Origin of the sequence: Kineococcus sp. G2 (assembly GCF_037154035.1) — a bacterium.
In the GTDB taxonomy this organism is placed as follows: Bacteria; Actinomycetota; Actinomycetes; order Actinomycetales; family Kineococcaceae; genus Kineococcus.
Map to the genome: position 1 here is coordinate 1 of NZ_JBBBEM010000076.1, position 51100 is coordinate 51100.

The following is a 51100-nucleotide window of genomic DNA, read 5'->3' on the forward strand; positions in this document are numbered from 1 at the left end:
GCCTTGTCCTTGACGTCCACGCAGGGCTGGGCGATGACGTAGGTCACGGGTGTCCTCCTCCTCCGGCGCAACGGTCCGCCGGACGCGTCCTCCTAGTATCGCGGACGCCGCCGGTGCTCGCCGTCGGGGATCGGAGGGGAGCCGGTGGGCGGGGACGCGGTGGGCGGGGACGCGGTGGGCGCCGGGGCCGGGCTGGCGCACGTGCTGCGCGAGCACGAGCTCGTGGTGGGCGCGCGGGTGGTGGTGCGCCACCGGCTCGCGGACGGCTCGGCGGGTGACGCCCTGGGCGAGCTGGTGGCCGCCGGGGAGGCGGAGCTGGTCGTGGCGACGCGGCGGGGCGAGGTGCGGGTGCGGCGCGCGGACGTGCTGGCCGCCAAGGCGGTGCCGCCGCCGCCGCGCCGGCGAGGCCCGGCGCACGAGGCCGTCGGCGTCGACGAGCTGGAGGCGCTGATGGCCGAGCACTGGCGCCCCGACGAGCGCGTGGACCTCGGCGGCTGGCGGCTGCGCGCGGCCGGCGGGTTCACCGGCCGGGCCAACTCCGCGCTCGCGATCGGCTCGCCGGGGGTGCCGCTGGGCGAGGCCGTCGCCGCGGTGGAGGACTTCTACGACCGGCGGGGCCTGCCGCCGCGGGTGGCCGTGCCGCACGCGGCGGGCGCGTCCCCGGACTCCCCCGCCGTGGCGGGCGAGCTGGCCGCGCGCGGCTGGGTCGTGGACACCCCGACCCTGGTGCTGACCGCGGCGCTGCGTGCGCTGCCCGCCGCCGCGGACGCGCCGCTGCCGGCGGGCTGCTCGGTGGCGAGCGCCGCGGAGCCGGACGAGACGTGGCTGGCGCACTACCGCTACCGCGGCACGACGCCGGTGCCGCCCGCGGGGCGGCGGGTGCTGGTCTCCGCCGACGAGCAGGTGTTCGTGCGGGTGCTCGAGCGCGGCGCCACCGTCGCCGTGGCGCGCGGCTCCCTCAGCCCGGGCTGGGTGGGGGTCGCGGCCGTGGAGGTGGCGCCCTCGCACCGGCGGCGCGGCCTGGCCCGCCGGCTGCTCGCCGAGGTCGCCGCCTTCGGCCGGGAGCGCGGGGCGACCTCGGCGTACCTGCAGGTGGCGGAGGCGAACCCCGGTGCGCGCGCCCTGTACGACGGGGCCGGGTTCGGCGTCCACCACGCCTACCACTACCGGGTGCGCCCGGGCTCCTGAACTCCCGGGAGGCGGCCGGACGCGTCCGGGCCGAGAGGGGCGGGCCGCTCGACGGGTGGGGGGGACCAGCGTCGACGCGGAACGCCGGGGCGTCCTCAGCCCGGTGCGAGCCGGCCGCGCAAGGTGTCGACGCCCTCGCCGGTGAGGGCGCCGAGCGCCGCACCGCGACCGGTGCCTGCCAGCAGCAGCGCCTGGGCCGTGCCGCTCACCACCGGCCCCGAGCCGTGCGCGAAGTCGAGGTCCTGCGCCTCGAACCGCAGACCGCTCAGCGCTCCCTTCGGCACCAGGCCCGAAGGGGCCGTCATGACGAACTCCAGTGCCTTGCGCAGCCGTGGTTCCGGGACGTCGCGGTGCAGCTGCAGCGGCCAGCGGATGTCCAGGCCGTGCACCAGCACGTCGAGCAGGGGTGCCTCCGGCCCCGATCCCGGCGGGGTGAACCGGGAGCCCGCCTTCCGGCGCAGCACGTCCACGATCTCGGCGAAGGGGCGCCGCGCCAGCCGCCGGGTCACCCGCTCGTTGGCCCGGTCGAAGTCGCCACCCGCCAGGAGCACGGCCAGCACGACCCTCGGGGTGCTCACCTCGAGAGGCATGATCAGGTGCGCGAGGACGTCGTGGACGCTCCAGGCCCGGCACAGGCTCCTGGTCGCCTGCTGCTGCGGGGTCAGGGCCGCGAGCTGATCGGCCAGGGCCCGTCGCTCGTCGGCGATCTCCTCGAACGCGTCCACGGGCCGATCCTGGCACCGGGCCGCGCCGCTGACCACGCGTGATCGTGACCGGTCGCGACCCCGCGGTCGCGCCGGGAGGCGGAAGATGACCGGGAGGTCCAGCGGGGCCGGCCGGCGCTCGCCGGGTTCAGGTCCCGCAGGTGCCGCGGGCGGTGTCGCGGCAGAAGGCTTCGGCGCGTTCCCACAGGCTCGCCGCGGCCAGCGGGTCGTGCTCGCCCGGCAGGCTCGGATCGGTGAACAGGTGCCCGGAACCGGGGTGGTCGAAGACCTCGACACGGCTGCCGCTGGCGGTGATGTCGGCGACGAGGGCGTCGATCCACTCCTGCCGGCGGAAGGGGTCGTCCTGGGCGTAGTGGATCTGGGCCGGTGTGCCCGCGCGCCAGGCCACGCCGCCGAGCACGGCCAGCGGCAGCGCACCGGAGAACAGCAGCACCCCGCCGCAGGTGCGCTGCGTGGCGACGTGCTCGGCCATGCCCGCACCGTTGGAGAAGCCGGCCGCGACGAAGCCGTCCCGCAGCGGCTCGACGGCCTCGAGCGCCCTGCCCATCAGCGCGGGGTAGCCGATCTCCTCGACGTACCGGCCGGCCTCCTCGTAGTCGTCGAACACCCGCCCGTCGTACTGGTCGACGACCAGCACCTCGTGCCCTGCGGCGCGCAGGCGCTGCGCGGCCTCGTGCACCCCGGGGCGGACTCCGAGCACGGAGTGGAACAGTGCGATCTCAGCCATGCCGCCCACAGTGGGGGGTGCTCGGTGACAGCGGCCTGTCACCGTCTCTGTCACTGTTCTGAACGTGAACCGCACCGACAGGCTGCACGCCCTGAGCGAGGAGCTGCGTCGTGCCGGCCCGCGCGGGCGAACCGCGGCCCAGCTGGCCGGCTGGCTGGAGGTGAGCACCCGCACCGTCAAGCGTGACGTCGCGGCGCTGCAGCAGGCCGGGCTACCGGTCTGGGCGCAGAGCGGGCCCGGCGGCGGCTACGTCCTCGACGCCCAGGCCACCCTGGCGCCGGTCAACCTCACACCCGCTCAAGCCGTCGCGGTCGCCACCGCCCTCGCCGCCCAGCGCGGCGCCCCGTACGCCGCCGACGGGCGGGTGGCGCTGGAGAAGGTGCTCGACGTCATGCACCCGGCCGACCGCAGGCGGGCCGAGGAGCTCGGGGCCCGCGTCTGGGTCCGCGGCGAAGACCCGGCACCGGCGGCCACCGGCGTCACCAGCTCCCTCGGCGAAGCGCTGGCCGCTCGCCGGGTGCTGGCCCTGGACTACAGCGACGCCTCCGGTCGATCCACGCGGCGCCGGGTGGAGCCCCACCTGCTCGTGCGCACCGACGACCACTGGTACCTGCTCGGCTGGTGCCGTCAGCGCCAGGCTCCGCGGTGGTTCCGCCTGGACCGGATCCGAGCCGCTCACCTCACCGGAGAGCCCGTCCCGAACCGCGACGCAGCTATCTTCGGGATCCCACCACCCGACGCGCACCCCGTCCGCCGTTGATGGGCCGGCAACTCTCCGCGCGCCCGACGCCGGTGGAGGGGCACGCACCGGCTGCCACGCCCGGTTCCACGGTCACGCGGTCGCCGCGATCACCGGGTCCAGGCGCAGGGGTCGTCCAGTTCGTCGTCGGAGGCGTCCCGGACGTCCCGCTTCCAGGCCGTCGGCCTCGGGCGTTCGACGCGCCGCGAGATGACGTCGTGACACGACGCGGGCACCTGCACCACCTGGAGCTGCGGCACGACGACGCCACCGCACCCGGGTGGCCCCGGCCCCGGCTGCGCAGCGGGTGAACCACCTCGCCCTCCGGCCCGGTCCGGCCGGCCTCCCGGCCCACCCCGACAGCTCGGCCCGCCCGCGCTCCTCCCCCCGGAGCGCGCGGGCGGGCCGACCGCCGTCCCCGCGCGTCCGCGCCTCCCCTCCGGTCGTGGTCGCGCGGGCCTCCCGGGGGGTCAGCCCCGGGACGTGCGGTGCGCGGCGCCCTCGCGCAGGTCCAGGACCCGCGGGGCGCCGTGCGTGGTCCCGTGCCCGGCGTCGTGCCCGCTCTCGTGCGCGGCGCACGCCGCCTCCAGGACGTCGGTGATCTCGCTGCCGATGAGCTCGTGCCGCTCCAGCAGGGCGTCGCGCAGCGCGGCGACGAGGTGGCGGTGCCGCTCGAGCAGCTCGCGCACGGCGTCCTTCTGCTCGGCGAGCAGGTTCTCCACCAGGCGGCGGCCCTCCGCGTCGCCGAGGACGCGGGCGACGAGGTTGCCGTCGGCCAGGGCACCGTTCTGCACGGCGGTGAAGGACACGAGCGTGCCGGCCATGCCGGCGGCACCGACCATCTGCGCGGCCGTGGAGGTGGCCGCCTGCAGGTCGCCGGCCGGGCCGGTGGACACGTCGCCGAAGAACAGCTCCTCGGCGACCTGCCCGCCGAACGCGATCTTGATGAAACCGGCCAGCTCGGCGCGCGAACGGGTGTAGACGTCCTCGGCGTCGCCGTGCGCGAGCAGCCCCAGGGCGTCGGCGCGCTTGACGATGGTGAGGACCTCCAGGCGACGGTGCGGCGCCACGAGCCAGGCCACGGTGGCGTGCCCGGCCTCGTGGGTGGCGATCAGGCGCTCCTCGTGCGCGGTGTAGCCGACGGGCTGCCCCAGCCCCACCTCGGTGACCAGGCGGGCGTGCTCCACGTCCGCCCAGGACATGCCGTCCGCGCCGCGGCGCACCGCGTTGACGAGCGCCTCGTCGAGCAGGTTCTCGATCATCACGGGGCTGTAGCCGTTGGTGATGCCGGCCAGGGCCTCGCGGCGCTCGGTGTCGTCGAGCTGCGCCTCGTGGGACTTGGCCGCCAGGAAGTGGTCGACGAGCTCGCGGCGGCCGGTCTTGTCGGGCAGCCCGAAGGTGAGGCGGCGGTCGAAGCGGCCCGGGCGCAGCAGGGCGGGGTCCAGGGAGTCGGCGCGGTTGGTGGCGGCGATGACGAGGACCTCGGCGGGCTCGGTGCGCGGGCGGGCCAGGCGCCGGTGCGCCGGCAGGAACCGGTTGACGCCGTCCACGGCCCAGCCGCGCAGCCGCTCGGAGGCGGTGGGCTCGTCGAAGGACTGCATCTGCACGAGCAGCTCGTTGACGACACCGCTGGCGCCCTCGCTGCTGGCCAGGCGCTCGAGGCGCACCGGTGCGGAGGCGGCGGGCGCGCCCATCGCCAGCCCGGTCAGGCCGCCGCAGCCCAGCACCCCCGTGGTGGGGGTCACCGGGGTGGCGGAGGCCACGCCGCCGCGGGCGGCGGCGATGGCGTCGATCTCCTCGATGAAGGCGATGGCGCCGCCCTCGGCGCGGGCGGCCTTGCGCAGCGCCCGGAAGTACGAGCGCACCTTGCGGGCGGTCGCGCCGTACCACATGGACTGGAACGAGGTCGCGGAGACGAACAGGAACGGCACCCCCGCCTCGTGGGCCATGGCCTTGGCCATGTGGGTCTTGCCGGTGCCGGGCGATCCCTCGAACAGCAGGCCGCGGCGGGGCCGGCCCCCCATGTCGCGGCGGAAGCTGCGCGCGGACAGGAACAGGTCGAGGCTGCGCTCGACGTCCTCCTTGACGGGGGCCAGGCCCTTGACGTCGTCGAGGGTCACGTCGATCTGCTCGGGCCGGTACACCACGTGCGGGGAGCGCCCCGCGACGAGGGTCTGACCCAGCAGCACCGCGATGAGCACCGCGAAGAACAGCCCGGACATCAGGTACAGCGGATCCACCGTCGGCCACGCCGGCAGCAGGCTGCGCCCGGTGGCGACGCGGGCGGCGCCGGCGGCGGCCACGGCGAGGACGGTCCCGGCCAGCGCGGCGGTCCGGCGGCGGCGGCGGCGCTCGCGCAGCCGGCCGACGTCGCCCGCGTCCCGGCCGGCGCGGCGCGCGGTGCCGGGCGCGCCGTCCCGCCCGCGCGGTGCCCTGAGCATCTCGGCCACGGTCGCTCCCCTCCTCGCCGGCCCGGACGGAGCACCGGGCCTGGCGACCAGCCAACCCCCGCCGCGGGAGGGGCACGACCGTTCGTGACCTGTTCGGAGGATCGGGGTCCCCCGACCGGCGCAACGGAGGGTGAAGGTGCGACCACGCGAGGGTGGTGCGGTCAGGAGGTGGCGATGCCCGCGAAGAGGTCCGTCTCGCGGCCGTCGGCGTCGAGGGGACCGGCGGCGACGCCGTGCACGAGCCGGAAGTGCTCGCGGGTCGTCAGCGGCTGGGGCACCCCGTTCGACAACCGCAGCGCGGGCACCGGCGCGTCCAGGTCGAGGACGACCTGGGTGGCGTGGGCGCGCAGCGCGGCGATCTTCGCGGGCAGCTGCTCAGCACCGTCGACCACGGTGGTGACCTGCTCGTCGGGCACGACGACGCTGGGCAGCGGGCCGTCGGGGTCCACGGCGCCGGGTGCCCCCGCCTCCGCCAGCCGGCGCAGCGCGGCACGAGCCTCGCCGACGGGCTGGACGATCTCGTACACCTTCGCCACCTGCCACGGCACGTCCGGCTCCCGGGCGGGCGCGGCGCCGTCGCCGGAGCCGGCGGCCAGCACCAGGGCGCGGGCGGTGGCCTCGGCGACGCGCACGTGGTCGGGGTGGCCGTACCCGCCGCCGGGTTCGTAGGTGACGACGACCTGCGGGCGCACCTCGCGCAGCACCTGCGCGATGCGGCCGGCGACCTCCTCGGGGTCGGCGGCGGTCAGCGCCCGCGGGTCGACGTCCTCACCGGCGGCCGCCCGCCCCGGCTCCACCCAGACCATGCCGGAGTCGCGGTAGCCGCTGCCGTCGGGACGGGTGAGGAAGCGGTGGTCCTCGACGCCGAGCGCCTCCATGGCCGCGGCCAGCTCCCCGGTGCGGTGCTCGGCGAGCTCGTCGGGCGTCAGGTGGGCCAGCTCGGGCGGGATGACCTCCCCCAGCTCACCGCGGGTGGCGGTCAGCAGCACCACGTGCGCGCCGGCGTCGGCGTAGCGCGCCATGGTCAGGGCGGTGCCGAGGGACTCGTCGTCGGGGTGGGCGTGCACGAGCAGCAGCCGGTGCGGCTGGTCCAGGCGCTCCATGGAGGCCAGCTCCGCGGGGTCCAGCTCGCGGGCGACGTCGTCGACGACGTCCTCGGCGATCTCCATCGGGTCCCGCCCCTGCGTGGCGGCACCGGCGGCGCCCTCGGTCGCGGCGTCCGGCTCGTCGGGGGGTCCGGGCAGGGTCGTCATGCTCCCATCCTGCCCCGCGCGCGGATCACCGCAGTCCGGGGACGCTCAGCGGTGGACGTCCAGCAGGGCGCTCATCGAGATCGGCACGTCGGGCAGGAAGGCGGTGCGCCCCTCCTCCGCGACGAGGGCGACGCGCTCGAAGACGCCGTCCCTCAGTTCGAAGTCGTGCAGCTGACGGCCGGTGGGGTCCAGCACCCAGTACCGCGGCAGCCCCAGCGCCGCGTACTTGGCCACCTTGCGCACCAGGTCGTGCACCCGGTTCGTGGACAGCACCTCCACCACCAGGACGGGGGTGCCGGTGAAGCGCAGCACCTCCTCCGTCCGGGGGATCACCATGACGTCGGGGGCGAACTCGTCCGCAGCGGGCTTCCAGGCCCCCTCGGGAAGCACCTCGTGGTCCGGGAAGGCCCCTTGCAGCAGCAGGGCCAGGCGCAGGACCGCCCGCTGGTGGACGAGGCTGGGGCGCAGGCTCACGACGAGCTTGCCGTCGAGGTACTCACCGGGTGCGTCGTCATCGAGGGCGTCGTACTCCTCCCAGGACATGGGCGTCTCCCGCTCCCACGTCGCCTCAGCGGTCATGACGACCACTGCAGGAGCGGGTGGGCCCGGTGCGGGGCGCGCACCGGACCCGGCCGCGCCCCGCACCGGTCGTCCTCAGCCGCGGCGGGCGCGGGAGGCGGCCTTCGCCCGCTGGGAGGCGTCCAGCTCCACCTTGCGGATGCGCACGGCCTCCGGGGTGACCTCGACGCACTCGTCCTCGCGGCAGAACTCCAGCGCCTGCTCCAGGGAGAGCTTCTTCGCCGGGACGAGCCGCTCGAGCTCGTCACCGGTGGAGGAGCGCATGTTGGTGAGCTTCTTCTCCTTGGTGATGTTGACGTCCATGTCGTCGGCGCGGGAGTTCTCCCCGACGATCATGCCCTCGTACACCTCGGTGGTCGGCTCGATGAACAGCTGGCCGCGCTCCTGCAGGTTCGCGATGGCGAAGCCGGTGGCCGCGCCGGAGCGGTCGGCCACCAGGGAGCCGGAGGCGCGGGTGCGGATCTCACCGGCCCAGTGGTCGTACTGCGAGAACAGCGCGTGCGCGATGCCGGTGCCGCGCGTCTCGGTGAGGAACTCGGTGCGGAAGCCGATGAGCCCGCGGGAGGGGACGTAGAACTCCATGCGCACCCAGCCGGTGCCGTGGTTGGTCATCGTCTCCATGCGGCCCTTGCGGGCGGCGAGCAGCTGCGTGATCGCGCCCAGGTACTCCTCGGGGGAGTCGATCGTCAGGTTCTCGAAGGGCTCGAGGAGCTTGCCGTCCTCGTCCTTGCGGGTGACGACCTGCGGCTTGCCGACGGTCAGCTCGTAGCCCTCGCGGCGCATCTGCTCGACGAGGATCGCCAGCGCCAGCTCACCGCGGCCCTGCACCTCCCAGGCGTCCGGGCGCTCGGTGGGCAGCACGCGGATGGAGACGTTGCCGACGAGCTCCTTGTCGAGGCGGTCCTTGACCAGGCGGGCGGTGACCTTGGCGCCCTTGACGCGGCCGGCCATCGGGGAGGTGTTGGTGCCGATGGTCATCGAGATGGCCGGCTCGTCGACCGTGATGAGCGGCAGCGGGCGGGGGTCCTCGGGGTCGGCGAGCGTCTCGCCGATGGTGATGTCCTCGATGCCGGCGACGGCGACGATGTCGCCGGGGCCGGCCTTCTCGCCGGGCACGCGTTCGACGGCCTCGGTGACGAGCAGTTCGGTGACCTTCACCCGCTGCACGGTGCCGTCGTGCCGGCACCAGGCGACCTGCTGGCCCTTGACCAGCTCGCCGGAGTGGATGCGCAGCAGGGCCAGGCGGCCCAGGAACGGGGAGGCGTCGAGGTTGGTGACGTGCGCCTGCAGCGGGGTCTCGGGGTCGTAGGTCGGCGCCGGGACGGCGTCGAGGATCGTCTGGAACAGCGGGACGAGGTCCTCGGAGTCCGGCAGGCCCCCGTCGGCGGGGCGGTTGGTGGAGGCCCGGCCGTTCTTCGCCGAGGCGTAGACGACGGGCACCTCCAGCAGCGCGTCGGCGTCGATGCCCTCCGCGTCCGCGGCGAGGTCCAGCAGCAGGTCGTAGGTCTCCTCCACCACGGCCTCGATGCGCGCGTCGGGGCGGTCGACCTTGTTGACGACGATGACGACGGGCATGCCGGCGGCCAGCGCCTTGCGCAGCACGAAGCGGGTCTGCGGCAGCGGGCCCTCGGAGGCGTCCACGAGCAGCACGACGCCGTCGACCATGGACAGGCCGCGCTCGACCTCACCGCCGAAGTCGGCGTGGCCGGGGGTGTCGATGATGTTGATGGTCATGCCGCCCTCGGGGGCACCCGGGCCGGCGTACCGGACCGAGGTGTTCTTCGCGAGGATGGTGATGCCCTTCTCGCGCTCGAGGTCGCCGGAGTCCATGACGCGGTCGGCGACGTCGGCGTTGGCCCGGAACGCGCCGGACTGCCAGAGCATCGCGTCGACGAGCGTCGTCTTGCCGTGGTCGACGTGGGCGACGATCGCGACGTTGCGCAGGTCTTCGCGGGTGCTCAGGGGCATGGGGAGGAATCTCGATCCGGTGCGCGGGGGTGGGGACGCCCCAGTCTAGCCGCCGGGGTCGGCCCGCCGGTCCGCCACCGCTCTCCCTGCACCTCGCAGCAAGACTCTGACCTGCGAAGACGCTGACCGGCTAGTGCGTTTGAACCACTGCTCAATGGGTACGAAGGAGCATCCCGTGCCACCCTGTGGGTCATGTCCGCACCACCTGACCACCGATCGTCCACCTCCGGAGCGACCGCCGAGCAGCCCTCCGAGGGCCACAGCCGGTACCCGGTCGACAAGGTCGTGTTCGGCGTCAGCGCCGTCGCGGTCCTGGTCTTCCTCGGTCTCGCCCTGGCCTTCCCCGAGGGCTTCGCCACCGTCTCCGGCGAGGTGCTGACCTGGCTGACCACGAACTTCGGCTGGGCCTTCGTGCTCGGCGCCACCGGCTTCGTGGTCTTCGCCGCCTGGCTGATGCTCTCCAAGCACGGCAGGACCCGCCTCAGCCGCGACGACGACCGCCCGGAGTTCTCCACCGCCTCGTGGTTCGCCATGATGTTCAGCGCCGGCATGGGCATCGGCCTGCTGTTCTACGGCGTCAGCGAGCCGATCTCGCACACCCTCACCCCGCCCGAGGCCGACATCGAGCCCGGCACCCTGAACGCCGAGCGCTACGCGATGATCTACGCGATGTTCCACTGGGCCCTGCACCCGTGGTCCATCTACGCCGTGGTGGGCCTCGCCCTGGCCTACGCCTGGTACCGCAAGGGCCGCAGCGGCGGCTTCTCCGCCCCCTTCGCGCCGCTGCTGCGCGGGCGCACCGGCCCGGCGAAGGTCATCGACGTCCTCGCCATCTTCGCGACCCTCTTCGGCACCGCCACCTCGCTCGGGCTGGGCGCGGCGCAGATCAACGGCGGCCTGGACCAGGTGTTCGGCGTGGAGATCAGCACCTCGGCCCAGGTCTGGATCGTCGTGATCCTCACCGCCTGCTTCGTGCTGTCCGCCTTCAGCGGCATCGAGCGCGGCATCAAGTGGCTCTCGAACACCAACATGGTCCTCTCGGTCCTGCTGCTGCTGTTCCTCTTCGTCGTCGGGCCGACGGTCTTCATCCTGAACCTGGCCCCCTCCACGGCGGGCAACTACCTCTCCCAGCTGCCGCGGATCTCCTTCCGCACCGGCGCCTACGGCGGCGACGAGTGGCTGTCCGGCTGGACGATCTTCTACTGGGCCTGGTGGATGTCCTGGGCGCCCTTCGTCGGCACCTTCCTGGCCCGCATCTCCCGGGGCCGCACCATCCGCGAGTTCGTCCTCGGCGTGGTCGCGGCCCCCAGCGCCATCGCGCTGGTCTGGTTCTCCGTCCTGGGCGGCACCGCGCTGCACGCGCAGTTCCAGGAGGGCACCGACATCAGCGAGCTGGCGCAGGAGAGCCAGTTCTTCACCGTGCTGGACTCCCTGCCGCTGGGCGCGATCAGCTCGATCGTCGTCGTGCTGATGATCGTCATCTACTTCGTCACGAGCGCGGACTCGGCGAGCATCGTCATGGGCTCGCTCAGCTCGAACGGCGCCGGCGAGCCGAACCGCTGGGTGACGGTCGCGTGGGCGCTGCTCACCGGCGCCACGGCCGCCATCCTGCTGGGTGTCGGCGGCTCGACCGGCGGCGGCATCCAGGCGCTGAAGAACGTCGCGATCATCGTGGCGGCACCGTTCCTGGTCGTGATGATCGGCCTGTGCGTGGCGCTGGCGAAGGACCTGCGCGCCGACCACCGCGACCGGGTCGCCGACGCCGCGCGCCCGGGCGGTGCGCACGCGGACGGTGCCGTGCCGGAGGACGCCGGGAGGCGCTGACCGGCGCTCACCCCGCCGTCGCGGCCAGCCGCTGCACGAGCGGGACGTCGCCGGGCAGCCAGTCCACCGAGGACCACTCCCCCGGCGACAGCCACCGCAGCTCGTCGTGGTCCTGCAACGGGGCAGGACCACCACGCAGCACCCGGGCCCACCAGACCCGCATCACGAGGTCCCCGCCGAGCGGCCACGCGCCGCCGGCGGGGCCCGGCACCTCCGCACCGAGCTCGACGTCCACCCCGAGCTCCTCGCGCAGCTCGCGGTGCAGCGCCGCCACCGGCTCCTCCCCCGGCTCCACCTTGCCGCCGGGCAGCTCCCACCTGCCCGCGAGCGCCGGCGGAGCGCTGCGCCGCGCGGCCAGCAGGGAACGGGGGCGGCGCAGATCGTCGACCAGCGCCGCCCCCACCACGAGCCTCACGCCCCGGCCGCCTCGGCCGCCGGGAGGGGCAGCGGCTCGGCGCCGCGCTCGGTGAGCAGGTCCTCCAGCACCTGCGTCTCGCTGCTCTGGCTGGTCGCGATCGCTTCGGCCAGCTCGCGCAGCTGCTCGTCACCGACGAGCTCGGCGCCCGCCTCGGCCATCTGCAGGCCCCCGGCGTGGTGGCGCAGCATCAGCTGCAGGAAGTGGACCTCGAACTCCTGGCCCGTCAGCTCCGCCAGCCGGGCCATCTCCTCGGCGCTCGCCATGCCCGGCATGGGGGCCCCGCCCTGCTGGGCCTGCTCGGCGTGAGGGGCGTGGGCGTCGGCGGACGCCATCCACGCCATCGCGGGCGCGGAGCCGGTCAGCGGGTGGCCCCACTCGCGCAGCAGGGCCTGCATGCGGCCGACCTGGTTGCCCTGCGTGGAGGCGATGTCCACGGCCAGCTGGCGGACCTCGGCGCTGGGCGCCTCCTGGATCGCCTCGTACGCCATGGCGATCGCCTGCTGGTGGTGGACGGTCATGTCCCGCGCGAAGCCGACCGCGGCCGAGCGCTCACCGGGCGCGTCGGGCAGCGCCCGGCCGACGAGCACTCCGCCGACGAGGGCCACCAGCACGGCGGCGACGACCAGCACGAGGCGCACGGCGCGGGACCGGGTGCGTCCGGGGAGGCTCACGCGCTCAGCCCGTGGGGGTGCCGACGCCGTTGCTGCACAGCGCGCCGGGTTCCGGGGTCTGCGGGCCGTTGACGTACTGCGACAGGAACGCGCCGATGCGCGGGTCGTCGGCGTCCTGGAGCGTCAGCTGGTGGTTCCAGGCGGACAGGACGACCGGAGAGGGCAGCCCCTCGTACGGCGACAGGACGGTGTACTCGCGCCCCTCGACGGCCTCCTGGAGCTGCTCCACCTGCTCGGCGGGCAGGTCGGGGCTGTAGGTGATCCACACGGCTCCGTGCTCCAGGCTGTGCACGGCGTTCTCGTTCGGCACGGGCTCGGCGTAGACGCCGCAGTTCAGCCACACGGGGGCGTGCTCACCACCCACGGGAGGGGTCTGCGCGTACTGCACGGGCTCCTGGGTGTGCTGGCCACCGGTGTACTCGAAGGTGCGCACCGCCTCCAGGGACGGCGGGTCCGGCTGCGCGGCGATGACCGCGGCCACCCCCGCACCTGCGCCGAGCACCAGCACGGTGGGCACGGCGATCAACGCCACCCGGCGGCGCTTGGCGTGCGCCCGCTCGGCGCGCTGCATGGCGGCGACGCGCGCTGCGCGGTCCTGCCCGCTGCCGCGCGCCCCGGCGCGCTCGTCCTGCGTGTCGGCCATCGACTCCCTCTCCCCGGCGGCGCCCCGGCGGCGCCCCCTCCAGTCTGCAACGACGCAGCGGGGGCGGACGTTCGGCCCGGGCGGCGGGGAGGGACGTGATGCCCGCCACGGAGGAGGTGGGGTGGATCAGCCGTGACGCGCGGCGCCCGACCCCTCGCGGGCGCGGCGGGCGCGGTCCCCGAACCCCGCGCGCTCGTAGGCCTCGAGGCGGTGGCGCGGGCTCGTGCGCCAGTACACGACAGCGGCGCCGGCAGCGACGGCCAGCACGATCAGTGCGACGACGAACTGCATCCGGTCACCGTAGCGGCCGGGGCGGGCGCCGTCAGCACGAGCCGCGGCGGTGGGTGCGGACGGCGGCCGGGAGCTCGCCGTCGGCCGGGCAGCGGCCGGCCGACGTGCCGGCCACCAGCGCCACGGCCCTGCCGATCGCCGCCACCGCACACGCCCGCGACGCTCGCCTCTGCACCCTCGGGCGTGACCACGGCCAGCCCGGCGACTTCACGGCCTTGTCGAATTGCGCGCGGTCACGAGCAAGCTCAGCAGGCCCGATGGCGTCGCTGCGCCACCGGTGGGAGGACGCCCCGGACGAGGTGGCCGATCACGCCTCGAGCTCGTCGCGGCGCCGGGTCAGGAAGGCGCGCTGGGCCTCGTTGCCGGCGGTGGTGATGGCCTGGTCGTAAGCCAGCCGAGCCTGCTCCCAGCGCCCCAGCCGACGCAGCAGGTCCGCGCGCACCGCGTGCCGGGGCGGGTAACCGGGCAGCTCCAGTGCCTCGATGACGGCGAGGGCCGCCGCCGGCCCCTGCACTTCCGCCAGCGCCACCGCCCGGTTCAAGGCCACCACCGGGCTCGGCGCCAGGCTCAGCAAGTGGTCGTACAGGGCCAGCACCTGCCGCCAGTCGGTCTCCTGCGCGGTGCGCGCGTCGGCGTGCACCGCGGCGATCGCGGCCTGCAGCTGGTACGGCCCCGGCCGCCCGCGGCGCAGGCAGGAGCGCACCACCTCCTGCCCCTGTTCGATCAAGGGTCGGTCCCACAGGGAGCGGTCCTGCTCACTCAACGGCACCAGCGCACCCTCGACGCTGGTGCGGGCCGGGCGGCGCGACTCCGAGAGCAGCAGCAGCCCCAGCAACCCGAGGACCTCAGGCTCATCGGGCATCAGCTCGGCCAGCGACCGCGTCAGGCGCACCGCCTCGGCGCACAGGTCGGCGCGCACCAGCTCCTCCCCCGAGCTCGCCGAGTGCCCTTCGGTGTAGATCAGGTAGAGCACCGCCAGCACCCCGCGCAGCCGGGCCGGCAGGTCCGCCTCGTGCGGCACCCGGTAGGGGATGCCGGCGTCGCGGATCTTCTTCTTCGCCCGCACCAGCCGCTGGGCCATCGTCGCCTCCGGCACCAGGAACGCCCGGGCGATCTGCGGGGTGCTCAAGCCCCCCAGCAGGCGCAACGTCAAGGCGACCTGCGCCGGTGCGGCCAGCGCGGGGTGGCAGCAGGTGAACACCAACCGCAGCCGCTCATCGTGCACAGCGCACTCTTCCACTGCCTCGGTGAGCTCGACGGACTGGCTCCACGCGTGCAGCAGCGCGGCTTCGGCCTGGCGCTGGGCGCGGGTGGACTCACGCCGGTAGCGGTCCACCGCGCGGTTGCGGGCGGTGGTGACGATCCACCCCGCCGGGCTGGCGGGCAGGCCCGTGGTGGGCCAGCGCTGCACGGCGGCGGTGAAGGCGTCTTGCACCGCCTCCTCGGCGGCGTCGATGTCGCCGAGGAAGCGGATCAGGACGGAGACCGCCCGGCCGTACTCAGCGTGGAAGACGTCTTCGACGTCGTCCACGCCGACGCTCGGCTGCGCCGCAGGCACGGAAGCAGGCACCGGGTCGGGCACGGGGCTCAACCGAGGAAGGGCCGCACCTCGATGGGCAACGTCGTGGCCCTGGCCGCCTTGCGGCCCCACTCCAAGGCCGCGTCCAGGTCCGCGGCCTCGACGATGCACACCCCACCCAGGTGCTCCTTGGCCTCGATCCACGGCCCGTCGGTCAACAGCACCTCCTGCCCCCCGTCCCCGCCGACGCGCACCACCGTGGCCGACTCCGGCCCGTGCAGACCGCCGGCGAAGACCCACGCCCCGGCCGCGCGCAGCTCCTCGTGCAAGGCGGCCACGTCCGCACCGATGCGCGCCATCGCCTCGGGAGCGGGCCGCTCACCCACGGGCTGGATCACGCTGAGCAGGTACTGGGTCATGGCTCCTCCTGGTGCCCTGGGCCGGTCCGGTGCCGGCGCTCAACCTCTACACGAACGCCACCGGCCCAGATCGACACCCCGCCCGGACGAACTTCAGGTGCCCCGCACCATCCGGTCATCCCGCTGGCCAGCGCTCGGTCAAGCAGCAGACCCGTGGTGCCGGAGACGGGTTGGACGTGTTGCTGGCGCTGCCGGGGTGGTTCACCGCCGCGACAGCATCGACCGCCTGCACGTGGGTACCCCGCACCGGGTGGACCTGTGGCGCATCGTCAGCACCTCGGACGACGCCCCCGGCGCCGGTCCCACCTCGCTGCCCGGTCCGGGAGAGCTGCGGCAGGTGATCGCCCTGCTCGTGCAGGCCGTCCCGCCGGGAGCGCAGTGGCGCACTGCTCCCGCGGTGCCCCCCTGCACCCGCGCCGGGTTGCAGGTGGACGTGCGCACCCCCGCCGGGTGGGTGGAGCTGGCCGAGTGCGGCCTGATCGCCGAGCACGTCCTGGCCACCACCCGCCACGAGGACCTCCCCACCGGCGGTGCGGGAACGGCTGGGGACTCAGCCCGGTCAGGTCAACGTGCTGCTGCGCCCCCTGGGCGCCACCTCGACCGATGAGCAGGCCAGCCAGCTGCGGGACCGCGTCCACGCCGCCGTGCACCGCGGACCGGTCGTGGAGCGGGCCAGCCGCTGGGCACAGCGGCGGCACCGGAGGATCCTCACCCGGGCCCGCGGCGGGCACGAGCACGCCGCGCCCTCACGGGCCGCGGGAAGGAGCTGGGGCCGCCGCGGGCGGGGAGGGAGAGCGCAGCTCCGGCGGCCGTGACCGGCGGGGCCACGGCCTAGGCTCCCGGCGTGGTCGAGACGCACCCCGACGAGCCCGCCCTGCACGTGACGGACGTGGACGCGCGGCTGAACCGCCTGCGCGCCGGCGTCCTGGGCGCCAACGACGGGGTCGTCTCGGTGGCCGGCGTCGTCCTGGGCGTGGTGGCGGCCACCGACCACGGCGGTGCGCTGGCCGCCGCGGGCGTGGCCGCGCTCGTCGCCGGGGCGCTGTCGATGGGGACGGGTGAGTACGTCTCGGTGAGCACGCAGTCCGACACCCAGCGGGCGCTGCTGGCGAAGGAGCGCCGGGAGCTGGCGGAGATGCCCGTCGAGGAGCTGGCGGAGCTGGCGGCCATCTACGAGGGCAAGGGGCTCTCGCCGCAGCTGGCCCGGCGCGTCGCCGAGGAGCTGACCGCGCACGACGCGCTCGCCGCGCACGCCGAGGCGGAGCTGGGGCTGGACCCCGAGGAGGTCACCAGCCCCTGGCAGGCGGCGGCCGCCTCGACGGTGGCGTTCACGCTCGGCGGGCTGCTGCCGCTGCTGGCGGTGCTGCTGCCGCCGCCGGGGGCGCGGGTGGCCGTCTGCGCAGCGGCGGTCGTCGTGGCGCTGCTGGTCACCGGGGTCGTCAGCGCCCGCCTCGGCGGCGCACCGGTGCCGCGCGCGGTGGCCCGCAACGTCGGCGGCGGCCTGCTGGCGATGACCGTCACCTACGGCATCGGCCACCTGGTCGGCGTCGGCCTGTGAGGGCGCCCGCGCACCGCGCCCCCGGCGGGCGGGGGCGCGGGGCGCACGGGCCGGTCAGGCGCCGAGCCGGATGCTGCCGCCGGGGATCGCCTCCAGCAGCGCCTTCGTGTAGGCCTGCTTCGGCGACTCGAACACCTCGTCGGTGGTGGCGGACTCCACCAGCTTGCCCTTCTCCATGACGACCACGTCGTCGGCGATCTGGCGCACCACGGCCAGGTCGTGGGTGATGAACAGGTACGTCAGGCCCAGCTCCGCCTGCAGGTCGTTGAGCAGGGTGAGGATCTGCCCCTGCACGAGGACGTCGAGGGCGCTGACCGCCTCGTCGCACACCACGACCTCCGGGTTCAGCGCCAGGGCCCGCGCGATGGCGACGCGCTGGCGCTGGCCGCCGGAGAGCTCGTTGGGGAAGCGGCGCAGCGCGCTCGCCGGCAGGGACACCTTCTCCAGCAGGTCGCGCACACGCGCCTCGCGGGACTTCGCGTCGCCCACGCCGTGCACCCGCAGCGGCTCCTCCACGGTGCGGAAGATGCTCCAGCTGGGGTCCAGGGAACCGTAGGGGTTCTGGAAGATCGGCTGCACCCGGCGGCGGAACCGGAACAGCTCCCTGCGGTCGAGCTCGGTGAGGTCCACCCCGTCGAACAGGACCGAGCCGCTGGTGGCCGGCAGCAGGCTCAGCACCATCTGGGCGACGGTGGACTTGCCCGAGCCGGACTCGCCGACCACCGCGGTGGTCGTGCCGCGGCGCACGCTGAAGCTGACGTCGTCGACGGCGCGCAGGGTCTCCCCCCGCAGGCCGGAGCCGCGCAGGTGGAACTCCTTGACGAGGTTGCGGACCTCGATGACGTTCGTCGTGGCGGTGTCGCCCTCGACCGCGGCGTGCGCGCCCTCGACCGCCTGCTCGTGCACGTGCACGGCCTCGGCGCGGGCGTGCTCGACGACCTCGGCGCGGTGCACCGACTCCAGGCGGCGCGACGCCAGCGAGGGGGCGGCGCTCACCAGGCGCTGGGTGTACGGGTGCTGCGGGCGCTGCAGGATCTCCAGCGCCGGGCCCGACTCGACGACCTGGCCCTTGTACATGACCACCAGGTGCTCGGCGCGCTCGGCGGCCAGGCCCAGGTCGTGGGTGATGAGCAGCACCGCGGTGCCCATCTCGGCCGTCAGGGTGTCCAGGTGGTCGAGGATCTGCCGCTGCACGGTGACGTCCAGGGCGGAGGTCGGCTCGTCGGCGATGAGCAGGCGCGGCCGGGAGGACAGCCCGATGGCGATGAGGGCGCGCTGGCGCATGCCGCCGGAGAACTCGTGCGGGTACTGCTTGGCGCGCCGGGCGGCGTCGCCCAGGCCCGCCTCCTCCAGCAGCTCCACGGTGCGCTTCTTCGCCGCGGCGCCCTTGGCCAGGCCGTTGGCCTCCAGCGCCTCGCGGATCTGGAAGCCGATCGACCACACGGGGTTGAGGTTGGACATCGGGTCCTGCGGCACCAGGCCGATGTGCCGGCCGCGCAGGGCGACGAACTCCTTCTTCGAGGCGTGGGCAATGTCCTGCCCGTCGAAGAGGATCTGCCCGCCGACGACCCGGCCGTTGCCCGGCAGCAGCCCGATGACGGCCTGCGCGGAGGTCGACTTGCCGGAGCCGGACTCCCCCACGACCGCGACGGTCTGACCGGGGTAGACGGAGAGGTCCACACCGCGCACGGCGTGCACCGGCTTGCCGCCGGAGGTGAAGTCCACGTGCAGGTCGCGCACCTGCAGCAGCGGTGCGGCGACGTCCACGGGACGTGCGGCGGTCGTCGGGGTGGGCTCGGTCACCGGGTGCGGCCCTTCGGGTCGAGGGCGTCGCGCAGGGCGTCGCCGAGCATGAGGAACGACAGGACGGTCACCGACAGGGCGATCGAGGGCCACAGCAGGATCCACGGGTCGGTGCGCACCGACGGCACCGCGTTGCTGATGTCACCGCCCCAGGAGACGACGCTGCTGGGCAGGCCGATGCCGAGGAACGACAGCGTGGCCTCGGCGGCGATGAAGGTGCCCAGCGAGATCGTCGCGATGACGATGACGGGCCCCAGGGCGTTGGGCAGCACGTGCCGGGCCAGGGTGCTGAAGCGCCCCAGCCCCAGCGACTTCGCCGCGGTGACGTACTCGTTGCCGCGCACCTGCAGCACGGAGCTGCGCATGATGCGGGCCACCTGGGGCCAGCCGAACAGCGACAGGGTCAGCGCGACCGTCCACACGTTGCGGCCCTGCAGCGCCTGCAGCATGACGATGGCGCCCAGGATCAGCGGCAGCGCGAAGAACATGTCCACCAGCCGGGACAGCAGCGCGTCGATCCAGCCGCCGAAGAAGCCGGCGAGGGCGCCGACGACGCCGCCGACCACCACGACGATCGCCGTGGTGAGCAGGCCGACGCTGATCGAGGCGCGGGCGCCGTGCACGAGGCGGGCGTAGACGTCGGTGCCCAGGCGGGTGAACCCCAGCGGGTGCCCCTGCGAGCCGCCCTCCAGCGCGCGCGCCAGCTCCTGGTAGCGCGGGTTCACCGAGGTGAACAGCGAGGGGAACAGCGCCACCACGACCAGCAGCACGATGATCAGCGAGGGCACGATGAACAGCGGGCGGCGGCGCAGCTGCTTCCAGGCGTCGCCCCACAGGCTCGCCGAGGGCGTGCTCTCGTCGACGGCGTCCACGGCCGCGAGCGGCGTCGTGTCCAGCGGGGCGACGTAGTGCTCCTGCCCGGGGCGCACGGTGGTCTCAGACATAGCGGATCCTCGGGTCCAGGACGGCGTAGAGCAGGTCCACGACGAGGTTGGCAAGGAGGTAGACGAGCACCAGCACCGTCACGACGGACACCACGGTGGGGCCCTCGCTGCGGATGACGGCCTGGTACAGCAGCCGGCCGACCCCGGGGACGTTGAAGATGCCCTCCGTGACGAGCGCCCCGCCCATCAGTGCGCCGAGGTCGGCGCCCAGGAAGGTCACGACGGGGATGAGGGAGTTGCGCAGCACGTGCACCGTCACCACCCGCGGGCGGGCCAGCCCCTTGGCCGTGGCGGTGCGCACGTGGTCGGCGCTGAGCGCCTCGGCCACGGAGTTGCGGGTCAGGCGCAGCACGTAGGCGAACGACAGCGCCCCCAGCACCGCACCGGGCAGCAGCAGCTCCGTGAACGACGGGTCGCCCCCGACCGTGGGGTCGACGACCCCCCACTTCACCCCGAACAGGTACTGGGCGGTGAAGCCGAGGACGAAGACGGGGATGCCGATGACGACCAGGCTGAGGAACAGCACCGTCGAGTCGAACAGGCCGCCGCGGCGCAGGCCGGCCAGGAAGCCGAACGCGATGCCGAAGACCGCCTCGATGGCCAGGGCGATCAGGGCCAGCTTGATCGTGACGGGGAACGCCTCGGCCAGCTGCTCGATCACCGGCCGGCCGGAGAAGGACTCACCGAAGTCGAGGGTGAAGATGCCCTTGATGAAGAGCAGGTACTGGACGATGAACGGCTCGTCCAGGTTGTAGCGGTCGCGCAGCTCCGCCACCGCCGCGGGGCTGGCCGGGCGCTCGCCGAACAGCGCCAGGATCGGGTCCCCCGGCAGCAGGAAGACGAGTGCGTAGATCAGCAGCGTCGCGCCGAAGAAGACGGGCACCATCTGCAGCAGACGGCGTCCGATGTACCAACCCATCACGAGCCTCCTCGGGGAGCGGGCCGTCGCTGGCCACCCCCGGCCGTTGTCCTTGCCGGCGTCGGTCCTGCACGCGCGTCAGGGGTGGACCGGCCGGAAGCGGTCCACCCCTGAGCGCTGCGATCAGCTCTTGGTGATCTGGTAGTACAGCGGCACGCTGTTCCAGCCGAACTGGACGTCGTTGGCCGCCTCCGAGGAGCCGCCGGTGACGTTGGAGTACCACAGCGGGATCGCGGGCAGGTCCTCGAAGAGGATCGTCTGCGCCTGCTGCAGCAGCTCGTTCGACGCGGCGGTGTCCGTCTGGGCCGCCGCCTGGTTCAGCAGGGCGTCGAACTCCGGGTTGCTGTAGTCGCCGTCGTTGGAACCGGCGCCCGTGGCGTAGATCGGGGCCAGGAAGTTGTACAGACCCGGGTAGTCCGCCTGCCAGCCGGTGCGGAAGGCGCCGGTGATGGTGCGGTTGGTGACGTCGGTGCGCAGCGCCGCGAACGTCGGGTACGGCGCACCCTCCGCCTGGATGCCCAGCGTCTGGCGGATGTAGGCGGCGGTGGCGTCCACCCACTCCTGGTGCCCGCCGTCGGAGTTGTAGGCGATGGTGAAGGTGCCGGTGTACGGCGAGATGGCGTCGGCCTCGGCCCAGAGCCGCTTGGCCTCCTCCGGGTCGTAGGCGAGCACCTCGCTGCCGGGGACCGTCTCGGAGTAGCCGTCGATGACCGGGGACGTGAAGTCCTTGGCCGGGGTGCGGGTGTTCTGGAAGACCGTCTCGCAGACCTGGTCGCGGTCGATGGCGTGCGAGATCGCCTGCCGGCGCAGCTTGCCCTCCTCGCCGCTGAAGTGCGGGAGGTTCTGCGGGATGGTGAAGGACTGGAAGACCGCCGCGGGCTGGTTGACGGCGCGCTCACCCAGGTCGTCCTGGAAGGTGGCCAGCGCCGACGGCGGGATGTTGTCGATGACGTCCAGGTTGCCGGACTGCAGGTCGGCGTACGCCGCGTCGTAGGTCTCGTAGAACACGAACGCCAGCGAGTCGTTCTGCGCCTGCCGCGGGCCGGTGTACGTCTCGTTCGGCACGAGGTCGATGCGGACGTTGTGCTGCCAGGCGTCGGGGGCGGCCAGCTTGTAGGGGCCGTTGCCGATCGGGGACTCGCCGAAGGCGGCCATGTCGTCGAACGCGGAGGCCGGCAGCGGGTAGAAGGCCGAGTAGCCCAGGCGCAGCGGGAAGTCGCTCTCCGGCTGGGTCAGCGCCACCGTGAAGGTGGTGTCGTCGACGACCTGCAGGCCGGACATGGTCTGCGCGACCGGCGGCTCGGCCTGGACGTCCTCGAAGCCCTGGATGGGCTCGAAGAAGTAGCTGGACAGCTGGGCGTTGGTGCCCAGGGCGCCGTAGTTCCAGGCGTCGACGAAGGACTGCGCGGTGACGGGTGTGCCGTCGGAGAACGTCTGGTCCGGCTTGATCGTGATGGTGTAGTTCTGCGCGTCCGCGGACTCGATGGACTCCGCCACGTCGTTCTGGGGCGAGCTGTCGGCCTGGTAGTACACGAGGCCGGCCCACAGGGAGTCCAGCAGACGGCCACCGCCCACCTCGTTGGTGGAGGTCGGCACCAGCGGGTTCTGCGGCTCGGTGCCGTTGGCGATGACGTCGCCACCGGTGGCGGTGCCCTCGGTGCCGCCGCTGCCCTCCTCCTCGCTGCCGCAGGCCGCGAGCGTGGTGACGGCCGCAGCGCCCAGCAGGCCGGCCAGACCGGCGCGACGGGTGAAGACGGGGCCGCGGGAGACGAGAGCGACGCGGCGCGAGCCGCTCTGCTCGTCGTCCTTCTCGAAGCTGCTCACGGTGGGACTCCTCCTAGCAAGCACGGCTGCTTGGGCACCTTGCCCAGGTGTGGCGGCTCCTGGCGAGCAGGATGTCCACCTCTAGCGGTTGGGCAGCACGTTAACACCCGTCGGCGCAGGTGTGACGCGAAGTCGGCCGGACACCCGCGGCGCTCGGGACGACTCCCCTCCAGTGTCACTCCGCGTGGGCGGTGCTGCACGCCACGCACCCCGACCGGCCGCTGGACGCCACCCGCCCGGAGCACTGCGACGCCCGCCGACCGGCGCCGGGCGTCACACGTTGAAGCGGAACTCCACGACGTCGCCGTCGGCCATCACGTAGTCCTTGCCCTCGATGCGCACCTTGCCCTGCGCCTTCGCCTCGGCCATCGAGCCGGCCGCGACCAGGTCGGCGAAGGAGACGACCTCGGCCTTGATGAAGCCGCGCTGGAAGTCGGTGTGGATCACGCCCGCCGCCTGCGGGGCCGTGGCCCCCTTGCGGATCGTCCAGGCGCGGGCCTCCTTCGGCCCGGCGGTCAGGTAGGTCTGCAGGCCCAGCGTGGCGAAGCCCACGCGCGCCAGCTGGTTCAGGCCCGGCTCGTCCTGCCCGACGGAGGCGAGCAGCTCGGCGGCCTCCTCCGCGTCGAGCTCCGCCAGCTCCGACTCCAGCTTGGCGTCCAGGAAGACGGCCTCCGCCGGGGCCACGAGGGCGCGCAGCTCGTCCATCCGTCCCTCGTCGCCCAGCACCGTCTCGTCGACGTTGAAGACGTAGAGGAAGGGCTTGGTCGTCAGCAGCCCCAGCTCGCGCAGCAGCTCGACGTCCACGTCGTCCGCCGCGATCGCCGCCGACAGCGGCCGGCCGGAGTCCAGCACGGACTGCGCCGCCTGCGCCGCCCGCAGCACCGCCGGGTCGGTCTTCTTGCCCTTGACCTCCTTGTCGAGGCGCGGCAGCGCGCGCTCGAGGGTCTGCAGGTCGGCCAGGACCAGCTCGGTGTGGACGGTGGCGATGTCCTCGGCCGGGTCGACCGCACCGGCCACGTGCACCACGTCCGGATCGGCGAAGGCGCGCGTGACCTGGCAGATCGCGTCCGCCTCGCGGATGTTGGCGAGGAACTTGTTGCCCAGCCCCTCCCCCTCGCTGGCCCCCTTGACGATGCCGGCGATGTCCACGAAGGAGACCGTGGCGGGCACCGTGCGCTCGCTGGCGAAGAGGCGGGCCAGCTCGTCCAGGCGCGGGTCCGGCAGCGGCACCACCCCGACGTTCGGCTCGATCGTCGCGAACGGGTAGTTCGCCGCGAGCGCGTCGTTCTCGGTGAGCGCGTTGAACAGGGTGGACTTGCCGACGTTGGGCAGACCGACGATGCCGATGGTGAGGGCCACGGGAACAGCAGCCTACCGCCGCCCGGCCCGCGGGCCCGCCACGGGCGGGCCCGCGAGCGGCCTCAGCCGGCGGCCGACGCCAGGAAGCGGCGCAGCTCCCCGACGTCCTGGAAGGACGACAGCTGCTCGTCGCTGAACTGGACGCCGAACTCCGCCTCCAGCGAGTACATGATGTTGATGTGGGCCAGCGAGTCCCACCCGGGGACGTCGCGCGCCGTCATGTCGTCGCGCAGCACGAGGTCGTCGTTCCCGATCACCTCGCGGACCACCTGCTGCATGCGCTCGTCAACGCTCACTTCGCGACCTCCACCGTGCGCCTCGTCCCCTGCTCGTCCTCGTGCGCACCCTCGTGCGCGTCCTCGTGCTCCGTGCCCCCGCCCCGTCGCGCCGGCACGGGCGCGGCGACGCTCACCGCGATGTGCCCCGGCGTCTCGACGCGGGCCGGCAGCGGCAGCTCCCACCGGGTGGTGCCGTCCTCGTCCGCCCCTCGCGGGAGGAAGCCGAGCCGCTCGTACAGCCCCGCCACCTGGCTGTTCTTGGCGGTCGGCGCGTAGGTGCCGCGCACCCTCGCGCAGCCGAGCGCCCCCGCCCGCTCCACCAGGACGCGCAGCATCTCGTCCTCCAGCGTCCGGCCGATGACGCGGCAGCTCAGCAGCCACGTGTCGACGTCCACCACGCGGCCGTCCGCGCCGTCCTCGCAGCGCGCCAGCAGGACCCCGACGACGCCGTGGTCGGCGAAGCGGTCGCGCAGACGGACCACCTGCGCCGTCCAGGCCGGGTCGGCGGCGAAGGCCTCGACGTCGGCCAGCGAGTGGCGCCGCGTGGTCAGGTTGAACTGGTTGGTCTTGCCGATGAGCTGCGCCACGCGCGGAGCGTTCTCCGGTGACAGGTCCGCCACCTCGGCGTGCATGTCCAGGCCGGCGAGGAAGTCGTCGAGCGAGCCGGCCGCCTCCTGCTGCGCCGCCACGGCGGCCCGCGCCCGGTACTGCTCCGTGCGGGCGGCGTCCTCGGCCGTGACGGCGTCCGTCTCGAAGAACGGGTAGTCCGCCAGGGCCCTGACGTACCCGGACGGGTCCGCCGGCAGGGGGACGACGTCCACCGCGGGGACCAGCTCGCGCACGGCCTCCCGCTCGGCGGGGTTGTCGTCGACGAAGACCAGGGCGTCCTCCCCGATCCCCAACGTCGCGGCGATGCTGCGCACCGCCGACGGCTTGTCCTCCCAGCTGGCCTTGAGCACCGCGACGTCGTCCAGGGAGATGAGCACGTCGGGGTTCTGCTCGAACGCCTCGCGGACCAGCGCCTCGTCGTTCTTGCTGCACACGGCGAGCACGACACCCTTGGCCTTCAACGCCAGCACGTGGCGCTGGAAGGCGCTGTACGCCTCCCCCACCGGCCCCGCGCCCACGGCGATCCCGTGCGGGCCGACCTCTCCCAGCACGCCGCCCCAGAGGGTGCCGTCCAGGTCCAGGACGAGGCACTTGCGCGCCAGCCCGAGCTGGGCGCCCACGACGGCGGCGGTGTGCCGGGCGAGCAGGGCGACCGACCCGAGCGCCACCGCCTGCTTGGCGGCGTGGTGGTAGCGCGGGTCCGTCCAGGCGCGCTTGCCGACCGCACCCGCCAGCCGCTCGCAGTCCACCACGCTGACCCCGCGGCCCGCCTCCGAGGCCGCCAGCTCGCCCAGCCGCTGGTTGAACCGCTGCAGCATGGCGTGCCGGGACCCGGGGACCCGGGCGGCCAGGTGCCCGAGCGGGACCTCCGCCGGGACGACGACGTTGTGCTGCACGATCCGCGCCCCCGTCGCGGCGCGGACCTGTTCCCACAGGGACGTCCAGCGCGCCAGCTCCGCCTCGACGGCCGCCTCGGGGTCGTCGCTGCTCTCCGGCAGGTCCACCTCGCCCTCGTGCACCGCGAGCACCACGACGTCCGGGGCGAAGGCGCGCAGACCGCTCGCCGGGTCGAGGACCTCGATGCGGTACAGGCCGTAGCCGCACTCGTACACCTCGACGTCGGCGCCGGCCCTGGCACAAGCCAGGGGCAGCAGCGAGGTGAACTGCGTGGTGGTGTAGCTGCCCAGGACGGCCACCCTGGCGCGGCGAGCGGCGGCCGGCAGGTGCGGCCGGGCCCGCTCCCACACGCGGGAGGCCCCCAGCCACCCGGCGAAGTCGTCGCCCGCGTCGGTGGCGGCCAGCGCCCACTGCGCGGCCCGGGCGTGGTCACCGGCCCGCTGGTGGGCCTTGGCCAGGTCCAGGCAGGCGCGCAGGGACGGCACGGCGGTCGCCGAGACCGCCGCCACCGCCTCCCTCACTCGCGCAGCCGCCTCCTCGGACGCCAGCTCGCTGCTCGTCGGTGTGCTGCTCACGTTCGGTCTTCCCCCCTCGTGCGTGGTGCTGCGGTGCCCCGGCGGCGCGGCCGCCGCCCTCAGGCCCCGGTCGCCGGCTGCGGCTTGAGGATGCGCGCCGGCGGGCTGAACGCGGTGGCGCCGGCGGGCACGTCGACCGTGACCAGCGCGTGCGGACCGATCTTGGCGCCGTCGCCGACCGCGATGGGCCCCAGGAGGGTGGCCCCCGCCCCCACCTCCACGTCGCGCCCGATGCGCGGGACGGCCTCCCGCGGCGCGTCACCACTGGTGAACCCGAGGGTCACGTTGTGGCGCAGCGTGCTCCCGTCGCCGATCACGCTGAAGGCGGGGATCTGGACGGCCTGGTGGTGCCCGATGCTCACGCGCCGGCCGATGAAGGCCTCGTCGGCGATCTCCGTGCCGTACAGGTTCTGGATCAGCAGGCGGTTGACCAGCCGGTGCGCCACCTTGACCGCGCGGCGGACCGGCGGCGGCTGCGAGAGCCCCCAGTGGCCGATGCGGTGCACCCACAGCGCGTGCAACCCCGGGTGCACCAGCGAGGAGGAGTGCTGCCGGAAGTCCTCCACCAGCAGCGTCCGCAACGGCGCGGTCGTCGCCGCCGAGCGGTCCACCCCCGCTCCCGGCGCGGGAGCGGGTGCGCCCCCGTCCTGCAGCGGCCCCCCGGCCGCTCCGGTGGGCACCTCGCCCGCCCGTCCAACGCTCACGTCAGCCATGCACGTCCCCCCTCGTGAACTCTTACGCTGCGGCACATTACTCCCGGCCGCCTCCGATCAGGCGTGGTTGCCGCGGTGGGCCTCGCGGACGGGTCGCGGATGCGCCGGGGAGGGTTCGCGGAGGGCTCGGGCAGCGCGCGCCCGGCGCGCGGCACCGGCGCGGCTCCGGGGCGGAACCGGGGCGCCCGGCGACGCCGCCGGCTGGCACAGTCGGGGGCGTGGACGTCCGCACCGCCCTCGTCGTGCTCCTCGCCCTGCTCACCGGCGCCGCGCTCGGCGCGCTCGCGACCCGGTGGGCGCTGCGCGGCGCCGACGCGGCCCGCACCGCCGCGACCACCGCGGAGCGGGACCTGCTGCGCCGGCGCGTCGCCGAGCTGGAGGATCGCGCCGGCGAGGGCCGCGAGCTCACCGCGGCCGTGGCCCCGGTCACCGACACCCTCGACCGCGTCGAGGCGCAGGTGCGCACCCTCGAGCGCGACCGCGTGGAGCAGTACGCGCGCCTGAGCGAGCAGCTCGCCGCGCTCGCCGCCGGCGCCGACGCGCTGCGCACCGAGACCGCCGGCCTGGCCGGGGCGCTGCGCGCCTCCAGCTCCCGCGGCTCCTGGGGCGAGGTGCAGCTGCGCCGCGTCGTCGAGCACGCCGGGATGCTCGAGCGCGTCGACTTCACCGAGCAGGCCACCCTGACCACCCGCTCCGGTCGCACGGTGCGCCCCGACCTGGTCGTCCACCTGCCCGGCGGCAAGCACGTCGTCGTCGACGCCAAGGCACCGCTGGCCGCGTTCCTGCGCGCCGGCGAGCTGGACGGCGGCCCGGCGCACGAGGCGGCGCGGCGCGCGGAGATGGCCGCGCACGCGAAGGCGCTGCGCGGCCACGTCGACGCGCTGGCCGCCAAGGAGTACCCCACGGCCGTGGAGGACTCCCCCGACGTCGTCGTGTGCTTCGTGCCCGGCGAGGCGTTCCTGGCCGCCGCCTGCGAGGCCGACCCGACCCTGCTGGAGCACGCGATGGGCCGCCGGGTGGTGCTGGCGACGCCCACCACGCTGCTGGCGCTGCTGCGCACGGTGGCGCTGACCTGGCAGCAGGACGCCGTGACCGGCAGCGCCCGGGAGCTGTTCGCGCTGGGCCGCGAGCTGCACGAGCGCCTCGGCACCCTCGGCGGGCACACCGCCTCCCTGGGGCGCACGCTGCACCGCGCGGTGGAGGACTACAACCGCTTCGTGGGCACCCTGGAGCGGCGCGTGCTCGTCACGGCCCGGCGGCTGCGCGAGCTGGACGTCGCCGACGGCGAGCTGCCGGCGGTGGGCCCGCTGGAGGACGCCGTGCGCCCGCTGACGGCCCCCGAACTGCTCGAGGGCCTCGATGACGAGGAGCGCGCGGGGCTCAGACGGGCGTGACCGGCAGGCTGCGGCGCTTGATGTCGCGGCGCAGGTCCGTGGGCAGGGAGAAGACGAGGTCCTCCTGCGCGGTGGTGACCTCCTCCACCGACCCGTAGCCGCGCTGCGCGAGGTGGGCGACGACCTCGCGCACCAGCACCTCGGGCACCGAGGCCCCGGAGGTGACGCCGACCGTGGTGACGCCCTCCAGCCAGGCGTCGTCGATCTCCGCGGCGGAGTCCACGCGGTGCGATGCCCCGGCGCCGGCGTCCAGGGCCACCTCGACCAGGCGCACCGAGTTGGAGGAGTTCGCCGAGCCCACCACGATCACCAGGTCCGACTCCGCGGCGATCTTCTTCACCGCCACCTGGCGGTTCTGGGTGGCGTAGCAGATGTCGTCGCTGGGCGGGTCGGCGAGGTTCGGGAAGCGCTCGCGCAGCCGCCGCACCGTCTCCATCGTCTCGTCGACGCTGAGCGTCGTCTGCGACAGCCAGACGAGGTTGTCGGGGTCGCGCACCTGCACCGCGTCGGCCGCCTCGGGGCTGTCGACGACCGTGATGTGCTCCGGCGCCTCGCCCGCGGTGCCCTCCACCTCCTCGTGCCCGGTGTGGCCGATCAGCAGGATCTCCGCGTCCCGCTCGGCGAAGCGCACGGCTTCCCGGTGCACCTTGGTCACCAGCGGGCAGGTGGCGTCGATCGCGCGCAGCGAGCGCGCCGCGGCCTCCTCGCGCACCGCCGGGCTCACCCCGTGCGCGGAGAACACCACGTGCGCGCCCTCGGGCACCTCGGAGGTCTCCTGCACGAAGACGGCCCCGCGCTCGGCCAGGGTCCGCACCACGTGCTTGTTGTGCACGATCTCCTTGCGCACGTACACCGGGGCGCCGTACAGCTCCAGCGCCTTCTCCACCGCCTCCACGGCCCGGTCCACGCCCGCGCAGTAGCCGCGCGGCGCCGCCAGCAGCACCCGCCTGCCGCCGTCCCAGGCCGCGCGCTCGCCGCCGCCGGCCAGCACCGCGGTGTCGTTGCAGTCGTCGGCGGGCGCGGAGGAGGTGTCCAGCGGGGTCTGCGTCACGCCCCCATGGTAGGTCGGCGCACCGACGGGGCACTCCGCCCGCGACCGGGGACCCGACGAGCGGGCGGGCGGGCGGGCGGGCGGGGCAGGATGGGCGGGTGAGCGCGCAGCCGTCCCCGCAGGCCCCCGCCGAGCCGCCGCGCCGCGCCGGCACCGCGGGCGAGACCAGCGCGGAGAACCCGTGGCCGGTGCGGCTGCTCGCCTCGAAGATGGACGCCTACATCGCCCGGATGCCCTGGACGTGGGTGGAGGGGCAGGTCGTGCAGGTCAGCGACCGCCCCGGAGCGCACGTGGTCTTCCTGACGCTGCGCGACACCGACACCGACATGTCGCTGACGGTGACGCTGACCCGCCGGGTGCTGGCGAGGCTGCGCGCAGCCCTGCCGGACGGCCTGCGCAGCGGCGCCCGCGTCGTCGTGCACGCCAAGCCCGAGTTCTACGCCAAGCGCGGCACCCTGAGCCTGAGCGCCGACGACGTGCGCCCCGTCGGCGTCGGTGAGCTGCTGGCCCGCCTGGAGCACCTCAAGCGCGTCCTCGCCGCCGAGGGCCTCTTCGACCCCGCCCGCAAGAAGCCGCTGCCGTTCCTGCCGCGCGTGGTGGGGCTGGTGTGCGGGCGCGCCAGCGCCGCCGAGCGCGACGTGGTCGACAACGCCCGGCTGCGCTGGCCGGCGGTGCGCTTCGAGGTGCGCGAGGTCGCCGTGCAGGGCCCGGCCGCCGTGACCGAGGTCGCCGCGGCGCTGCGCGAGCTGGACGCGCTGGAGGAGGTCGACGTCGTCGTGCTCGCCCGCGGGGGCGGCAGCGTGGAGGACCTGCTGCCGTTCAGCAACGAGGCGCTCGTGCGCGCGGTCGCCGACGCGCGCACCCCGGTCGTCTCCGCCATCGGCCACGAGGTGGACTCCCCCCTGCTGGACCTGGTCGCCGACGTGCGCGCCTCCACCCCCACCGACGCCGCCCGCCGCGTCGTGCCCGACGTGGCCGAGGAGCTGGCGCGCGTGGAGCAGCTGCGCTCGCGGGCGCGGCGCGCGGTGGGCGCCCGCGTGGAGCGGGAGGAGGCGGCGCTGCGGGCGCTGCGCAGCCGGCCGGTGCTGGCCGACCCGCACGTCCTGGTGGACGCGCCGGCCGCGGAGGTGGCCCGGCTGCGCGAGCGCGCCCGGCACGGCCTGGAGGGGCGGGTGCACCGGGCGGCGCTGGAGGTGGAGCGGCTGCGCGCCGCGGTGCGGGCCCTCTCCCCGCGCTCGACGCTGCTGCGCGGCTACGCCGTCGTGCAGGTCGCCGCGGGCGAGGGCGCGGGCCGCGTGGTGCGCGAGCCGGGCGACGCGCCCGCGGGCACCGCGCTGCGGGTGCTGCTGGCCGACGGGGAGCTGGCCGCGCGGGCGCGGTGACGCGCGGGCGGGGCGCGCGTCGGCCCTAGGGTTGCCCACCGTGCCGAAGGACTCCCCGAAGGACCCCGCGAAGGACCCCGCGGACACCCCCGCGCCCGACCCCGCGCCCGAGCCCGAGCTGCCGGCCGACGTGGCCGGGCTCGGCTACGAGCAGGCCCGCGACGAGCTCGCGGACGTGGTGCGCCGGCTCGAGGCCGGTGGCACGGGCCTGGAGGAGTCGCTGGCGCTGTGGGAGCGCGGGGAGGCGCTGGCCGCCGTCTGCCGCCGCCGGCTGGACGGCGCCCGGGCGAGGCTGGACGCCGCGCGCACCGGGGACGACCCGGAGGGCTGAGCTCGGCGGGGTCACCGGCCGGCGCTCAGGCCGCGGGCGCGTCCCGGTCGACGCCAGCCGACTCCCAGCCGGCCTCGGTGGCGCGCACCAGCTCGGCGAGCACCGGGTAGTCCGCCTCGCCGGTGACCACGACCGTCACGCCGTCGTCGGTGCGCACGAGGCTGCGCCGGCCGCGGTCCGGCTGCAGGTACCGCTGCCACTCGCGCCCGTCGACCTGCACGGTGCCGTCCTCGGCGCCGCCGGCGGTCTGCGCGCGCACCCAGCCCGCGGTGCCGGCGGCGGCGACCTCCACGGCGAGGTACTCCCCCTCGTCGGTGCGGTACCCCACGTGCCAGGTCAGCACGGAGTCCGTGGAGCGGTTCACCTCCGCGGAGGTGGCCGTCCAGCCCTGCGGGACCTCGGGCACGGGCGGGACGAACGGCAGCTCCGAGGCGCCGGCCGCCGCGTCCGCCACGTCGGCGGGCGGCTGCTGCACGGAACTGGGACGCGGCACCACCCACACCACGAGCGCCACGACCGCCAGGATCAGCGCCATCGAGATCACCATGGAGGACACGCTGCCGCCGCGGCGGGTGCGCGGGACGCCGCGGGGGTCCTCGCCGCCGGGCGCGCTCACCTGCGGGGTGGGGCCGGGACCGGTCGTGCTCACCGCCCCATGGTGCCGGATACCCTGGCGCTCCGACGACGCCGCCCCTGGAGGACCCGTGTCCCAGAACTCCTCGCCCCAGCTGCCCGCGGCGCTCGCCGTGGGCACCGAGGCCCCCGACCGCAACCTGGCCATGGAACTGGTGCGCGTCACCGAGGCCGCGGCGATGGCGGGCGGGCGCTGGGTCGGCCGGGGCGACAAGAACAAGGCGGACGGTGCCGCGGTCAACGCGATGCGCACCCTCATCGGCACCGTCAGCATGAACGGCACCGTGGTCATCGGCGAGGGTGAGAAGGACAACGCCCCGATGCTCTACAACGGCGAGCGCGTCGGCGACGGCACCGGCCCGGAGTGCGACGTGGCGGTGGACCCGATCGACGGCACCACCCTGACCGCCCGCGGCATGCCGAACGCGGTGGCGGTGCTGGCGGTGGCCGAGCGCGGCACGATGTACGACCCCAGCGCGGTCTTCTACATGGACAAGCTGGTGGCGGGCGCCGAGGCCGCCGACGTGGTGGACATCCGCCTGCCCGTGAAGGAGAACGTGCGCCGGCTGGCGCGGGCCAAGAAGCGCTGGGTGGAGGACATCACCGTCTGCATCCTGGACCGCCCGCGCCACGCGCAGCTGGCGCAGGAGGTGCGCGACGCCGGGGCCCGCATCAAGTTCATCTCCGACGGCGACGTCGCCGGCGCGGTGATGGCCGCGCGCGAGGGCACCGGCGTGGACCTGCTCATGGGCGTCGGCGGCACGCCGGAGGGGATCATCGCGGCGTGCGCCATGCACTGCCTGGGCGGCACGATCCAGGGCCGTCTCGCCCCGCGCGACGACGACGAGCGGCAGAAGGCGATCGACGCCGGGCACGACCTGGACGCCGTGCTGGACACCTCCGCGCTCGTGGCCAGCGACAACGTCTACTTCGTCGTCACCGGCATCACCGACGGCGAGCTGGTCGGCGGGGTGCGCTACCGCGGCGACACGATCAGCACCTCCAGCATCGTCATGCGCAGCAAGTCGGGCACGATCCGGCGGGTGGAGTCCGAGCACCGGCTCTCGAAGCTGCGGGCGTACGCCGCCGTCGACTTCACCGGCCCGCGGTGAGGGCCCGCGCCCTCGTCGTCGGGGAGTCGCTCGTCGACGTGGTCCGCGCGGCGGACGGCGCGGAGTCGGTGCACCCCGGCGGCAGTCCGCTGAACGTGGCGTACGGGCTGGGTCGGCTGGGCCACGACGTGTCCCTGCTGACCCGCCTGGGCGAGGACGCGCACGGCCGGCTGCTGCGCGAGCACCTGGCCGCGGGCGGGGTCGGGCTCGCCCCGGGCGCGGTGGACGAGCTGCCCACGTCGGTGGCGCGCGCGCAGCTGGACGAGCAGGGCCGCGCCTCGTACGAGTTCGAGCTGCGGTGGCGCCTGCCGTCGGTGCAGGCTCCCGACGCGGTCGACGTGGTGCACACCGGGTCGATCGGGGCGGCGGTCGAGCCGGGCTCCCGGCAGGCCCTGGCGCTGCTGCGCTCCTGCCGGGAGCGCGCGACCACGAGCTACGACCCGAACGTGCGCCCGGCGTTCCTGGGCTCGCCGGATCGGGCGCGGGTGCTCGTGGAGGAGTTCGTGGAGGCCGCCGACGTCGTCAAGGCCTCGGACGAGGACGTCGCCTGGCTGTTCCCGGGCGAGGACCCGGTGGACGTGGCGCGGCGCTGGCAGCGCCGGGGCCCGGCGCTGGTGGTCGTCACCCGCGGCGGGGAGGGCGCGGTGGGTGTGGGAGGCGCCGGGACGCTGCGGGTGCCGACCCCGCCGACGCGGGTGGTGGACACCGTCGGCGCCGGCGACGCCTTCACCGCGGGGCTGCTGCACGCGCTGGCCGAGCACGACCTGCTGGGCCCGTCGGCCGTGCGGCGGCTGCGGTCGCTGCGGCTGGACGTGCTGGAGGACGTGCTGCGCACGGCGGCGCGGGTGGCGTCGATCACCTGCTCACGGGCGGGGGCGAACCCGCCCACGCGCCAGGAGCTGGCCGCCGGGTGACCCGGGTGGGACCGCACCGGTGATGCCCGCGGGGCATGGTGCGATGCCGGAAAGCACCTGGACAGGCATCGCACGGGCTTCCTACGGTGGCGGCACCGTCGCCGACGACGCCCGCCGTCCTCGGCTCCCCGCCGACCCGAGGAAGACATGTCCACCAGCGAACTCGCCGAGCCCGCCCTCGTGCCGCCGTCCTCCGCCGCTCCCTCCCCCGTCCTGGACCGCATCGCGTCCGTGACGCTGTCGTCCGTGGTGCTGCCGCTGACGGCGGCGATCAGCGACGCGAAGGTCCTCACCGGCCGGCAGCGGGCCATGACGGAGGTCGTCTTCCTCTTCGCGGAGATCACCACCGAGGCGGGGCTGGAGGGCGTCGGCTTCGGGTACTCCAAGCGGGCCGGTGGCCCGGCGCAGTTCGCGCACGCGCGCGAGGTGGCCGCCGACCTGATCGGCGAGGACCCCAACGACATCGGCCGGCTGTGGACGAAGCTGGTGTGGGCGGGCGCCTCGGTGGGCCGCAGCGGCGCGTCCACGCAGGCGCTGGCGGCGCTGGACATCGCGCTGTGGGACCTGAAGGCCAAGCGGGCCGGCCTGCCGCTGGCGAAGCTGCTGGGCGCCCACCGCGACTCGGTGCGCTGCTACAACACCTCCGGCGGCTTCCTGCACGAGCCGCTGGAGCGGGTGCTGGCCAACGCCGACCGCACGCTCGCCGAGGGCATCGGCGGCATCAAGATCAAGGTGGGGCAGCCGGACGCCAAGGAGGACCTGCGGCGCGTGCGCGCGGTGCGCGAGCACGTCGGCGACGACCTGCCGCTCATGGTGGACGCGAACCAGCAGTGGGACCGCCCCACCGCCCAGCGGGTGGGCCGGGCGCTGGAGGAGTTCGGCCTGGTGTGGATCGAGGAGCCGCTGGACGCCTACGACACCGAGGGGCACGCGCAGCTGGCGCGCTCGCTGGACACCGCGATCGCCACGGGCGAGATGCTCACCAGCGTCCGCGAGCACGTCGCGCTCATCGACGCCGGGGCGGCCGACGTCATCCAGCCCGACGCGCCGCGCATCGGCGGCATCACGCAGTTCCTGAAGCTGGCGACGCTGGCCGAGCACGCGCACCTGCAGCTCGCGCCGCACTTCGCGATGGAGATCCACCTGCACCTGGCGGCGGCGTACCCGATCGAGCCGTGGGTGGAGCACTTCGACTGGCTGCACCCGCTGTTCGAGGAGCGCCTGGAGATCCGCGACGGGCGCATGCACGTCTCGCCGCGGCCGGGTCTGGGCGTGACGATCAGCGAGCAGGCCCGCGCGTGGACGGTGGACCGGGTCCGGGTGGACGCTCCCCGCTGAGGTCCGGGGCCTCCCGCACGGCCACGGGGCCGGGTGCCGCGTTCAGCGGCGCCCGGCCCTCCTGCTGCCCGCCCACGCCGCCAGCCGGGCCGGGCGCAGCGCACCGCGGGCGCCGGCGGCGCGGCGACCGGCGGCGCGCACGGCGTCGGCGCGGCGGGCGAGGTCGGCGCGCACGGTCCCGGCGGCCCCGGCCACGGCGGTGGCGGTTCGGCCCAGGCGCGCGGAGCGCTGCAGCTCGTCGCGGTAGGTGCGCCGCAGCAGGACGGCCCGGTCCACGGCGGCCGGCAGCAGCGCGAGCCCGGTGGGCGCCAGCGTCAGGCGCACGGTGTGCCGGGTCGTGCGCTCGAAGCGGCGCTTGTACGCCTCCTCGCCGCGCAGCAGGTCGAGCTCGGCGTACCCGGACAGCAGCGCGCGGCGGCGCACCCGCAGGAGCAGCAGCGTGCCGGGCCCGGCGGCGGCCACCTCGGCGCGGTAGGACTGCACGTAGCCGTGCAGGGCGCGCGGCCCGGCCAGGCAGAACGCGTAGGCCACCAGGCGCCCGTCCACGCGCAGGCCGGACAGCTGCGCCACGCCGCGCGGCGCGGTGCCCAGGAACCGCACCAGGGTGCGCCCGGACGCCCCTCGCCAGGGCTGGCGGCGGCGGGCGGCGTTGGGGTGGGCGGCGTCGACCTCGGCCAGCTCGGCCACGAGGTCCTCCAGGTGCCGCGCGGCCGCGTCGGGGTCGACCTCGCGCAGCTCGGCGAGGCCGTCGAGCAGGTCGTCGACGACGACGAGGCGGCCGCGCTCGGCCAGGCGGCGCCACTGCCGACGCTCCTCGTGGCGGCCGTGGCGGCCGAGGGCGGCGTCGTGCTCGGCCACGGTGGCGGGCAGCCGCACGGCGTGCACGGTGGCCTGCCGCAGCAGCCGTGCGCCGTAGCCGCGGGCGGCGGCCCAGGCACCGGCGGCCTCGAGCAGCGGGTCGCCCTCGAGGACCTGCTCGAGGTCGAACAGGGCTCCGGGGACCTCGGCCAGGACCGCGTCGAGCGCTGCGGCCACGAGCCGGACGGCGGGCACCGGGCTGTCGGGGTCGGTGGGCAGGGAGGCGTAGTCGCTGCCGCCGGCGCCGAGGAAGGTCACCACGGGCCGGGCGCCGCCGGGGCCGGCACCCAGGACGGCGAAGGCGCCGAGGGCCAGCAGGCGGCCCTGGCGGCGGACGCCGACCAGCAGCGGTTCACCGGCTCCCAGGTGCTCGTGCACGGCACGCAGCCAGTCGGGACCGCAGAACGGCGGGTGGCCGGCGCGGACGGCGAGGGCGCGCCACTCCGGCACGGGGGCGCCGTCCAGGGAGCGCCGCACGGTCACCTGCAGCCCCTCGGCGGGCTCGCGGACGACGGCGAGACCGGTGCCGGCCGGTGCACCGGCGGGCACGGGGGCGCTCCGGGGGGACCTGGGGGCGGGGGGCAGGGCACCGGTGAGCGCGTCGACCACCCCGCGTACCCGCCTCTCGCCCGGCCGGCCGCCGGGAGGACGGCCTCGTGGCGGGCACCTTAACCGGGCGCGGCGACACTGCGGGACGCCCGGCGGGTGGAGTTTCCCGAACTCCTACCGTGCGTCGCCGGGTGTCACGCAGCGTCGATGAACCGCGGGGTCAGCGCGGACCTCAGGCCGGGACCCGCTCCTGCTCCGCCTGCACCCGGGCCCGCTCCAGCGACCGCCGGCGCAGCGCCTCCGACTGCTCGGCGATGCGCCGGGCCTTCTCCTCGTCGCGCGTGAGGTTGGCGCCGCTGGTGGGGTCGAAGACGTGCATGCGCCGCGGGTCGAACCACAGCCGGGCGCGGTCGCCGTCCCGCACGCCGCTCATGGCGTCCAGGGTGACGACGAGCTGGCTGCGCATGCTCTCCCCGTCCAGCTCGCGGTCCAGCTCCGCCAGCTGCTCCCTCGTCTCCGCCGCCGCCTCGAAGGGCACGTAGGCGTACAGCTCGTTGCCCAGCCACTCGGTGACGTCGACCTGCGCGTCGAAGGTCACGGCCTCGCCCGGGACGTCGGTGACGTCGGCGTCGTCGAAGTGCTCCGGGCGCACACCGACGATGAGCAGCTTGCCGTCGTGCTCACCGCCCACGACCGCGGGCTTGGGCACCTCGCAGAACGGCAGCTCCAGGCGGTCGCCGCGCACCCGGGCCGGCAGGAAGTTCATCGGCGGCGAGCCGATGAAGCCGGCCACGAACAGGTTCACCGGCTGCTCGTACAGCTCGCGGGGGCTGGCGACCTGCTGCAGGACGCCCTTGCGCAGCACCGCCACCCGGTCGCCCAGGGTCATCGCCTCGGTCTGGTCGTGGGTGACGTAGATCGTCGTGGTGGCCAGCGAGCGCTGCATGCGGGCGATCTCGGTGCGCATCTGCCCGCGCAGCTTGGCGTCCAGGTTGCTCAGCGGCTCGTCGAAGAGGAACGCCTTGGCGTCGCGGACGATGGCCCGCCCCATGGCGACGCGCTGGCGCTGCCCACCGGAGAGGTTGGCGGGCTTGCGGTCCAGGTGCTCGCCCAGCTCCAGCATGTCCGCGGCCCGCTGCACCCGCTGGCGCACCTCGTCCTCGGGCACCTTGCTGTGGTTGAGCTTGAGGGGGAACTCGATGTTCTCCCGCACGGTCAGGTGCGGGTAGAGCGCGTAGTTCTGGAACACCATGGCCAGGTCGCGGTCGCGCGGGGCCAGGTCGTTGACCCGCTTGCCGTCGATGAGGAGGTCGCCGTCGGTGATGTCCTCCAGGCCCACGACCATGCGCAGCAGGGTGGACTTCCCGCAGCCGGACGGACCCACGAGGATGACGAACTCGCCGTCGGCGATGTCCAGGCTGACGTCGTTCACCGCCGGGAAGCCGTCACCGTACTTCTTGACGATGTTCTTCAGCTCGATGCGTGCCACGATCAGCTCCTGTTCCTGCGGATCAGCCCTTGACGGCGCCGTTGGTGAGCCCGGCGACGATGCGCCGCTGGAACACCAGCGCCAGGAGGACGACGGGGATGGTGACGATGACGGCCGCCGCGGAGATCGCGCCGGTCGGCTGGACGAAGTAGCTGGACCCGGTGAACGAGCTCAGGGCCGCCGGCACCGGCTGGGCGTCGGAGGTCGACGTCAGGGAGATCCCGAAGACGAAGTCGTTCCAGGCGATGAAGAAGGCGATGATCGCGGTGGTGAAGACCCCGGGAGCGGCCAGCGGGACGATGACCTTGCGGAAGGCCTGCCAGCTGGTGGCGCCGTCGACCTGGGCGGCCTGCTCCATGTCCCACGGGATCTCCCGGAAGAACGCCGACATGGTCCAGATGGAGATGGGCAGGGTCAGCGCCAGGTAGGGGATGATCAGGCCGGGGATGGTGTCGTACAGGCCGATCTGCCGCCACAGGTTGAACAGGGGCGTCACCATCGTGATCACCGGGAAGACGGCCACCGCCAGGGCGCTGGTGAGGATGAGCCGCTTGCCGGGGAAGTTCAGCCGGGCGATGGCGTACGCGGCGAACATCGAGAGCACCACGGCGATGAGGGTCGCCAGCAGGCAGGTGATGACGGAGTTGCGCAGCGCCGGCAGGAACAGGTCGGAGGCGGTGCCGCTGAAGATGCCCCCGTAGTTCTCCCACGTGACGTTGGTGGGCAGGAAGCTCCGGTTGGACAGGTCGGCCTCGGACTTCAGGCTCAGCGAGACGATCCAGGCGACCGGCACGAGCGCGTACAGCACGATCAGCAGCGCCCCGATGTACCAGAGCACCTTCTCCTTGGTGGACAGCGCACCCATCAGTTCTCCCCCCTCGCTCGTGCCAGGTCCACCCTGAACACCTTGATGGCCAGGAAGCAGATCAGCAGGACGCACAGGAAGAGCAGCACGGAGACGGCCGAGCCGAGGCCGATCTCCAGCCTGCTGATCGTCTGGTTGTAGGCCAGCGACGAGACCGTCTGCGTGCCGGCGGCCCCGTTGGTCATGATGTAGACGTTGTCGAAGATGCGGAAGGCGTCCAGGGCGCGGAACAGCAGCGCCACCATGATCGACGCCTTCATGTTCGGCAGCGTCACCCGGAACAGCCGCTCGCGAGCGGTGGCCCCGTCGACCTTGGCGGCCTCGTGCATGTCCTCGGGGACCTGCGCCAGCCCCGCCAGCAGCAGCAGGGAGATGAACGGGGTGGTCTTCCAGATCTCCGAGAGGCAGATGACGGTCAGCGCCGTCCACTTGTTGGCGAACCAGTCGAAGTTCTCCGGGACCCCCGGGACCACGGCGTTCATGAACCCGGTGGTCAGGGAGAAGGCGTACTGCCAGGCGTAGGCGGAGACGACCGTGATGATCGCGTAGGGCACGAGGATCGCGGTGCGCAGGATGGGCCGCAGGAACCCCAGCACCTTGTGCATGACCATCGCCAGGGCGAAACCGAGCACGAGCTCGACGGCGACCGTCACCACGGTGATGAGCGCCGTGTTCGCCAGGGCCTCCCACCACAGCGAGTCGGTGAGGATGACGCCGTAGTTGCTCAGCCCGATGAACTCGCGGTCGTCCGGCGCGGTGAGCCGGTAGCTGAACAGCGAGTCGTAGACGGCCTGGACGATCGGGTATCCCGTGACGAGCACGAGGATGACGAAGGCCGGCCCCGCCAGGTACCAGCCCAGCCGGGCCTCCTGGCGCGAGCGGTCGGTGCCGCGACGGCGCTTGCTGCGCGGCGAGTTCGCGATCTCGACCTGCGGTGTGGTGACGGCGGTCACAGCAACCTCTCCCCCCTCAGGACCTCCAGGACGAACTGCTCGGAGATCTGCGGAGTCGCGTCGCTGACCGCGGACACCGGCTGCCAGGTGTACTGGATGCCGGTGCTGACCTCGTTGTAGTACGCCGTCTGCGGCCGCGGTGCGGCCATCTGCAGGGACTCGCGGATGACGTCGGCCATCGGGTACGCCTCGCGCACCTCGGGCAGGTCGTACACCTCCAGGGCGGCGGCCGGGTTGCCGTCGCTGATCATGTAGAGGGCCTGGTTCTCCGGGGACACGATGCACTCCATCGCCGCCAGGGCCTCCTGCTGGTGCTCGCTGAAGGCGCCGACGCCGACGTTGATGCCGCCCAGCGGGGGCGCCGAGGGGTCCTCCGGGTTCACCCGCGGGTAGGTCGTCCAGGCGTAGTCCTCGAAGATCGCCGGGTCCACCGTGCCCTGCTCGGCACCCTGCTGGGCCTGGGCGTACACGAACGGCCAGTTGACCGCGAACATCAGCCCGCCCTGCTCGAACAGGTCGGCGGTGGCGGCCTCGTCGCGGTTGTCGATGCCGGGACCTGCCACGTCGGCGGCCGTGATGGCCTGCATGACGTCGGCGGCGGCCTCACCGGCCGGCGAGTCGATGCCCAGGCTGATCTCGTCCACGGGGGCGTCGGGGTTCTCGATGATCTCCCCGCCCGCCGACTCGATGAGGGCGTTGACCCAGACCGTCATGGACTCCGCGCGCGTGCCCTGCACGCCGATCGCGCTGTCCTGGGACGCGGCGGCGTCGATGATCTGCTGCCACGTCCACGTCTGCGCCTCGGCGGGGTCGAGGCCGGCGGCGCGGGCCATCGACTCGCGGTACCACAGCAGCTGGGTGTTGGCCCAGAACGGAGCCGTGACGAGCTCCCCGTCCCAGGTGGCGCCCTGCACCGCGCCCTCGGCGATGCCCTCGGTCAGCGACTGCTGCAGGTCGTCCGGGATGGGCGCCAGGAAGCCGGCCTCGGCCGCCTCGGGTACGAAGACCGGGTCCAGGCTCATGAGGTCGATGGAGGAGTCGCCCCCCGCCAGGCGCCGCATGAGCTGCTCGCGCTGGGCGGCCGCGTCGCGCGGCAGGACGGACGTCTCGATCGTGTAGGCACCGTCGGCCGCGGCGGTGCAACGTTCGGCGATGGCCGCCTGGCCACCGGCGTCGGGGTTCGTGTACCAGGTCAGGACCGGCGGCCCCGACCCGCCGCTGCCGTCTCCGCACGCGGCCAGGGAGCCGGCCAGCACGACGCCGGCGCTCACCGCCCCGACCCTGGTGCGCCACGCGCTGCCCACTGGCTCCTCCTCCGACGTCGTCGTGCGGCGGATCGCACGGCGAGCGGGTCCCGCCCGTCGTGCGTGCGGGCCCAGCGTGCACCCGTCACCGACCACCCGCACGCGGAGATCGCGCCCGCCGGACGGCGCCCGGCGGATCGTGAGCGAACCGTGATCTGCGCGACAACCCGGCCCGGGCGCCCCGGTGCGCGGCGCCGCCCTTGGCAGGATGGGCGCATGGCCACTGACGACCGCACCCGCGAGAAGAACGAGTACCGCGTCGAGCACGACACCATGGGGGAGGTCCGGGTCCCGGCGGCCGCCAAGTGGCGCGCGCAGACGCAGCGGGCCGTGGAGAACTTCCCCCTCTCGGGCACCCCGCTGGAGAGCGCGCACATCGCCGCGCTCGCGCGGATCAAGAAGGCCGCCGCGCTGGCCAACGCCGAGCTGGGCGTGCTGGAGGAGGACCTGGCGCGCGCGGTGGCGGACGCCGCCGAGGAGGTGGCGTCGGGGCGCTGGGACGCGGAGTTCCCGGTGGACGTCTTCCAGACCGGCTCGGGCACCAGCTCCAACATGAACGCCAACGAGGTGATCGCGACCCTGGCGACGGAGCGCCTGGGCCGCCCGGTCCACCCGAACGACCACGTCAACGCCTCGCAGTCCTCCAACGACGTCTTCCCCACCTCGGTGCACGTGGCCGCCACCTCCGCGGTGGTGAACGAGCTGGTGCCGGCGCTGGAGCACCTGGAGGCGTCGCTGCGCCGCAAGGCGGAGGAGTTCGCCGGCGTGGTGAAGTCCGGGCGCACGCACCTCATGGACGCCACCCCCGTCACGCTGGGCCAGGAGTTCGCCGGCTACGCCGCGCAGGTGCGCCGCGGGGTCGAGCGCGTGCGGGGCACCGTGGGCCGCGTCGCGGAGGTGCCCCTGGGCGGCACGGCCGTCGGCACGGGCATCAACACCCCGCCCGGCTTCCCGCAGCGCGTCATCGAGCTGCTGGCCGCGGACACCGGCCTGCCGCTGACGGAGGCCGAGGACCACTTCGAGGCGCAGGGCGCGCGCGACGCGCTGGTGGAGCTCTCGGGGGCGCTGCGGGTCGTGGCCGTGAGCCTGACGAAGGTCTGCAACGACCTGCGCTGGATGGGCTCGGGCCCGCGCACGGGCCTGGGTGAGCTGCGCCTGCCGGACCTGCAGCCGGGCAGCTCGATCATGCCCGGCAAGGTGAACCCGGTGGTGCCGGAGGCGGTCCTGATGGTGTGCGCGCAGGTCGTCGGCAACGACGCCGCGGTGGCGTGGGCGGGCGCCAGCGGCTCCTTCGAGCTGAACGTGCAGATCCCCGTGATGGCGCGCAACGTGCTGGAGTCCACCCGCCTGCTGGGCAACGCCTCGCGCCTGCTGGCCGACCGCACGGTCGACGGCCTGGAGGCCGACGTGGAGCAGTGCCGCCGGTACGCGGAGTCCTCCCCCTCGATCGTCACCCCCCTGAACCGGGTGATCGGGTACGAGGCGGCCGCGAAGGTCGCCAAGCACGCGGTGGCGCAGGGCACGACGGTGCGCGAGGCGGTCGTGGCGCTGGGGTACGTCGAGCGCGGTGAGGTCAGCGAGGAGCAGCTGGACGAGGCGCTGGACGTCATGTCGATGACGGCCCCGAAGGAGGCCTGAGCCGCTCCCGACCCCGAGGGCCCCGGTGCGCGCCGTGCGCACCGGGGCCCTCGCGCGTCCGCTCGGCCGCGGGCGGCGTGGAGGACGTGGGCGTGCAAGAACCTCCGGTAAGCGCTTGCTCCCCTGATTCGTTTCAACCTATGGTGGCGCGGTCAGCAGGACCCCGATCGGCGTTGATCGCGAGGTGGAGACGGTGAGCAGCACGAGGACGGCGGCCCCCGCGCAGGGCTGGGCGGTCAAGGCCCACGACGCCTGCGACACCCTCGTGTGGCTCGCCGGCGTCCACGCCCTGTGGGTCCTCGGCACCCTCGCCGGCGGCGTGGTCCTGGGCCTGGCCCCGGCCGGCGTCGCCGCGGCAGCCGTCAGCCGCCGCCGGCTGCGGGGCGAGACCGCGGGCACCGCCGCCTGCTTCGTGCGCACCTGGCGGGCGGAGTTCACTCGCGCCAACGTCGCCCTCCTGCCGGCCGTGCTCGCCGGTGCGCTGCTGCTGGCGAACCAGCGGGTGTTCTCCGCCCGCACCGGCGCCGTCGCCGAGCTGGTCACCGCCGCCACGGTGCTGGCCGGGCTGGTGCTGGCGGTCGTGGTCCTGGTGGCCGTACCCCTGTACGTGCACTACGAGCTCCCGCTGCAGCGCTACCTGCCCACCGCCGCCGCGTTCGTCCTGTCCAACCCCGCGGCCGTCCTGCCCGCCGTGCTGGGCGCCGCCGCGGTCGTCGTGGCGACGACCGCCCTGCCGGGCCTGGCCCTGTTCCTCAGCGCCGCCGCCCTCGTGCACGTCACCACCGCCGCCTGCGTCGGCGCCTTCGAGCGCAACGACGAGCGGGTCGCCGCCCGGCAGCCCGTCGGCTGAACCCCACCCCCAGCACCACCCCGTACCGCCGGCGCCGCCGGCTGCACCCGACGAAGGAGTCACCGTGCCCAGGACCCCCCGCACCCTCGCCGCCGCCGCGGCTCTCGCCGCCGCCTCGCTGGTCGTGACGGCGTGCTCCTCGTCCGACGCCTCGGAGGGCGGCGAGGAGCTGAGCACCGTCTCGATCCAGGCCCCCTTCCTCGGCGCCGCACCGCCGCAGCAGGGCAGCGAGATCGAGAAGCGGCTCGAGGAGATGACCGGCAAGCAGATCGAGGTCACCTGGGTGCCGAACTCCTCCTACGAGGACAAGACGAACGTCACCCTCGCCGGCGACCAGGTCCCCACGGTCATGGTCATCCAGGGCAAGACCCCCGGGTTCGTGAAGAACGCCGAGGCCGGCGCCTTCTGGGACCTGACCGACGTCCTGGCGGACTACCCGAACCTCACCACGGAGAACCCGGAGGTGCAGGAGGCCGCCAGCGTCAACGGCACCGTGTACGGGATCTACCGGGCGCGCGACGTGATGCGCGCCAGCGTCATCGTCCGCAAGGACTGGCTGAACAACCTGGGTCTGCAGATGCCGAGGACCACCGAGGACCTGGCGAACGTTGCCCGCGCCTTCACCGAGGACGACCCAGACGGCAACGGCGTCGACGACACCTCCGGGCTGATCGTGCCCAAGTGGCCCGGCGGCATCAACAGCAACAGTCCCTGGGACGTCATGGCGACGTGGTTCGGCGCAGGCAACGGGTGGACCGAGCGCGACGGCGAGCTGGTGCCGAACTTCACCACCGACGAGTGGCTGCAGGCCGTGGACTACGAGAAGAGCCTCATCGACAACGGCTGGGTCAACCCCGACTACGCGACCCTCGACTCCGCCTCCTGGAACGAGCCGTTCTTCCAGGGCAAGGGCGGCATCATCATCGACGTCCACTCCCGCGCCGAGCAGATCCGCAAGCTGTTCAAGCAGCAGGACCCGAACACGTTCCAGGACTACGTGGACTCCACCGGCAACCTCGTCGGCCCCGACGGCGAGCTGCACGCGCACCCCACCACCGGCTACAGCGGCTTCCTGGTCATCCCGAAGTCCCAGGTGCGCACCGAGGAGCAGCTGCACGACGTGCTGCAGTTCCTCGACACGATGGCCTCGAAGGACGCGCAGGTCCTGGAGAACAACGGCATCGAGGGCGTGAACTTCACCGTCGTCGACGGCAAGGCGCAGGCCGTCGACACCCCCGAGGCGCAGGCGCTGACGGAGGAGGTGGCCAGCTGGGCACAGCTGGGCACCAACGTCGCCGGGTACGTCGCCTACCAGCCGAAGATGGCGACCGAGTACGAGCAGGCCGAGTACGACGAGCGCCGGGCCATCGAGAAGGCCGACATGGAGGACGCCGTCTTCGACGAGGCCGCCCCCTACGTCTCGCAGACCTACGTCCTCAAGGGCGCGCAGCTGGACAACATCGTCTCCGACGCCCGCCTGCAGTACCTGGCCGGGCAGATCGACAAGGCCGCCCTGCTGGACGCGATCGAGCGCTGGCGCAGCAGCGGTGGTGAGCAGATCATCGCCGAGATCAACGAGCTGGCCCAGGGCAACTCGTGACGGCGATCCAGCCGCCCCCCACCAGGGGGGTCCGCGAGGCGGTCGGGGTCCCCGGTCCCGACCCCTCGCGGCGGGTGGGAGCCCGGGTCCGCCGGAACTCCTGGCTGTACCTGCTGCTCCTGCCGGGTGTCGCGTACTTCCTGGTGTTCCGCTACGCCCCGATGGGCGGTGCGGTCATCGCCTTCAAGGACTACGTGCCGTTCCTCGGCATCGCGGACAGCCCGTGGGTCGGCCTGGCGCACTTCCAGGACTTCTTCACCAACCCGGACTTCCCACGGCTGCTGGTCAACACGCTGGTCCTGGCGCTGCTCAACCTCTGCGTGGCGTTCCCGCTGACGATCGTGCTGGCCCTGCTGCTCAACGAGCTGCGGCTGACCCTGCTCAAGCGCACGGTGCAGACGCTCGTCTACATCCCGCACTTCCTGTCCTGGACGGTCGTCGCGTCGTTGACGTACCTGCTGCTGTCGGTCGAGGCCGGCCCGCTGCTGCAGCTGGTCCAGTCGGTGACCGGGTCGGACGTCACCCCGCTGACCGACCCGGGCTGGTTCCGGTCGATCATCGTCGCCCAGGAGGTCTGGAAGAACACCGGCTGGGGCACGATCATCTTCCTGGCCGCTCTGGCCACGGTCGACCAGGAGCAGTACGAGGCCGCGATCGTCGACGGCGCGGGGCGCTTCCAGCGGGTCTGGCACGTCACGCTCCCCTCGATCCGCGGCACGATCGTCATCATGCTGGTGCTGGCCATCGGGCAGATCCTCAACACCGGGTTCGAGCAGATCTACCTCATGACCAACGCGCTGAACCGCAGCGTCGCCGACGTCTTCGACACCTACGTCTACTTCGTCGGCATCACGCAGGGCGCCTACAGCTACTCCACCGCCGTCGGGCTGTTCAAGGCCATCGTCGGAGTGGTGCTCGTGCTCGGCGCCGACCGCATCGCCAAGAAGCTCGACGGATCGGGGATCTTCTGATGGCCCGTGAGCGCTACCGCTTCAACACCCCGGCAGGCCGCGCGTTCGACGTCGCGAACGTCGTCGTGCTCACCGTCATCGGCCTCGTCGCGGTCCTGCCGTTCCTGTACGTGATGGCCGGTTCGTTCGCGACGGAGGCGGAACTGTCGCGCCGGGCGTTCTTCGTGTGGCCCGAGGAGTGGACGCTGGAGTCCTACCGCTCCATCCTCTCCTCCCCCGCGTTCGTGCGCGCCATGGTCACCACGATCCTCGTGACCCTGGTGGGCACCGCGATCCAGCTCCTGCTCACGGTGACGATGGCCTATCCGCTGTCGAAGAAGACCCTGCCCGGGCGCAACCTCGTGCTGGGCATGGTGGTCGTCACCCTGGTCTTCTCCGCCGGCATGATCCCCACGTTCCTCATCGTGCGCGAGCTGGGACTGCTGAACACCTACTGGGCACTGGTGCTGCCCATGGCGATCAACCCGTTCAGCCTCATCATCATCAAGAACTTCTTCCAGGCGATGCCGCCGGAGCTGGAGGAGTCCGCCCGCATCGACGGCGCCACAGACGTCGGCGTGCTGTGGCGCATCGTTCTGCCGCTGTCCAAGCCCGTCCTGGCGACGTTCACCCTGTTCTACGCGGTGGGCATCTGGAACGACTTCATGTCGCCGCTGCTGTACCTGAACGACCCGGACATGTGGACGCTGCAGGTCTTCCTGCGGCAGGTGACGGCCGGCGCCGAGATGGTCGCCGGTGAGGTCGACCCGAACTACGTCCCACCGGAGCAGGGCATGAAGCTGGCCGTCATCGCGGTGGCGACACTGCCGGTGCTGCTGTTCTACCCGCTGCTGCAGAAGCACTTCGCCAAGGGCATGCTCATCGGCTCGGTGAAGGGGTGAGCGGGGTCTCCGAGCGCCCGCTGCGGGTGCACCTGGCGGGCGACTCCACTGTCGCGGCCTGCCCGGCCGGGGAGGAGCCGATGTCGGGGTGGGGTGCGCACCTGGGCCAGGTGTCCGGCTGGGCGGTGCGCAACCTCGCCGTGGGCGGCGCCAGCACCGCGTCCTTCCGCGAGGAGGGGCGCTGGGCGGACCTGCTGTCGCGCACCGCCGAGGGCGACGTGGTGCTGGTGCAGTTCGGTCACAACGACCAGAAGCGGCCCGGGGAGCTGGACGCCCACGGCGGGTACAGCGCGAACCTCGCGGCGTTCGTCGCCGAGGCCCGCGACGCCGGGGCCCGGCCGGTGCTGTGCACGTCCGTGGCGCGGCGCCGGTTCACGGGCACCGTGCTCGAGCCGACGCTGGGCGAGTACCCCGCCGCGGTGCGCGAGCTGGCCGCCCGCGAGGCGGTGCCGCTGGTGGACCTGGAGGTCTTCACCTCCTGGTGGTACGACCAGCTGGGCCCGCAGCGCTCGAGGAGGTTGTTCGTGCACCTGGCCCCCGGCGAGCACCCCTGCTGGCCCGGCGGGCTGGCCGACGACACGCACTTCAGCCACCGCGGCGCCCGCGGCGTCGCGGCGTACGTCGCCCGGTCGCTGCCCGCCGTCCTCGACGCGAAGGGATCGTGAGCACCACGACCACCACGACCACCACGACCACCGCGGCCGCCGACACGGCGTACCGCAACCCGCTGCGCAGCGCGGGCGACCTGGCCGGCTGGGTCGGTGAGGGCCCCGTCGTCACCGAGCCGGGCCCGGACGGCACCGTCCTGGCCAGCTCGGCGACCGACCCCGACGCCGACTCCTCTCACTTCACCCTCTGGTGCCCGCGGGTGTTCGGCGACTCGGTGCGCGTGAGCGTGGGGTTCACCCCGCTGTCGGGCGAGGGGCTGGCGATGCTGTTCGTCGGTGCGGCCGGCACGGGTGGGCAGGACCTCTTCTCCCCCGACCTCGCCGTACGCAGCGGGCTCTACCCGCAGTACCACTCCTCGGACGTGCGGGCCCTGCACGTGTCGTTCTACCGGCGCAAGTGGGCGAGCGAACGGCGGTTCCTGACCTGCAACCTGCGCAAGGCCCCGGGGTTCCACCTCGTCGCCCAGGGGGCGGACCCGCTGCCCCCGCACGAGGACGCGGACGGCCCGTACCGGCTCCAGCTGGTCAAGGACGGCCCGCACGTGAGCTTCTCGATCGACGGGCTGGAGCTGCTGCGCTGGACCGACGACGGGTCCACCGGTCCCGCCGTCGGCGGCGGCCGCGTCGGGTTCCGGCAGATGGCGCCCCTGCGGGCGCGGTGGAGCGACCTGGAGGTGGAGCAGGCGTGAGCCTGGACGAGGTGACCACGACGACCCCGGACGGCCCGGTGGGGGGCGCGGCGGTGCACGAGGTGCCGCTGCGCTGGATCGACGACGAGGCGCCACCCGCGCTGCCGGGCGGGGCGACGCTGGGCGTCCCGCTGCCGCGGGGCCTGGTGACCGGAACCGAGGGCCTGCGCGTCGTGGACACCGCCGGGACCGGGGTGCCGGCGCAGTTCTGGCCCTTGGCGACCTGGCCGGACGGCAGCACGAAGTGGACCGGCGTGGCCCTGCCCGCCACGACGGCCCCCTCCCCCGGTTACCGGGTGCTCGTCGCTCCCGGTACCGCGAACCCCCTGGACGAGGCGGGCGCACCCCAGGTGCGGGTGGCCGAGGACGGCGAGCGCGTCGTCGTCGACGCCGGCGGCCTCGTGCTGCGGGTCGCCCGCCGCGGCCCGGCGCTGTTCGAGGCGCTGGAGCTGGACGGCACCGCCGTCGCCACCGGTGCCCGGTTGGTCAGCGAGCTGGCGGCCGACCCGGCCGGGCGCGAGCGCACCGCGTTCGCCGGCGCCGTGGAGGAGGTCGTCGTCGAGCAGCGCGGCCCGGTCCGCGCGGTCCTGCGGCTGCGCGGGCACCACCGCGGTACCGCCCCGGGCGGGGACGAGCGCTCCTGGCTGCCGTTCACGGTGCGGCTGGTCGTGGCCGCCGGCGGCCGCAGCGTCGGGGTGGTGCACTCCTTCGTCTTCGACGGCGACGGCCGGCGCGACTTCCTCGCCGCCCTGGGCGTGCGCGTCGACGTGCCGCTGCGCGCGGCGCCGCACGACCGCCACGTGCGGTTCGCCGGTGCCGACGGTGGCGTCTTCCGCGAGGCGGTGCGCGGCGTCACGGGGTTGCGCCGCGACCCCGGGGAGCAGGTGCGTGCCGCGCAGCTGGCAGGACGTGCCACACCGCCGGTGGAGACGTGGGCAGCGCCGGTGCCGCAGCTGCTGCACCACGTGCCGGCGTGGTCGCAGTACCGGCTGCGCCAGCGCACCGCGGACGGCTTCGCGATCGCCAAGCGCCTCGGCCCGGGGCTGGGGTGGGTGGACGCGGCCGCGGGCACGCGGGCGGCGGGGTACGTCGGCGTCGGCGACCCCGGCGGGGCGCTGTCGGTGGCGGTGGCGGACTTCTGGCAGTCGCACCCCTGCGGTCTGGACGTCACCGGTGCCGCGGGGCGGGCCGGGGAGGACTCGGCGACGGTGACGGCGTGGCTGTGGGCGCCGGACGCTCCGCCGATGGACCTGCGCCCCTACAACGACGGCGCCTCCACCCCGGACCACGCCTCGCAGCTGGAGGCGCTGGAGATCACCTACGAGGACTTCGAGGAGGGCTTCGCCGACGCCCACGGCACGGGGCGCACCTCGGAGCTGACGCTCACCGCGCACCCGGGCACCCCGGCAGTGCAGGAGGTGGCCGAGGCGGTGCGCGCGCTGGCCGCTCCCCTGCAGCTGGCGGCGACGCCGCAGGCGCTGCACGCGGCGCGCGTGTTCGGCGACTGGGCGCCGGTGGACCGCTCGACGCCGGCGCGCGCCGCGCTGGAGGACCGGCTGGAGTTCCTGCTGGACTTCTACCGCGACCAGGTGGAGCAGCGGCGCTGGTACGGGTTCTGGCACCACGGCGACGTCATGCACGCCTACGACGCCGACCGGCACGTGTGGCGCTACGACGTGGGCGGTTACGCGTGGGACAACTCCGAGCTGTCCCCGGACCTGTGGTTGTGGACGAGCTTCCTGCGCACCGGCCGGGCTGACGTGTTCCGGATGGCGCGCGCGATGACCCGGCACACCGGGGACGTGGACGTGTACCACCTGGGGCGGTGGGCGGGGCTGGGCTCGCGGCACAACGTGCAGCACTTCGGGTGCAGCGCCAAGCAGCTGCGCATCTCCAACCCGGCGTACCGGCGGTTCCTGCACTTCCTGACGGCCGACGAGCACACCGGGGACCTGATGGCGGAGCTGGTGGACTCCGACGCCACGTTCCTGGCACTGGACCCCACCCGCAAGGTGCGCGAGGACGCGGCGACGTACGTGCCGCGGCGCGAGGCGCTGGCGGTCGGGCTGGGCACCGACTGGGGGTCGCTGGCGGCCACCTGGCTGGCGGACTGGGAGCGCACCGGCTCGCCGCGCTCGCGCGAGCGCCTGCTGGGCACGATGGCCGACATCGGGGCGCTGCCGCAGGGGTTCCTGACCGGGGAGGCGCTGTACGACCTGGACACCGGGCGCTTCGACACCACCCGGGACCGGATCGCGGTCTCCCACCTGTCGGCGGTGTTCGGCCTGGTGGAGATCGCCAGCGAGCTGGTGGACCTGACGGCCGGCACGGACGTGGGGGCGGCGTTCGAGGCGGCGTGGTTGCGCTACTGCCGGTTGTTCAACGCCCCGGCCGAGGAGCAGGCGGCCGAGGTGGGTGCGCCGCTGTCGGGAACGCACCTGGAGCAGGCGCACAGCCGGCTGACGGCGTACGCGGCGGCCCGCACGGGCGATGCGGCGCTGGCGCGGCGGGCGTGGGAGGAGTTCGAGCGCGGCGGGGAGTTCCTCACCGCGGAGGCGTTCGCGGCGCGGCGGCTGGAGCCGCCGGAGGTGCTGAACGCCGTGGACGAGGCGCGCACGCTGTCGACGAACGACGCGGCGCAGTTCTCGCTGGCGGCGATCCAGAACCTGGCGCTGGTCGGGGACGCCCTGGGCTGAGCCCCGGACGCGCGGAGGGGGGAACACCCCCAGGGGGGGGG

The 51100-nt window shown here is 74.1% G+C and carries 46 protein-coding genes; 19 read left to right on the forward strand and 27 right to left on the reverse strand.

The genetic code is table 11. From position 1 onward, the window contains the following. Positions 1-144: 144 nt before the first annotated feature. Positions 145-1188 (forward strand): GNAT family N-acetyltransferase, encoded by a 1044-nt coding sequence (locus V9U69_RS11975; RefSeq protein ID WP_337062047.1) that lies wholly within the window; start codon positions 145-147, stop codon positions 1186-1188. A 95-nt stretch (positions 1189-1283) separates the two neighbouring features. Here V9U69_RS11975 and V9U69_RS11980 read toward each other — a convergent pair whose 3' ends face one another. Beyond that, entirely contained in the window at positions 1284-1913 is a 630-nt protein-coding gene (locus V9U69_RS11980; RefSeq protein WP_337062048.1) for a maleylpyruvate isomerase family mycothiol-dependent enzyme, read from the reverse strand. A gap of 127 nt (positions 1914-2040) precedes the next feature. Next, on the reverse strand, positions 2041-2640 hold the full coding sequence (locus V9U69_RS11985) for a dienelactone hydrolase family protein (protein ID WP_337062049.1): 600 nt from the start codon (positions 2638-2640) through the stop codon (positions 2041-2043). 64 nt (positions 2641-2704) lie between these two features. On the opposite strand from V9U69_RS11985, the gene V9U69_RS11990 reads away from it, so the two are divergent. Continuing rightward, entirely contained in the window at positions 2705-3400 is a 696-nt protein-coding gene (locus tag V9U69_RS11990; RefSeq protein WP_337062050.1) for a helix-turn-helix transcriptional regulator, read from the forward strand. Positions 3401-3849: 449 nt separating this feature from the next. On the opposite strand, the gene V9U69_RS11995 is transcribed toward V9U69_RS11990, so the two are convergent. The 4 genes from V9U69_RS11995 to typA all read right to left on the reverse strand — a co-directional run bounded on the left by V9U69_RS11995 (position 3850) and on the right by typA (position 9629). Continuing rightward, on the reverse strand, positions 3850-5820 hold the full coding sequence (locus V9U69_RS11995) for an AAA family ATPase (protein WP_337062091.1): 1971 nt from the start codon (positions 5818-5820) through the stop codon (positions 3850-3852). 170 nt (positions 5821-5990) lie between these two features. Next, on the reverse strand, positions 5991-6932 hold the full coding sequence (gene mshB, locus V9U69_RS12000; RefSeq protein ID WP_442907748.1) for an N-acetyl-1-D-myo-inositol-2-amino-2-deoxy-alpha-D-glucopyranoside deacetylase: 942 nt from the start codon (positions 6930-6932) through the stop codon (positions 5991-5993). 195 nt (positions 6933-7127) lie between these two features. Beyond that, positions 7128-7661, reverse strand: coding sequence for a Uma2 family endonuclease (locus V9U69_RS12005; RefSeq protein WP_337062052.1), 534 nt, complete (start codon positions 7659-7661; stop codon positions 7128-7130). A 75-nt stretch (positions 7662-7736) separates the two neighbouring features. Further along, positions 7737-9629: a translational GTPase TypA gene (gene typA, locus V9U69_RS12010; RefSeq protein ID WP_442907747.1), complete on the reverse strand. Its 1893-nt coding sequence runs from the start codon at positions 9627-9629 to the stop codon at positions 7737-7739. A gap of 192 nt (positions 9630-9821) precedes the next feature. On the opposite strand from typA, the gene V9U69_RS12015 reads away from it, so the two are divergent. Beyond that, a complete protein-coding gene (locus V9U69_RS12015; protein ID WP_337062053.1) occupies positions 9822-11453 on the forward strand; it encodes a BCCT family transporter in 1632 nt (543 codons plus the stop codon). 7 nt (positions 11454-11460) lie between these two features. On the opposite strand, the gene V9U69_RS12020 is transcribed toward V9U69_RS12015, so the two are convergent. The 6 genes from V9U69_RS12020 to V9U69_RS12045 all read right to left on the reverse strand — a co-directional run bounded on the left by V9U69_RS12020 (position 11461) and on the right by V9U69_RS12045 (position 15414). Then, positions 11461-11868, reverse strand: a complete 408-nt coding sequence (locus tag V9U69_RS12020; RefSeq protein WP_337062054.1) for a (deoxy)nucleoside triphosphate pyrophosphohydrolase — start codon at positions 11866-11868, stop codon at positions 11461-11463. Then, positions 11865-12542, reverse strand: coding sequence for a DUF305 domain-containing protein (locus V9U69_RS12025; RefSeq protein ID WP_337062055.1), 678 nt, complete (start codon positions 12540-12542; stop codon positions 11865-11867). The genes V9U69_RS12020 and V9U69_RS12025 overlap by 4 nt, the downstream gene beginning before the upstream one ends. 4 nt (positions 12543-12546) lie before the next feature. Beyond that, positions 12547-13185 (reverse strand): DUF3105 domain-containing protein, encoded by a 639-nt coding sequence (locus V9U69_RS12030; RefSeq protein ID WP_337062056.1) that lies wholly within the window; start codon positions 13183-13185, stop codon positions 12547-12549. Between the two features lie 126 nt (positions 13186-13311). After that, positions 13312-13476, reverse strand: a complete 165-nt coding sequence (locus V9U69_RS12035) for a hypothetical protein (protein ID WP_337062057.1) — start codon at positions 13474-13476, stop codon at positions 13312-13314. 307 nt (positions 13477-13783) lie between these two features. Continuing rightward, a complete protein-coding gene (locus tag V9U69_RS12040) occupies positions 13784-15007 on the reverse strand; it encodes an RNA polymerase sigma factor (protein WP_337062058.1) in 1224 nt (407 codons plus the stop codon). A gap of 56 nt (positions 15008-15063) precedes the next feature. Further along, a complete protein-coding gene (locus V9U69_RS12045; protein WP_337062059.1) occupies positions 15064-15414 on the reverse strand; it encodes a YciI family protein in 351 nt (116 codons plus the stop codon). A 196-nt stretch (positions 15415-15610) separates the two neighbouring features. Here V9U69_RS12045 and V9U69_RS12050 point away from each other — a divergent pair, with 196 nt between their 5' ends. Beyond that, positions 15611-16021 carry a hypothetical protein gene (locus V9U69_RS12050; RefSeq protein ID WP_337062060.1) on the forward strand — a complete coding sequence of 137 codons (411 nt, stop codon included), beginning with the start codon at positions 15611-15613 and terminating at the stop codon, positions 16019-16021. Positions 16022-16258: 237 nt separating this feature from the next. Beyond that, positions 16259-16972, forward strand: coding sequence for a VIT1/CCC1 transporter family protein (locus tag V9U69_RS12055; protein WP_337062061.1), 714 nt, complete (start codon positions 16259-16261; stop codon positions 16970-16972). 54 nt (positions 16973-17026) lie between these two features. On the opposite strand, the gene V9U69_RS12060 is transcribed toward V9U69_RS12055, so the two are convergent. The 8 genes from V9U69_RS12060 to V9U69_RS12095 all read right to left on the reverse strand — a co-directional run bounded on the left by V9U69_RS12060 (position 17027) and on the right by V9U69_RS12095 (position 26893). After that, a complete protein-coding gene (locus tag V9U69_RS12060; protein WP_337062062.1) occupies positions 17027-18775 on the reverse strand; it encodes an ABC transporter ATP-binding protein in 1749 nt (582 codons plus the stop codon). Then, a complete protein-coding gene (locus V9U69_RS12065) occupies positions 18772-19719 on the reverse strand; it encodes an ABC transporter permease (protein ID WP_337062063.1) in 948 nt (315 codons plus the stop codon). Before V9U69_RS12065 ends, V9U69_RS12060 begins: the two co-directional genes overlap by 4 nt. Then, positions 19712-20638, reverse strand: coding sequence for an ABC transporter permease (locus V9U69_RS12070; protein ID WP_337062064.1), 927 nt, complete (start codon positions 20636-20638; stop codon positions 19712-19714). Before V9U69_RS12070 ends, V9U69_RS12065 begins: the two co-directional genes overlap by 8 nt. A 123-nt stretch (positions 20639-20761) precedes the next feature. Beyond that, entirely contained in the window at positions 20762-22363 is a 1602-nt protein-coding gene (locus V9U69_RS12075; protein WP_442907749.1) for a peptide ABC transporter substrate-binding protein, read from the reverse strand. Between the two features lie 372 nt (positions 22364-22735). After that, entirely contained in the window at positions 22736-23821 is a 1086-nt protein-coding gene (ychF, locus tag V9U69_RS12080; protein WP_337062066.1) for a redox-regulated ATPase YchF, read from the reverse strand. Between the two features lie 62 nt (positions 23822-23883). Continuing rightward, a complete protein-coding gene (locus tag V9U69_RS12085) occupies positions 23884-24117 on the reverse strand; it encodes an acyl carrier protein (protein ID WP_337062067.1) in 234 nt (77 codons plus the stop codon). Then, the gene (locus tag V9U69_RS12090; RefSeq protein WP_337062068.1) at positions 24114-26180 is read right to left on the reverse strand and encodes an HAD-IIIC family phosphatase; all 2067 of its coding nucleotides are present in this window, start codon (positions 26178-26180) and stop codon (positions 24114-24116) included. Before V9U69_RS12090 ends, V9U69_RS12085 begins: the two co-directional genes overlap by 4 nt. 59 nt (positions 26181-26239) lie before the next feature. Beyond that, positions 26240-26893 (reverse strand): serine O-acetyltransferase, encoded by a 654-nt coding sequence (locus V9U69_RS12095; protein WP_337062069.1) that lies wholly within the window; start codon positions 26891-26893, stop codon positions 26240-26242. Between the two features lie 218 nt (positions 26894-27111). Here V9U69_RS12095 and V9U69_RS12100 point away from each other — a divergent pair, with 218 nt between their 5' ends. Further along, on the forward strand, positions 27112-28287 hold the full coding sequence (locus V9U69_RS12100) for a DNA recombination protein RmuC (RefSeq protein ID WP_337062070.1): 1176 nt from the start codon (positions 27112-27114) through the stop codon (positions 28285-28287). Here the strand turns inward: V9U69_RS12100 and V9U69_RS12105 are convergent. Further along, entirely contained in the window at positions 28274-29278 is a 1005-nt protein-coding gene (locus tag V9U69_RS12105) for a 4-hydroxy-3-methylbut-2-enyl diphosphate reductase (RefSeq protein ID WP_442907750.1), read from the reverse strand. The two genes, V9U69_RS12100 and V9U69_RS12105, sit on opposite strands and share 14 nt — an antisense overlap. Positions 29279-29436: 158 nt before the next feature. On the opposite strand from V9U69_RS12105, the gene xseA reads away from it, so the two are divergent. Next, on the forward strand, positions 29437-30720 hold the full coding sequence (xseA, locus tag V9U69_RS12110; RefSeq protein WP_337062072.1) for an exodeoxyribonuclease VII large subunit: 1284 nt from the start codon (positions 29437-29439) through the stop codon (positions 30718-30720). A 118-nt stretch (positions 30721-30838) separates the two neighbouring features. Continuing rightward, positions 30839-31051, forward strand: a complete 213-nt coding sequence (locus V9U69_RS12115; protein ID WP_442907751.1) for an exodeoxyribonuclease VII small subunit — start codon at positions 30839-30841, stop codon at positions 31049-31051. Between the two features lie 25 nt (positions 31052-31076). Here the strand turns inward: V9U69_RS12115 and V9U69_RS12120 are convergent, their stop codons facing one another. Further along, positions 31077-31700: a DUF4245 domain-containing protein gene (locus tag V9U69_RS12120; protein WP_337062074.1), complete on the reverse strand. Its 624-nt coding sequence runs from the start codon at positions 31698-31700 to the stop codon at positions 31077-31079. 130 nt (positions 31701-31830) lie between these two features. Here V9U69_RS12120 and glpX point away from each other — a divergent pair, with 130 nt between their 5' ends. From glpX to V9U69_RS12135, 3 genes are all read left to right on the forward strand, one after another. Beyond that, complete coding sequence (gene glpX / locus V9U69_RS12125) at positions 31831-32796, forward strand: class II fructose-bisphosphatase (RefSeq protein ID WP_442907752.1); 966 nt, start codon at positions 31831-31833, stop codon at positions 32794-32796. Beyond that, positions 32793-33710, forward strand: a complete 918-nt coding sequence (locus V9U69_RS12130; RefSeq protein WP_337062076.1) for a carbohydrate kinase family protein — start codon at positions 32793-32795, stop codon at positions 33708-33710. Before glpX ends, V9U69_RS12130 begins: the two co-directional genes overlap by 4 nt. Before the next feature lie 147 nt (positions 33711-33857). Further along, positions 33858-35048, forward strand: coding sequence for an L-talarate/galactarate dehydratase (locus V9U69_RS12135; RefSeq protein ID WP_337062077.1), 1191 nt, complete (start codon positions 33858-33860; stop codon positions 35046-35048). Positions 35049-35090: 42 nt separating this feature from the next. Here V9U69_RS12135 and V9U69_RS12140 read toward each other — a convergent pair whose 3' ends face one another. The 5 genes from V9U69_RS12140 to V9U69_RS12160 all read right to left on the reverse strand — a co-directional run bounded on the left by V9U69_RS12140 (position 35091) and on the right by V9U69_RS12160 (position 41033). After that, the gene (locus V9U69_RS12140; RefSeq protein WP_337062078.1) at positions 35091-36455 is read right to left on the reverse strand and encodes a GNAT family N-acetyltransferase; all 1365 of its coding nucleotides are present in this window, start codon (positions 36453-36455) and stop codon (positions 35091-35093) included. A gap of 232 nt (positions 36456-36687) precedes the next feature. Further along, positions 36688-37944, reverse strand: coding sequence for an ABC transporter ATP-binding protein (locus V9U69_RS12145; RefSeq protein WP_337062079.1), 1257 nt, complete (start codon positions 37942-37944; stop codon positions 36688-36690). Between the two features lie 22 nt (positions 37945-37966). Next, complete coding sequence (locus V9U69_RS12150; RefSeq protein WP_337062080.1) at positions 37967-38809, reverse strand: carbohydrate ABC transporter permease; 843 nt, start codon at positions 38807-38809, stop codon at positions 37967-37969. Next, positions 38809-39762, reverse strand: coding sequence for a carbohydrate ABC transporter permease (locus tag V9U69_RS12155; protein WP_337062081.1), 954 nt, complete (start codon positions 39760-39762; stop codon positions 38809-38811). The genes V9U69_RS12150 and V9U69_RS12155 overlap by 1 nt, the downstream gene beginning before the upstream one ends. After that, positions 39759-41033, reverse strand: a complete 1275-nt coding sequence (locus V9U69_RS12160) for an extracellular solute-binding protein (protein WP_337062082.1) — start codon at positions 41031-41033, stop codon at positions 39759-39761. Before V9U69_RS12160 ends, V9U69_RS12155 begins: the two co-directional genes overlap by 4 nt. 249 nt (positions 41034-41282) lie before the next feature. Here V9U69_RS12160 and V9U69_RS12165 point away from each other — a divergent pair, with 249 nt between their 5' ends. From V9U69_RS12165 to V9U69_RS12200, 8 genes are all read left to right on the forward strand, one after another. Then, positions 41283-42704, forward strand: coding sequence for a class II fumarate hydratase (locus V9U69_RS12165; RefSeq protein WP_337062083.1), 1422 nt, complete (start codon positions 41283-41285; stop codon positions 42702-42704). A gap of 193 nt (positions 42705-42897) precedes the next feature. After that, positions 42898-43554 carry a DUF624 domain-containing protein gene (locus tag V9U69_RS12170; RefSeq protein ID WP_337062084.1) on the forward strand — a complete coding sequence of 219 codons (657 nt, stop codon included), beginning with the start codon at positions 42898-42900 and terminating at the stop codon, positions 43552-43554. A 64-nt stretch (positions 43555-43618) separates the two neighbouring features. Further along, complete coding sequence (locus V9U69_RS12175; RefSeq protein WP_337062085.1) at positions 43619-45154, forward strand: extracellular solute-binding protein; 1536 nt, start codon at positions 43619-43621, stop codon at positions 45152-45154. 74 nt (positions 45155-45228) lie between these two features. Continuing rightward, entirely contained in the window at positions 45229-46125 is an 897-nt protein-coding gene (locus V9U69_RS12180; protein ID WP_337062086.1) for an ABC transporter permease, read from the forward strand. Continuing rightward, positions 46125-47006: a carbohydrate ABC transporter permease gene (locus V9U69_RS12185; protein WP_337062087.1), complete on the forward strand. Its 882-nt coding sequence runs from the start codon at positions 46125-46127 to the stop codon at positions 47004-47006. Before V9U69_RS12180 ends, V9U69_RS12185 begins: the two co-directional genes overlap by 1 nt. Further along, complete coding sequence (locus tag V9U69_RS12190) at positions 47003-47671, forward strand: rhamnogalacturonan acetylesterase (protein ID WP_337062088.1); 669 nt, start codon at positions 47003-47005, stop codon at positions 47669-47671. The genes V9U69_RS12185 and V9U69_RS12190 overlap by 4 nt, the downstream gene beginning before the upstream one ends. Beyond that, on the forward strand, positions 47668-48363 hold the full coding sequence (locus V9U69_RS12195; protein WP_337062089.1) for a DUF1961 family protein: 696 nt from the start codon (positions 47668-47670) through the stop codon (positions 48361-48363). Before V9U69_RS12190 ends, V9U69_RS12195 begins: the two co-directional genes overlap by 4 nt. Positions 48364-48374: 11 nt before the next feature. Then, entirely contained in the window at positions 48375-51059 is a 2685-nt protein-coding gene (locus V9U69_RS12200) for an exo-rhamnogalacturonan lyase family protein (protein WP_442907753.1), read from the forward strand. Positions 51060-51100 lie beyond the last annotated feature (41 nt).

What these genes read in the sequence shown, in the direction of transcription:
- V9U69_RS12045 (WP_337062059.1), bottom strand. Translation starts at nt 15,414, where the DNA reads ATGACCCAGTACCTGCTCAGCGTGATCCAGCCCGTGGGTGAGCGGCCC.
- V9U69_RS12005 (WP_337062052.1), bottom strand. Translation starts at nt 7,661, where the DNA reads ATGACCGCTGAGGCGACGTGGGAGCGGGAGACGCCCATGTCCTGGGAG.
- mshB (WP_442907748.1), bottom strand. Translation starts at nt 6,932, where the DNA reads ATGGAGCGCCTGGACCAGCCGCACCGGCTGCTGCTCGTGCACGCCCAC.
- V9U69_RS12035 (WP_337062057.1), bottom strand. Translation starts at nt 13,476, where the DNA reads ATGCAGTTCGTCGTCGCACTGATCGTGCTGGCCGTCGCTGCCGGCGCC.
- V9U69_RS12070 (WP_337062064.1), bottom strand. Translation starts at nt 20,638, where the DNA reads ATGGGTTGGTACATCGGACGCCGTCTGCTGCAGATGGTGCCCGTCTTC.
- typA (WP_442907747.1), bottom strand. Translation starts at nt 9,629, where the DNA reads ATGCCCCTGAGCACCCGCGAAGACCTGCGCAACGTCGCGATCGTCGCC.
- V9U69_RS12135 (WP_337062077.1), top strand. Translation starts at nt 33,858, where the DNA reads ATGTCCACCAGCGAACTCGCCGAGCCCGCCCTCGTGCCGCCGTCCTCC.
- V9U69_RS12150 (WP_337062080.1), bottom strand. Translation starts at nt 38,809, where the DNA reads ATGGGTGCGCTGTCCACCAAGGAGAAGGTGCTCTGGTACATCGGGGCG.
- V9U69_RS12095 (WP_337062069.1), bottom strand. Translation starts at nt 26,893, where the DNA reads ATGGCTGACGTGAGCGTTGGACGGGCGGGCGAGGTGCCCACCGGAGCG.
- V9U69_RS12015 (WP_337062053.1), top strand. Translation starts at nt 9,822, where the DNA reads ATGTCCGCACCACCTGACCACCGATCGTCCACCTCCGGAGCGACCGCC.
- glpX (WP_442907752.1), top strand. Translation starts at nt 31,831, where the DNA reads ATGGAACTGGTGCGCGTCACCGAGGCCGCGGCGATGGCGGGCGGGCGC.
- V9U69_RS12065 (WP_337062063.1), bottom strand. Translation starts at nt 19,719, where the DNA reads ATGTCTGAGACCACCGTGCGCCCCGGGCAGGAGCACTACGTCGCCCCG.
- V9U69_RS11995 (WP_337062091.1), bottom strand. Translation starts at nt 5,820, where the DNA reads ATGCTCAGGGCACCGCGCGGGCGGGACGGCGCGCCCGGCACCGCGCGC.
- V9U69_RS12185 (WP_337062087.1), top strand. Translation starts at nt 46,125, where the DNA reads ATGGCCCGTGAGCGCTACCGCTTCAACACCCCGGCAGGCCGCGCGTTC.
- V9U69_RS12165 (WP_337062083.1), top strand. Translation starts at nt 41,283, where the DNA reads ATGGCCACTGACGACCGCACCCGCGAGAAGAACGAGTACCGCGTCGAG.
- V9U69_RS12030 (WP_337062056.1), bottom strand. Translation starts at nt 13,185, where the DNA reads ATGGCCGACACGCAGGACGAGCGCGCCGGGGCGCGCGGCAGCGGGCAG.
- V9U69_RS11985 (WP_337062049.1), bottom strand. Translation starts at nt 2,640, where the DNA reads ATGGCTGAGATCGCACTGTTCCACTCCGTGCTCGGAGTCCGCCCCGGG.